Origin of the sequence: Vibrio sp. V04_P4A5T148, from assembly GCF_963875605.1 — a bacterium.
GTDB lineage: Bacteria > Pseudomonadota > Gammaproteobacteria > Enterobacterales > Vibrionaceae > Vibrio > Vibrio anguillarum.
The window spans coordinates 1-57,671 of sequence record NZ_CAWNMS010000102.1; the positions used below are offsets into that span (position 1 = coordinate 1).

A 57,671-nucleotide genomic window follows, 5' to 3' on the forward strand; every position below is an offset into this window, starting at 1 on the left:
GTACATACTGATATGTACATATTAGTTATGCAACCTTGATTAACTGAAATCACTAACTATATTTATCCACATAAAGATTATAAACATGTAAATATCAACACTAATATCAATAAGATTTAATAGATATAACCCAAAAAACCATTCGAAATGGTTAAATCAGTACAGTGATATTCTGTGGATCCATAAATAAACGTCAGTAGGTATTGAATGAAAAAAATAGAAATACTTATCGTGGTTGATTGTGCCGGAGCATTAGCAACCACGAGCTTAATGGATAACGTTTACTTAATTGATAGTAACCAATGGCTTGGTTCTTGGGATGAAGGAACGTGCCAACTCCACACGGTATCTCAAGATGGTCAGTTTATTTGCTGGCGTAGCTGCGCCATTTCACCAGATGACGAAGTCAATATAACGGGATTCTCTGGTGACATGATTGATCAAAAAGCTTGCTTACCAAGCCCTGTTAATGACGCGTGGGAAGGCAGAGTTCAGACTCGCGGGGATACTGGGCGTTATCTATATACCATTTCTCTTTCAATAAACGGAATAACAATGAATTTTTCACCTTATCTCGAAGTTCAATAACTCCATCTAAATAAGGAACATTGTATGAAAAAAGTAGAAATACTCATGGTCGTAGATGCAGCAGCAGCGCTTGCAAGTCGAGATCTGCAAAGTAACATTTATCTCATTGATACAAATAAATATATGGGCTCGGGTAATGAAGGCCAAGCTGAGTTAAAAACAGCCTGTAAAGACGGCCAATTATTATGCTGGCGAGTTGTCGCTATTTCACCAGACAATGAAGTTGATATTGTCGAGTTTAATGGGCAAATGATAAATGACAGAGTTTGTATACCCACTAAACAAGGACTAAGCGGTGATGAATTCTGGGAAGGCCGAGTTGAAGCGCAAGGACAAGCCAGCACACAACAATACAATGCGACCTTGTCTATTGATGGTGCAAGATTAACGTTTGATCCTTTCCTCGTTATTTCACTGTAGAGGGCGAACTCATGTTAAGCCCAAATGTTGATACCGCATTAAATATGCTGACCGACGTATATACTGATTTTTTAGGTATTAGTAACTACGATGCAACGTGCAACTCTCTCTTTATTGGCCATGTAGCAAAAGATCCAAACTGGCTCGTAGAAGTTCGAAGCAGGACTGAGATCTTAAGAGCGGTAATGAATGAGTTTATGCAACAAAAGCCTAAAATTTTTGCGCAAATTATTACATCGTTTATTAATTATCAGACCACGTTCGATGCCTGCGCACAAAACAGTAAGGCGATAACAAGTACGAAGCAATGGATTGAATGCTTACAATTATTGCAAAAAACGTTAAAGCAAAATATCACGTTAACAAATGAAGCTCAGCAAGTTTTCACGAAATCTTACAGCCAAGCGAAAAATGCAGAGGAGCTGCTCGCATCCAGCATTCAAGATGGCTGGAATGAACTTGCGAGCGAAGAACAAGCAATGGTACGCATTGCAACAGAGATAGGCTCTCTATCGCAATCCATTGCCAGTTTAGGAGCCAATGTCACGGCGGCCCAATTAAGAGCAGGAAAAGCTTACATACAAAGTATGGTCACTATTTCCTACGGTGTCGTAATGGGAGCAACGACGTCTGTACCATTCCTTTCCTTTGCTGGTGCACTATTCACGGTTGGTTACAGTGCATACAGCACAATATCGAGCGCGAAAGAGGTACAACAAGATTTAGACAAACTCACTCAATTACAAACACTAGCCAGTGAAGAAGCACAAGCGGCTGCCATTACTAAAGCCATTATTCAAACCCTCAGCAACATGAGCGAAGAATTCCTAAAGATTGATGATAACTTGCCAGCACTTTCATTGTTATGGCAAGACGAATTAGACAAGGTAAACGAACTGATCAACGCCTTACAAAGCGGTTCAGACCCAGCCCTATTGACTGATTTGCAAACCATCAAGATTGCTTCAGCCTCATGGAAAACCATTTCAGAATTTGTGCAACTCATTAGTTTACCGCCAAACGTTGGAAAACCCGTTTTAGTCAACACACTAAATAACACCATTCAAGAACAGTAAAGGAGATACACAATGTCACAACAAGTTACTCAGTTGAACCCAACACAGCAAACCACTCAATCTGCATTTTTGGCAACCACAGTCATCACAGCGCAGTGCCATGCCATTTTAAACACACAATTTACGCCACCTACGGTAAAACCAGATTGGTTTGATGACCTGAGTAAAAAATTAGACTCAGCAAAATTGGTTGCTAAGCAATGGATTGACGATTTGGGACCACAGGTATCAGCATCGATTCCCTCCAGCGTAATTAATTTTGACGCCACTTTCCAAGCATCAATCGATGCCATTCATGAGTTATATAAAGCGGATCCAACAGCAAGTGGCAAAGACAATACGACGGTTCAGCAAGCTTCACAGATTATGACCGCCCTATCTTCTCAAGTCAGCGGTATCGAAGCCACAGTCAAAGGGATGAATAAGGAACTCTCTGATTGGGGGGTGAAAATGCAAGCAGCACATGATGACTTAGTCAATGGTGCGACCAATATTCAAAAAACAATTATCGATTTACAAACAGATATTGAAAGTATGAATAACGCAATAGACAACAATCGTGCAGCCATTGAGAAACTGAATAAAGATCTAGTCTATGCACAAGTTGCGGTTGGTGTTGGCATCTTTATGCTCGTCGCAGGCGTTGCACTTACCGTCGCAACCGCTGGCACCGCAGCTGTAGTCTCCGGTGGTATCGCAGCCGTCGGCGCGGCATCGATTATTGCTGGTGGCGTTACGTGGGGCGTATTACAAAATCAAATTGATGATGACTACGACAGCATCGCGCAAGAACAAAAGCAAAAAGCTGAAGATCAACAACAGATTATCGCTTTACAGGGGCTTTCCAATGCCAGTAGCGCCGTCGTTTCAGCGATTGAAACATCGACATCAGTATTATCTGATTTTGAAACGACGTGGACTGTCTTTGGCAACGAGTTAGATGATGTAGTAACCAAGCTTAATAATGGTGCATCCATGCAGAGCATTATTATGGAAAAAGTGATGTCTGACGCAGCGAAAAACGAATGGGATGATGCGGTTGAACTTGCTAAACAGCTAGCTAGCGCAAAAATAGCTATCGAAACGAAAGAGTTAGCACCTGCAGTAAAACAAGCAGCTTAAACATTACTAAAGGGGGTTACGCCCCCTTTTATTCTTTTTCGAGGACCATCATGAATCAATCAGCCAGCGAGCAACTTCAAACCGACATTCCTGCATCTATTAGCGCTATGGTGTTACTAAATTCTGCATGCCAAGGCGTTGTTGAAACTTATATTGATCAAGGCAATGCAGAACATTGGTATGCTCAGGTAGAACAAAATTTAAATGCGGTGCAAAAACTGGTACGACAATGGCGTTTGAGTGGTAATTTATATTTTTCAAATGACATTATGGACAGTGTTCTTTCCATTGCGAATACATTCAAAGATTCTAATGTTCAAATTTTAACCTTATTCAAAGCACTAGAAACCCGTTTTGATACCGCCCAACTACAGCAGCTCACTTCATTAATCTTAACATTACAAAATCCGATTCAAAGTCTTACATCAAATATAAAACGTTATGATGAGGGATTGAATGCTTGGGCTCGCCAAGTGGAAGATGCTCATAACACATTGCAACAAACTATTGCACAGATCCAGCAAGAAGAAGTTTCAATCCAAGCAGAAATTATCGCCACCAACGCCCAAATTGATCTAATGAAACAGCAGATAGCAGCATTTAAAACCGCCATTGCGAACGCTCAATCGCAGCGTAAGAAAGGGATATTTGAAACGATTTTTGGCGTGGTGCTTGCTCCGTTTACACTGGGAGGTTCTTTGATATTGGCAGGGTTTGGTGTTAGCTCTATTGTAGAAGCACAAAGTGAAATATCTAGCCTGCAAAGCGATATCCAATCATCTTTAAATACCATCAACCACGATCAACAAACGCTCTCTCAAGATCAACAACAAATCGCGTCTCTCAATGCCCTATTGCTAAGTATCGATCAAGTTAACAACGATTGTGCGGCGATCAGCCGATCCTTAGATACACTACAAACCACGGTGCTCAGTTTATACAATGAAACCAACAACGTCGTTTCTAACCTTACCAAAGCACAAGATTCACAAGATTCACAAGCGGTCATTCTGGAGCAAGTTTGGTACCAATCAGCTTACAATGAGTGGCAAGATATTCTGGAGGTAGCATCAACGCTCAATAATGCACAACCTCAAATAACAAAAGCTCAAATCAAGTAATTGATTTGACTCCAGTGACGGAGCCAATGGCTGATTTAATTGAGCAAGTTATAAAGCAATGCCGATACCGCCAATAACCCTATTGCCATGACAAAGAGTGTACTCATCTGCTGTTGATACTTCGCCAGCGATGGCACTTTGAATACAGCAATCATCGGCATAATAAACAGAATCATAGCGATCACGGGGCCTGAAAACGCTTCCATCATTCCCAGAATGCTGGGGTTGAGTATCGCGACAATCCAAATCGTGACAAACAAAATCGCAATGGTGAATCGCCCAGCAAGACGCAATGACAGGCCAAAGTTTTTACACAACAGCCCAGTCAGGCTTTCTCGCGCACCAAGGAAATGCCCTAAAAAGGAAGAGGTAATGGCAATAAACGCCACTAAAGGGCCTAGAGTGGCGATAAAGGGATTATCTGTGACATTGGCAAGGTAAGTCAGCACTGAAATATTTTGCACTTTTGCTTCTTGCAATGCCTCTGGTGATAAAGCCAATACGCAAGAGAACACGAACAACAAGACAAACAGAATCAATACAAGACTGGTGTAACGCAGAATCTGCTCTGATTTTTTATCCGCTAGCGCGCCATAATGACGACGTTGAACATTGGCAAAACTTGAGATCGCCGCTGCATGGCTAAAAGAAAACACCACGACAGGAATGGCTAGCCACACTGTGTGTAAGAAATCACTCGTTTGCGGCAATGCTAATGACGGCACTGACCAATACGGGATCAAATAGAGCGAGAGAAATAATAAAATAGCCGCCAATGGATAAACCATAACAGCAAAAGCGCGCAACATGATCTTCTCGCCACCCAGCATAATGGCAATTAACGCAAAGACTAAGCCACCAGAAAGTAGCACCCGAGGGGGAGCGACCATCTGCGCTTGATTAACCAAAAAGCTATCAACCGTGTTAGTTAGACCGACACCGTAAATCAGTAAGATTGGGAAAATAGAGAGGAAATACAGCAAAGAGATCAAGCGACCAGCCCTTTGGCCAAAGTGTTCTTCAACAACGTCGGTAAAATCGGCATTAGGACGGCGCGATGAGAGAACAAAACGAGCAAGACCACGATGAGAGAGATAAGTCATCGGAAAAGCGAGTAAGACCATTAACACTAACGGCCAGAAACCACCTAACCCAATGTTGATTAGCAAAAATAGAATGCCAGCCCCAACGGCCGTACCAAATAAACTGAGTAGCCAATAGGTGTCGTGTTTAGTCCAATTAGAAATCTGAACATGACTAAAATGAGCCATTTCCTTAGTGTCTTTCACTGCTTTTTCACTTATATAAAAATAATAATGTCGCGAATCCTACTCCTATTAATCATTATGATCATTTTGAGACCTTGGTCATAATCACTATAATCAAGGGGCCTAGCTTGGATTGAAAACCATGAAAACACCGAATTAACAGCATATTAAACTGGATTTGCGTGACTTTATTGAAACTAAAAACCAAATTTTAAGATTTTTCAGTAAATGTAATTAGCTGACGATTTATCCAGCACTGTCACGCACAGCAAACAAAAATGAAGGACATTTGTCCTCCCTAATCGGTAGGCGATCATGGTTTTATACAATTATTTTTCAAAAAGAGGCACACAGATAGACACTGTAGGTATGCGGGGCCAGAAGATAAATAGGAATCGATTTATAGGTTTACAGTGTAAATGGCCCTAAATAGGGCCAATTGAGTCTATCTCTGAGCTGTGATATTTATGAATTAACGGCTTTGATAAGGATAGAAGTATCCATTCTTCCCTCACCTTGCTCAGACAAGGCTTGGTAAGCATGATAAGTTTTTTCTGTCATCGGCAATTTTAGATCGTTTCGTTGCGCTTCATCCAAACAAAAGCCCAAGTCTTTGATCATCCAATCAATGGCAAAGCCGTAATCAAATTTACCTATTGACATGTTCACAGCGCGGTTTTCCATCTGCCATGAACCTGCGGCTCCATTTTTCAAACAATCAACCAAAACGCCAATATCTAACCCTGACTTTTCCGCTAAGATCAATCCTTCCGACAGGCCATTTAATACGCCAGCAATGCAAATTTGATTGACCATTTTTGCGCGTTGTCCTTGCCCTGCTTTCCCCATCAGCACCGATGACTTGCCATAAGCATGAAATACGGGTTGCAGCTGCTCAAACAGTTCGGCATCTCCACCACACATAATGGTTAGCACACCATTTTCAGCCCCTGCTTGGCCACCAGAAACAGGAGCATCCATAAAGCGAATGCCCGCTTTATGAGCCGCAGACGCCAGATCTTCGGCTAACAGTGCCGATGTGGTGGTGTGATCAACCAAAATTGCGCCGCGTTTCATCGCCCCTATCGCGCCGCCGTCACTGGTCGTCATGCTACGGACATCATCATCATTGCCAACGCAGGTTAAAACCACATCGGCATCTTGCACGCACTCTGCGACTGTTTGCGCTGCATACCCATGATACTGCTGCGCCCACTGCTGCGCTTTAGCTTGAGTGCGGTTGTAGACGCTAACATCAAATCCTGCGTTTTTTAGATGCCCAGCCATAGGGTATCCCATAACCCCTAATCCAATAAAACTGACTTTCATTAACTTCTCCTTTTATTATTACCCAGCAGCCCAAACGGACGAACACACGTAACTGAGTGTGGGCTGTATGTATCCTTGCGTCATTCTCTATGAATAAGACCACGGTTAGCAATGCACAGATAAAAAAAAGCCGAGTCAATCACTCGGCTTCTCATTAATTCGCTCTATTACAGCTCAGCGTTATGGTAAACCTGCTGAACATCATCACAGTCATCTAGCATGTCGAGGAATTTCTGGAATTTCTCCGCCTCTTCACCCGTGACCGGTGTGTGTGTTTGTGGAACGAACGTGATTTCTTCCACATCGATAGCCAAATCAGGGAACTGATTATTTAGCGATGTTTTCACTTTGAAGAATTCAGTGTTAGGTGCAAATACAGTGATCACACCATCTTCCAGTTCAACATCCGTCACATCGACATCATCCATCATCAGTGCTTCAAGGATAGAATCTTCATCATCCCCTTTGAACTGAAATACCGCTTGGTGATCAAACATGTGTGATACGGTACCTGGAGTACCAATTTTCGCACCCGTTTTAACAAAGCATTGACGCACATCTTGGAACGTACGATTGCCGTTATCTGTTAAGCAGTCAACGATAACACTTGCGCCGCCAGGGCCAAAACCTTCGTAACGAGCAGGTTGGTAGTCTTCACCACCACCACCACTGGCTTTATCTAGCGCTTTATCAATAACGTGGCCTGGAACTTGGTCTTTCTTCGCTTTTGTGATCAGGTGGCGCAACGACAAGTTCATGTCTGGGTCCGAACCACCATTTTTCGCACACATGTAAATTTCTTTACCGTATTTGGAATAGACTTTAATTTTTGCGCCTTGAGTTTTCGCCATTGAGGCTTTGCGCACTTCAAAACTTCTTCCCATAGGGATGATCTCTCTAATTCAATTTAACGCGAGGGATTTTAGCAAAAAGTGGGATCATTTCAATTTTCCACTTAGCAAAGACATGAATGCTACGCAACACCCATCACTCTTTTGTATTTGTTCACCGATTGTAAAAACCACTCTTTTTCGGCCTCACTGGCAATTTTAGACTGCTGCTGAGTGATCGCTTCAGGTCCTGCTTTTCCTTGCTTGAGTTTCCAAACAAGAAAGGAAGCTTGTTTATCGAGCTCTACTTTGTTTTTCTCTTCAGCGGCAAGTAAAGATAGGTTGAAGGACATGAGTTAGCCTAGATCGGTAAATACGTGGCACGAAATATAGCATAGGACATAAGAAAATTAAGAGCATAAATGTGCAATTTATCGGTATGAAATCAAGAAAATTGGAAAATATAAAGGGTGGCTATGCGCCACCCTTAGGGGATTAATGGTGAGAACTCGTCAGTGAAGTATGCCTAGCTCCTTCGCTTCTTCAATGGTTAAACCACTTTCTCGAATCTCTCTTAATGCTTCAATACGACGGCGAGCTTCGGCTGATTTAAGGTTTTTAACTGGTTTTTGAGTTTCTACTTCTTCCGTGAAGTCCCACTTATTTGCAATATCAGTCATTTCGTCATGGTCAATAGAATTTATGGACATTGTTACCTCCGAACAAACCACGTAAGGGACATGTAATCTGTAGCAAACGACATTTGATTTGTTAAGCATATTTCGTCCATATTGTGATTTTGGCGATGGTTTAGAAACCTTATTTTTAAAACTATTAATATTACTTTGCCAACCTTGCTAGACGAGGCTAAATTTAAATATTGCATGCATGAATTCAAGCGTTTTAGCGCTCATTTTATTCTGTTGCATACTATCGAAATCCCCTATCCTACGCTCTTCCAATGTGCTGATTTTTAGCTCATGGTTCCCCATTTCTGTTTGGCAAATAAGCTTGAAATACACCAGACTGTAGTTAATGCATTTAAAGTTGTAGGTAAGACACGATGTGTAAGCTTCACGACTGGTTAACTGAGATCCATCAATGGCATCTGAACAAGCGCTATGATCAGGTGGCTCAATTACAACCTCTGATCCTTAATGCTCCACAAGAGATCTGGGGGCCGGATCTGAGTGATGATCAAAGTAAAGCAATTGCTTGTTGGCTTGATGCTTGCCTGCGCCAATATGAGTACTACAAGCTCATTAACGGTGAGCTTGCCTTCCAATATCTGCAGCTTGCTTACGCTCGTTTTCAGCGTTGTGTCTCGGAGCCGAGTAGTGAACTTGAGTTAAAATCTTGGTGTATAAAACGGATGCAGCAGTTGATGGTACTGAGTTTGGAGCATCTCAACCAACAGCACGTTGATGAGGCCTTATCCCGAAGTTTAATTGATGCTCATGTTCGATTTCTTGCATATTACGCGTGGAACGATGATCAAGGTATAAAGCGAGGGTATTAATTGATTGCAGGGATCAACAGATAAAAAAATAGCGAGTTATATAACTCGCTAAAAACATATATGAGCCAATCTATTAATTCATCAGATAGGACAAAAGGTTGTCTATTCGTTTTCTATATTAACGAACCTTCTAAAACAAAATGTCAGCTACATGTCAAGGTTGTGTTGTAAATTGGTTTTAAATACCAATAGCGACTTCATCAAGTGCCCGGAATACGGATTCATCTAAATGCCCCTCGTACACTTGCTTGCACACTTTGCGGCGTACCGCGAGACCCGAGATCAAACGTTCGATCGATAAATGTTTATTCTCGTTTTTCGTGTTATAAAGCTCGATCAATTTACTTAACGTCTCATAAGAGATCGCCTCATTTCCAACCCTCAGCCAATCCAGCTTATCAATCAGCTCTGTACACTCTTCCTTGATAGAGGATGGTGGATGTCCAGTCATTGCTGATAACGCCGTTATACTGCGTTCTAGGGCCTCTGGAGAGGTATATTTAGATAAGGTAATCGTAATTTCATCGGCATTGATCTCTACTAGGTGTTTGCGCTGCTTGACTCTTCGTCCTAGCTTACCCTTTGGAGACGGTGCTTTACGTTGAATCGGTTCAAATTCACCATCAATGATCTCAGAAAGTTCTTCTAATTTTTGCTTAGAAACCATCTCATTGCGCAGTGGGTTAGGCAACGTTGGAGCCATGTTGCGTTTGCCTGCATTGGTGGTACGAGCGCGCGAGTAGCGCAGGACTTCTTCCACATCGCACTTAATGTCGACTTGGTAATCCATCACTTTTTCTTTATCCACCAGTGTGGTGACCGTCAAATGATAGCCCCAAAGATTCACGACAAATAACGAATCGCTGCCCTTTCCTTCCGATAATCGTTTTAGCTCACGGACAAGATCCATCGAAAAACGACGCCATTCGATATTACGGGCCAACTTTTGGTTCAATTCACTCAGTAGCATGCTGTCGGTATGGCGACGCGACATGCGACTGCGAAAATAGGAGTAGAGTTGGAAGACCAACGTATGTTGCTTTAGGATCTCTGGTGGAAACAAGAAAAAGTAATCGCGAGTGAGTAACTCTTCGTAGAATGAAGGCTCCCACACCAAAATGTACAAATTAGGTTTGATCCTAATTTCACCATCAGCCCCTTCCGTTGGCGCTTCTTCAGAAGCGGTGATCGTTCTTGCTAGGAACCGAAAACGATCACTCTTAAATCCTTCTGGCATGTTTTCACTCAGCCAACGGCCGGTTAACTCATGCAATTGGAAGTCTGTAAATTCAATCCGATCAATACTATCGCGAATAGAATCTCTTGCTGGGCCACTATCTTTTTTACCGCGAAGCGACAAAATGTCAGTAATGTACAATGGGGTTTTATTCGGTGTGTGTTTGGTATTAAGTTGGTAATCTTCTTGGTGATGATCGTGGTATTGCACCGTTAAGGTGAACAGTGCAAACAGTGTCATTAGATCATCCACTGTCATGATATTTTTAGAAGAACGAGTTTCAATGATCGCACGGGTACCAGAAATCGACACCATTGATTTCTGGTAGCTTTTACGAGTTCTCGGTGGAGCTAATGCTTGATCAATGATCCCAGCCCAATTGGTAGGTGAAACCACAAACTGATCCGCTTCGTCTTTCATCGCTGGTGGAATATTTAGCCCATGCTCTGTCAACAAACGCTTATTGACCTGAGTTTGAGCCAGCGCTTTTGAACGCTTGCGTTTTTCTGTCTGTTTTACCGATTCAGTTACCAGACTGGTTGAACCAAGCACAGAGATGAGCTTATTTGGGTTAACAAATTTATGCAGCATTGTCTTGCCAGCTAAACCTTCTTCAAATCTCACCGGGATCTGTTTAAATAAACCAATACTTACTGCAGCACGCAGCCGTTGCTGAATAGCCGCTCTGGTCAATTGGCCATCGGTTGCTTCAATTAACTCTGTTGTTGAGACTAACCCATCTTGGCTGCGGAAACCTCTTAATGAGATCAGGTTAAGAAGTTCAACGATACTTTTGGTAACACCTTTAAAATGTTGGTATTGATCAACCCAATCAACAGCAGTTTCTGAAACTTCAAAAAGATGCCCATCTTTGTGGCTCCTTGGTGCTTTGATCAATATTTTTTCGTCTGCGTTCATTATTAGATCCGTATCACACTAGCCGTAATATCGCTATAGTTCCAATAGAATAAAGAAAAAGAGATCATAAATAAAGAAAAACTTATTGCTTTTAAATAACTGATCTTTTTGATTATTCTGATCTATATTGCTTATATGATCTAATGATCAGGCCTTAATGAGCAGTCTAATTGATTGTTTTATAGGGATAAAAAAAAAACCCCTTCAGAAGCATGATCATAGAAAACTGAAAACATGATCATTGTAGAGAAGAAAGCATGATCAATCACATTCCGAACGATGATCATCAAACGACTGAATCAATGATCAAACACTTTCTTAAAGCATGATCATGGCTCATGCACAACTTATCCACATGATGAGTTGAAGTGATTATTTTATTTGAGCTAGATGAAGAATATGGGCTTGGTTTTTCTTTGGAAAGATGATCAAGGAAGTGCATTAAATGTTCTTTCAAAGTCGATTTTGGCATAAACACGAATTGAAATGACAAATAACTCTTTTAACGGCTTCTATTATAAGGAGTGAGAGTGTGTCGAAAGCATGATCAAGAGCGTATTGAAGAAGGTTTTGTTATTTGGTGTGTTTTAAATTTTACTTGTTATGTACTAGGTATCTTGCTCAGCCCCTACTCCATCTGCAATCCCCCGTAATTATGCGCTATTTTTACATGCTTCCGAGCTTAAATCACACTTGATCATTGATCCGATGAAGATCCGTTTGTTTTCTGATTATTTGCTGATAAGGAAGGCGCTAATTCCTCTTGATCATTGTTCCTGTGGCGAGGGATCTCTTCGGACGCATGATCATCATGTTAGCCTTGATCATGCGTCCTGGCACCCTGACGAAAAGGATAAGTTTCCCCTGCCCTGTCTCTCTAGTTATTATTATTCATGTTGTACGATTATTTAATTGATCTGCAGGGGGAACATCATTCCAAATGACACATACCGTAAATTATGCTGCTTCTCTAATCGTTCCGGGTATTTTAAGCTCATTTACAATGTAAATAAGTTACGTTGTAATATTTTTAATGTTCAAATAAATAATGGACTAAGTTGCCCATTATTTAAGGAAAAATGATGACCATAATGAGGTCAATTCATTAAATTCCGATATATTTTTCTATTTATTGTGATATTAATCTAAAAGTGAATGTTCACCTTTTTGTTGAGTATTAAATTGTTTGCTGTACAATCTGCGTTAGGTACTTATTATGGAATTTGGCAATGAAAAGAGAACAAACCATAGCGAATCTCTACCAGCTCGCCGAGCAAACTCAACAGGTGCAAGCTGACCGAATTGAAATTGTTTTAGAAGAACGTAGTGATGACCATTTCCCAGCGATGTCAAAAGCGCTAATGGAAACTCGTTCAGGCTTAACACGCCGTAAGCTAGATGATGCCATTTCCAAAATGGAACAAGCTGGCCATCAATTTACTAAAAACAATGCTAATCACTATTCAATTTCTTTAGCGGAAGCCCACATGCTCATGGATGCCGCTGGTGTGCCTAAGTTCCACCAAAGGAAAAAGCATGGTGATCATAAGCCTTGGGTCATAAATGTTCAGAACCAAAAGGGGGGGACAGGTAAATCAATGACTGCTGTCCATCTAGCCGCGTGCCTCGCCCTGAATTTGGATCAGCGTTACCGTATCTGCTTGATTGACTTAGATCCGCAAGGTTCATTACGGTTATTTCTCAACCCGCAAATAAGTTTATCAGAGCACAGTAATATCTATTCTGCCGTTGATATTATGTTAGACAACGTGCCTGAAGACACTGAAGTGGATAAGGCGTTCTTACATAAGAACGTGATGTTGCCAACCCAATATCCCAATTTAAAAACCATCTCTGCATTTCCTGAAGATGCAATGTTTAACGCAGAAGCGTGGCAGTATCTTTCGCAAAACCAATCGCTTGATATTGTTCGACTGCTGAAAGAGAAACTTATCGATAAGATTGGCGATGATTTTGACATCATTATGATTGATACTGGCCCACACGTTGATCCATTGGTATGGAATGCAATGTATGCTTCCAATGCATTACTGATCCCGTGCGCGGCTAAGCGATTAGATTGGGCGTCAACCGTCAATTTCTTTCAACACCTTCCTACGGTTTATGAAATGTTTCCAGAAGATTGGAAAGGGTTAGAATTTGTACGTTTGATGCCGACGATGTTTGAAGATGATAATAAAAAGCAAGTCTCGGTATTAACGGAAATGAATTACCTGTTGGGTGATCAAGTCATGATGGCGACGATTCCGCGTAGCCGAGCATTTGAAACCTGTGCTGACACCTACAGCACCGTTTTTGATCTCACCACCAGCGATTTTGAAGGTGGTAAAAAGACGCTAGCGACTGCGCAAGACGCTGTGCAAAAAAGTGCACTGGAGCTTGAGCGAGTGCTTCACAGTCATTGGTCATCACTAAATCAGGGGTAAGTAAAACATGGCAATTAAAACGTCTGAACTAAATGCGAAACTGTTTGGTAAAGCGAATAAGCGACGTGCAACCACCCCGCAAGAAGCCCAAACGGCAGCGAAAGAACAAGCGCAAATCATCGAATTGGCGGTTGCGGGAGAAGAGTTAGTCACTTTCGAACTGGTCAGGATTCCCGCAGATCAAGTAGCGGAAAAGACGATTGTTTTTACGCAGAATGCGCGTGAACAAGCTTTTCTGAATGAGCATGCTCTATCTGATGTATTGAGTACATTACGCGAGCGTGGTCAGCAATATCCTGCGGTTGGTCGTAAAACCGCTGGGGGCAAAATTGAAGTCCTTGATGGCAGCCGTCGTCGAATGTCTTGTATCTTGGCGGGTAAAGAATTTTTGGTTTATGTCGCTGAAGACATAAACTCGGAACATGCGAAGTTTCTTTCGGATGTGGCAAACGCGCACAAGCCGCTTTCTCTTTATGAGAAGGGTAAAGAGATGCAAGCGAAGCTGGATAACGGTGAAGCGGAAGACCAAAAAGCTTTAGCCAAGATATTTCAGTGCAGTGAGGCCCTAGTAAGTGGTGCTCTAAAAGCAGCGGCTTTGCCACTTGAGCTGTTGCAAGCTTATCCAAATGTGGTTGAATTAGGTCGTCCAACCATAGTTAAATTGCATAAACAATTTAATGAACTCGATGCAAAGCAACAAGCAAATTTGTTGGAAAAGTGTCAATCTGAAGATGGATTTGTTTGGCAGCGTAGTAGCGTACAAGGTGTTGCCCGATTGACGAAAGAAGTCACAGAGACAATTGAGTCTTGGATACAAGAGTTGTTGCCACCTAAGCGCACTGAGCATGTAAAAATTGATCTGATCAAAGGCCGCGTAAGTTACAGTCGTAAAGGCAGTAATTTAGCGCTTAATTTGAAAAAGGTGGATGATGCTACGGTGCAAGAAATATTAGATTTTATCCAATCTAAGCTTGATTAGGCATCCATCATGTAAAGACTAAAAAACCCGCCATGGCGGGTTTTTTAGTAACTAAGTCTATTCAGTTCGAATCTATTGATTTCTTAAACGCTGCCAGTATTTTTCGTAGATAGCGAGCGCTTCAGGCCCAACATCATTAATGAATTCCCCTTTAGCCATATCTTCATCGGCTGGAAAAATCGTTGGATTGTCGCGAAGTTCTGCTGGAAGCAACGCTCGGCCGCTTTTTGTTGCCGATGCATAACCTAAGCTATTCACAATCTCAGCTTGGTTCTCTGCTTGATACATGAAGTTGATGAATTTATGCGCCAACGCTTTGTTGTTGCTTCCTGATGGAATAGTAAAGTTATCCATCCACAAGACTGCGCCTTCTTCCGGCATTACAAATTTTAGCTCTGGCATCTCAACTTGGCCTTGGTAGGCATTCCCGTTCCATTGCATCCCTAACGCTGCTTCACCTGAGACATAAGGCACATGTGGCGCATCAGAGTTATACAACAGTACATTATCTTTTAACGCGACCAATGATTGGTAGGCTTTTTCAATCTCTTTTTCATTTTTTGTATTAATACTGAAGCCATTTAAGATCAGCGCCATACCAAAGACATCGCGAATATCGTCAATCAACATCACTTGTTGGCTATATTTCTTATCCCACAAATCAGCCCAGCGAGAGACACCTTCTGGTACTAATGCTTCGTTATAGCTGAGGCCAGTGATCCCCCAAATATAGGGCAGGGAATAACTATTTTTGGGATCGTGTGCTTGGCCGAGTAGTGAAGGCATGGCATCTTTCATGTTCGGGATTTGTGCATGATCCAGCTCGGTTAGTAACCCTTCACGTCCCATTTTTTCAATGAAATACGCTGAGGCAAAAACCACATCATAACCGCCACCTTTGAGCAACTTGAGCTTGGTATACATTGACTCGTTATTTTCAAAGGTCGAATAGTTAATCGTTACCCCTTCCTGCTGCTCAAACTGCTTGAGGGATTTTTCTGGAAGATATCCTCCCCATGCATAAACGTTGAGTGTTTTGTTGTCTGCGCTTACGTGTGAAGAAGTTAGAGCTGCTGCCAAAACCAATCCTTTGATGAAAGTTTTCATTGCATTTGAATTCCTTAAATAGCCCAGAAGTGTACTGGGGTGTAGGTGAATAATTAGTTAAAAATGGTCACGATTAAAGCAAATATAATTTGTCGTAAAGAAAAATATTTTTAACGACGCACAGTGATTATAGCGGCTGTGCTACCATTGCGTTTCAGCGAGGTGGCGTAAATATGAACATGATAGCGGCTTATTTAGATGATTTGATGGTGCAGGCTGAGAATAGCCTATGGCGTATGGGGCTCTTAATCCGTGGTGAGCCTCAATGGCAACAACACGTGCTTATGCATTTTCTCGCAAAAAATGAGGGGCAAGCCATATTTCAGTTAGGCGGAGAACCGTTACCATGCGTTCGTTATGCCCCCTTCAACAAAGGGCAGCAGTTTCTTGGTCAAGAATGCCATTTACTTATTTGTGATAATCACCATGGTTTTGATGCGAACAGTTTCAGTGCTGCGCTGGGTTCACTGGTCGGTGGTGGGTTACTGTTGATCATTGAAGCCCCTCAGCGTAACGACTCTTTTGCTGAGCGCTGGTTAACGCGAGCGTTCGAACAGCTTGTTGTTATAGAACAGAATCAACCTTGCCCTCCTTTACCCGTTTATCCACGAGTCAGCTCTCAATCACCGATTTATGAACAGCAAGTTGATGCGGTTTCAGCCATTCTTCGTGTGATGGATGGGCATCGCAAGCGACCATTGGTTCTCACTGCCGATCGGGGACGAGGGAAAAGTAGTGCGCTTGGTATTGCTGCGGCTAAATTGATGGCGTCTCGTTCATTAGATATTGTGGTCACGGCACCCTCAATCCATGCCGTAGCGCCAATATTTGAACATGCGGCTAAAGGTTTAGCAGGCGCTCACGTCACCAGACAATCCCTTACTTGGCAAAACTCGTCATTGACGTTTGTGGCACCGGATGAGCTGATTTTGCATCGGCCACAATGTGATCTCCTATTGGTAGATGAAGCGGCCGCGCTGCCTTTATCAATGTTAAAAAACTGGGTTGAACACTATCATCGTGCGGTCTTCTCTACCACCATTCATGGCTACGAAGGGTGTGGGAGAGGGTTCACGCTTAAGTTTCAAACTTGGTTAGCACACCATCGAGCTGGGACTCGAACTCTCCATTTAGATCAACCGATCCGTTGGCGTCAGGGTGATCCGTTAGAAGCGTGGCATTACGATACTTTCCTCCTTCGCTATGATTTAGCTACATTGCCGACGATGACATCAGAACAGTTAACGACACTTAACATTGAGCATCTGGATAAGGCTCAACTCATTGCCAACCCGACACGCTTAGCCGCTATTTTTTCGTTATTAGTGAATGCTCATTACCAGACATCACCGAACGATCTATTTCATTTTTTAGCGGACGATAAAGTTCAGCTAGTTGCTGTAATGGTAGATGAGGTTTGTGTCGGTTGTTTGCTGACAGTTCGTGAAGGTGGGCTTTGTAGCGCTTTAGTGGAAGAGATCCAACGAGGAAAGCGACGTCCTAAAGGTCATCTAGTTCCTGTTTGCTTAGCTAATCAAGTTGGTATTACGCAGGCAGCGCAGAGTGTTTGTCAGCGCATCATGCGTATTGCAGTTCATCCCGAATTACAAAATCAAGGGTTGGGCAGCCGCTTGATTGAAGCGTGCATGTTAGAAAATGATGCCGACTATTTAGCGACGAGTTTTGGCGTAACGAGCGATTTAATGGTTTTTTGGGCTAAGAACCAATTTGTTCCGATAAAACTAGGGAGCCACAGAGACAGTGCGAGCGGCTGTTTTTCCTTAATCATGGTCCAAGCGAAAAAATTGGATTGGTTAACTCGGGCAGAACAGATTTTCGAACAGCATTTCATTTTCTCGCTATCTGATTCTTTGCAAAGTTTAGAGCCGGCTTTGGTTCGGACCATCTTGTCATTGGTCCGAGATCGTGTCGCATGCGCGGATTCAAATGAAGTTAATTTCCTACCTTATTCATTGCTGCGTTGTTACGCACAAGGCGGTGCGGATTATGAGAGTGTGAGTGTATGGATTCATCGACTAATTACTTCATTGGATAAAGCTGCTCTATCACGATTATCTGATGTACTTATTGTCAAAGTATTGCAAAGGAAAAGCTGGCAAGAGTGTGCCAGTCAATTAAACTTCACTGGACGGAAAATGATTGAGGCTACCCTCCGTCATGACCTCAATCGACTATTAGATGATTTACACTGTAAAGTGGATCATTCAACGCAATGAACTGCAGCCAATTTACAGTGTAAAGCGTGAATAATGTAAGAGCAGACACCTTCTCCAGATGTACTGTGCTTGTCATATGACAAAAAAGTCCTACTACTTACGTCTTAAGAGTAGGATTTTTTTGTTCTAGTCACAGAATAAAAAAATCCAAACTATATTAATGAGTTAACCATACGGTCCCCCTTACTGTGAGGTTTTTATTTTTGTTCCTAACGTGTTCAATCATTTGCTTAATGAGTATTCCCTCCTACACTCAAAGTCAGGTGTTCTCCTAAAACATAGAATATAAATAGTACGTAAGGATGAGATATGGATCTTTTGTTGGCGGAGTCTTTGGAAATTTCAACGGTACTAGATTCCAAAGCAAATTATCTTCAATGGCTAAGCCTAACTCCTCCTTTAACAATAGATGCATCACGAGTCAATAGCGTGGATGCTGCCGGTCTGCAACTGCTTGCTTCTTTGTTTATGACAGCAGAGCGAGCTGGAATTGAGATCACTTTAGTTAACGCAACAAACACGCTCAATGAAGGTATTGCGCTACTGGCTTTAGAAAGCTTGTTCGCAGAGTAATGATATTTTGCAAGGAAGGGGCTATGACAAAGATCCTCGCGGTTGATGATTCGGTTTCAATTCGTCAAATGCTAAGCCATACATTGAAAGATGCAGGTTATGAAGTTGAAACTGCTATTGATGGAAGTGATGCATTACGTAAGGCACAACAAACCAAATTTGATGTTGTTATTTCGGACGTCAACATGCCAGTGATGGGTGGTTTTGAGTTAGTTAAAGCGATTCGTGGTAATGCTCAATATAAGTTTATTCCTATTTTGATGTTAACCACCGAAACGAGTATGGAAAAGAAACAAGAAGGAAAACTCGCTGGAGCTACAGGATGGTTGGTCAAACCGTTCAACCCTGAGACGCTATTGAAAACACTAAAACGGGTCATATAGAACACCGTATTTTATTAGAAGCTTCATTCGTTAAACGACGTTAACTGGCAGGAAGAGCTATGGCTTTAGACATGGAACTGTTGCGCAAGATGTTTTACGAAGAGTGTCGTGAAAATCTTGAAGTGCTTGAAAATGTACTGCTTAATCTTGACCCTAATCAGGTTGAGAAAGAGACTATTAATACCATTTTTCGGGCTGCCCATTCGATTAAAGGTGGCGCTGCGACCTTTAGTTTACTGGATATCAGTGAATTTACCCACTCTGTCGAAGCGTATCTTGACCTCGTCCGTAACGAAAAATCAACTCTCACTGCTCAAAGTGTGGACATTTTACTGAAAAGCGGTGATTGCATTCGCAATATGCTCGCGGGGCATGAGAGCCACGGTGAGGTTGATAGTGAGCTTCAGCAGAGAGTCAGCCAGTCGCTGCATGCTTTACTTACCGACAGTTCAACGGTTGATCATGAACTAGCAGACCATCACCCGCTTGACGCCGAAGATGAACAGACGTCATCGCTCTTAAAGGCTTCTGACAACGAGAACCACTTAGGTTGGAAAGTCGTTTTTACTCCGCATAGAGAACTTTATTTCAGTGGTAATGATCCACTTCGGTTGCTGCGAGAGCTTTATGAACTGGATGATCAGTGCAGGGCGGAAGCTCAGCTTGAGCACCTTCCCGAATTGGCGGAAATAGAGGCTGAGCTTTGTTATTTAAGCTGGACTATTTTTCTCAGTAGCCAAGTGCAAGAGAGTGATATTCGCGAAATCTTTGAATGGGTTGAAGATGAATGTGACTTAATTGTTGAACCTTTAGTACAAGAATCGACGACCCAAGATATGGTCAGCGAGAGCGAGGAATCTTTGGCCGAGGCGCCACCTACGTTTCATGCGAACGCTGTCCCCCCTACCGAATCAGCAGAGCAAGTTGATCTCATAAAACCCATCGATCTCATAAAATCAATAGAGTCTACGCCCGCTGCTGCGCCCAAAGTGGCGAAAGCAGAATCCAGCGTAAGCTCTATTCGCGTCGATATTGAGAAAGTCGACAGCCTGATTAATTTGGTTGGGGAACTTGTTATCACCCAATCAATGCTGACCGAAATCGGCAACGATTTCACCATGGATAAATTAGAAAAGTTGCAAGCAGGCCTAGTTCAGCTTTTACAAAACAGTAAAGATTTACAAGAAAATGTGCTCAATATTCGCATGCTGCCGATGAGCTTTGCTTTTAGCCGCTTTCCTCGCCTTGTGCGAGACTTGTGTGGCCGACTTGAAAAAAAAGTAGAACTGAACATCATTGGCGAGCACACCGAGCTCGATAAAACCGTCCTTGAACGTATTGTTGATCCATTGGTTCATTTAGTCAGAAATGGTATTGACCACGGAATTGAGCAGCCACACATTCGCCTTGAACAAGGCAAACCAGAAATCGGCACCATTGAACTACATGCTTATCATCAAGGTGGCTCAATAGTGATCGAAGTGAAAGATGATGGCGCGGGGATAAACTGTGAAAGAATATTTCAAAAGGCGCTAGAAAAAGGTGTATTACCTAAAGATACACGGCGTGAAGAGATCACCGACAAACAGATCCTTAACCTTATTTTTGCCGCAGGGTTTTCAACAGCAGAACAAGTGTCTGATATTTCAGGTCGTGGCGTCGGTATGGATGTTGTAAAACGTAATATCGAAGAGTTGGGTGGGCATATTGATGTCGAATCCACATTAGGTAAAGGCAGCCATTTCACTATCTGTTTACCACTCACTTTAGCCATCCTCGATGGGCAATTGATCAAAGTAGGCGGGGAAGTTTACATCATCCCACTGCTCACCATTATCGAATCTATCCAAATCAACTTAGCTAATGTGAAGTATGCCGCCGGTGGGGTTGAGTTGTACCGGCTTCGTGACGAAAACATTCCTATCTTACGTCTGCAAGATGAACTGGAAATGGGATCAAGTGGTGCTTTGCCCGATAGAATACTCTGCTTTGTTGAAGCCGCTGGGTGTCGCGTTGGCTTATTGATTGACGAGCTGCTAGACCAGCAGCAAGTGGTTATAAAGAGCTTGGAGTCAAATTACTGCAAAGTGGCAGGCATATCAGGAGCTACGATTTTGGGAGATGGTTCCGTTTCGCTCATTTTAGATATTCAAGGGTTAATCTCCACGTACTCGAATCGACGTTCAAGTTTATCTCCCAAGATTATTGCCGCTTAGTGAAGGTGACAGGGAAGAGCCATGGAATATGATTATTCACCAAATCATCAACAAGAGAATCAAACACAGAGTGTTTTGAATGCTGTGTATGAAGAAAGAAGCTGTGAGGCCGATTTTCTGAGTTTCCGGTTAGCGAATGAGTTGTACGGGGTAGCAATTCAAGATGTTGAAGAGATTCGAGTGTGGGAGCCACCTACGCCTATTCCTCGCGCGCCTAGCTTTGTGAAAGGTGTGATTAATTTACGCGGCATGATTGTGCCTATTATCGATCTGCGCCTTCGATTTGGTATGGAGGCCTGTGGCTACTTTCCCACGACTGTGGTGTTGGTACTTCGTAGCCTGCAACAAGAGCGGCCTCGTATTATGGGCTTAGTCGTTGATGCAGTGAGTGATGTGATTGGCCAGGGAGATAATGTGCTGTTTCCTGCCGTGGGGGAAACACCTGCCGCTGCGTATTCGCTCGGTTTGCTCAATGTTGGCGAAGAGGTCATGTCACTGCTCGATACCCAAGGGCTCCTTGATATGCACAGAATACTGAGTGAGGAACCCTGATGTCTAAACAAGAGTTTCTTAGTTTCGTGCTGGATAACGATGAGTACGCTGTGCCAATCCTTGAGGTCCGAGAAGTTCGCGGCTGGAGTGATGTGCGCTCTGTACCCAATGCACCGGATTACTTAGTTGGCTTACTCAATATTCGTGGTGAGTACGTACCGATTGTTGATCTTCGAATTCGTTTTCATCTGCCACCTGCACAGATTGGGGCCACGACAGTTGTTATCGTTTTGAATGACGCGCAACGCAATCCGCTCGGCATTATTGTCGACGGTGTTTCAGAAGTGTATGACTTAGCCGCTGAAGAGATAAAACCTGTACCAGCCTTATCCACCACGGTTGAACCACAATTTATGAAGGGAATTGCTAGTGTGGCTAACGGTCATTTGATCCTAATTAATATCGAGACCCTTTTTGATGTACCTGGGTTAAATCAGACATTCGTAGAAGACGCTATTTTGTGAGGGAATACTCATGGCATTTTGGAACCGCAAACCAGAACCAAAAAAATTTGTTGTTATCGTTTTGAATGACGCGCAACGCAATCCGCTCGGCATTATTGTCGACGGTGTTTCAGAAGTGTATGACTTAGCCGCTGAAGAGATAAAACCTGTACCAGCCTTATCCACCACGGTTGAACCACAATTTATGAAGGGAATTGCTAGTGTGGCTAACGGTCATTTGATCCTAATTAATATCGAGACCCTTTTTGATGTACCTGGGTTAAATCAGACATTCGTAGAAGACGCTATTTTGTGAGGGAATACTCATGGCATTTTGGAACCGCAAACCAGAACCAAAAAAATTTGTTGAGCAGATAGAAGATCCATTGGTCGATGAGAATGAAGGGCTCTCCAATCAGCAGCTTCTTTCTGCTCTTAATGCAGCAAAAACCGCATTGATGATGATTAACCGAGATTTTCAAATCACCTATCTCAATAAGCAGTCATTGATTCTACTCAAGCAGCATGAAGTACTTTTTCAAAGTGTCTGGCCTGATTTTAAAGCTGAAGAGTCGTCATTGATTGGCTACTGCATCGATGGTTTTCACGTCAATCCACAGCATCAACGCCAAATGTTGTCGAATCCAGCCAACTTGCCTTTCACTACCATGATTACTATTAAAGGAGTGAAGATCGAGCTTAATGTTGGCGCCATTATTGATGAAGACGGTATTTATATCGGGAACACATTAGAGTGGCGTGATGTCACTCAAGAGATTGAAAAAGAGCAAGAAATTGGCCGCTTAGCTTCGGCAGTCGAGGGGATGACAACCAACCTAATGATGGCCGATAAAGAGGGTATTATTCAATACTTAAACCCTTCATTGACCAAGTTGATGCGTACAAGAGAAAGTGAGTTGAGGACAGTATTAACAAGCTTTGACGTCAATAATCTGGTCGGACAAAATATCGATATCTTTCATAAAAACCCGGGCCATCAACGTAGCATTATTGCCAACCCTGATCGTTTGCCATTTTCATCCAACATCAAAGTGGGGGCGCTGCAATTTAATTTAACTTGTATTGCGATGCACAATCACAAAGGGGAATACATTGGCCCCGCATTGCAATGGATTGATATTACCGAACAACAAGATGGTCAATACCAAGTAGAGAGCCTCATTCAAAAAGCTATCGCAGGGCAGTTGAATGAACGAATTGATACCACGGTGTATAGCGGATTTATGCGGGAGTTGGGCGAGGGGATTAATAACTTGCTTGATACCTTAGTTTCACCGCTGGCTCAGTGTATTGACGTCATGAGCAAAGTGGCAGATGGCGATTTGAATACCAAGATGGAAGAGGGCAGCCAAGGTGAGTTTGGTCAACTGCAAAATGCGGTCAATACCTCGATTGCTAACCTACGCGATATGGTTGAAAAAATCACCATTTCTTCTGCCAGAGTGGCTACGGCGTCAACGGAAATCGCGCAAGGCAATAATGATTTGAGCCAACGGGTGGAAGCTCAAGCATCCAATTTAGAAGAAACGGCCGCCAGTATGGAAGAGATGACAGCGACCGTGCGCCAAAATGCAGATAACGCCAAAGGTGCGAACGATCTAGCGAGTGATGCTGCCAAAAAAGCCAGTAAAGGTGGTGAAGTGGTGGGGCAAGCGATCTCGGCCATGTCGGAAATTAATCGTTCGAGTAAGAAGATTGCCGATATTATTGGAGTGATAGACGAGATAGCCTTTCAAACCAATTTATTGGCTTTGAATGCAGCGGTAGAAGCGGCAAGAGCCGGAGAACAAGGGCGTGGATTTGCTGTTGTTGCTGGAGAGGTTCGAAACCTTGCGCAGCGCAGCGCAGCAGCGGCGAAAGAGATTAAAGGGCTGATTAAAGATAGTGTTGAGAAAGTCGAAGAGGGATCGCGTTTAGTTGATGAGTCAGGAGCAACATTGAATGAGATTGTGGACGCTGTAGCAAAAGTATCTGATCTCATCGCCCAAATTGCATCATCCAGTATTGAACAATCGACGGGCATTGACGAAATCAATCGTGCAATTACAGCCATGGATGAGATGACGCAGCAAAATGCCTCTCTTGTTGAACAAACCTCTGCGGCCAGCCAATCGTTGAAAGATGAAGGGAAAGAGCTGATTAGCTTGATGAGCTATTTCACCACCGATGACAACATCAAAACGTTCGAGCCCAAAAGAACACCCATCTCCGCCCATCAACCCAAACCCAAGGTGAAGAAAGTGGCAGGCATCAAAGCCACCAATAACGTTGCCAATTCTGGGCTCAACCTCAATGAGGATGGAGATGAATGGGAAGAGTTCTAACAGATAGCCATCCAATCATGATGAACAATGACCAAGAATTTGAACTCACCGCAAAGGATTTCAAATTCATCCAGTGGTTTATGCACAAAACGGCTGGTATTTACTTGTCGGATGCGAAGCGAGCGATGGTTTACGGCCGTTTGAGCCGTCAGATGCGTCGACGGGGGATTCAGCGTTTCTGTGATTACAAGGAGCTTATTGAGCATAATGAGCAAGAGCGGATCCACTTCATCAATGCGTTAACGACTAACAAAACCCAGTTTTTTCGCGAGTATCACCACTTTGAGTTTTTGGAAAAAGTACTGCTCGATGAGTGGCGATCACAGGGCGTGCGTCATCCTAAAATTTGGTCTGCTGGCTGCTCTAGTGGTGAAGAGCCATACAGTTTTATTGCGTCGTTATACAGCAGCGGTTTATTTGATTTCGCAGACAATGTTGATATCTACGCAACAGATTTAGACACACAGGTTTTGGCACATGCGCAAGCGGGCATTTATACCGATGAGGCTGTGGTTACTATTCCACAGCACTATCTTAAAAAGTGCTTTGTAAAAGGGCGCGGAATCAAACAGGGAAAAATTAAAATCGCCAGTCAATTGCAACGTTTTGTCCATTTTCAGCAACTGAATTTATTATCTCCTTGGACGCTACCTAAGAATTTAGACCTCATTTCGTGCCGAAACGTGATGATCTACTTTGATAAACCCACGCAGGAGGCTTTGATCGAAAGGTTCTATGAATGGTTGAAACCGAATGGGATTTTATTTTTGGGTCATTCAGAAAATGTGGGGCGCTGTTCTGATGTTTTTCATCATCTCGGCCACACCATTTACGTGAAAAAATGAGGAACAATTAATGACCTCGTTGGCGATGCATTTGGCAACCGACAATCGGAATTTCAGCCGATTTTATCATCCCCAACAAAAAGTGGATTGGGTAAAGGTTTTGCCCGGTGGGTTGTACTGTACGATGCGACAAGAGGTCATTTGTACCGGTTTAGGTTCTTGCGTTACCGCCTGTATGTGGGACCAAGCGGCCAAAGTTGGGGGGATGAACCATTTTTTATTGCCTTTTGATCAGCATTCACAAATTGATCACTGGCATCCTGATGATATTGCTTCAACCGCCTCTCGTTATGGTTGCTATGCGATGGAGCTACTGATTAATCAGTTGATCAAAATGGGGGCTGAGCGTCAGCGCTTACGAGTAAAACTCTTTGGTGGAGCACAAATGCTGGGTTTTAAAGCCATGATTGGCCAGAAAAACATAGATTTCATCAAAAACTATGTTGAGCAAGAAAGGCTTATTGTCGAAGCCAGTGACTTAGGGGGGGACGAACCGAGAAAAGTCATTTTCGAACCCATGACAGGTAAAGTGTGGCTAAAAAGAATTCCATTGACCGAAGTGAGCCGGTTAAGTTTTCAAGAAAAGGTTTATGCCACACAGTTGGATCGTAAAGCGCATAAAGAGAGTGATGATGTGGAGCTATTTAAATGAAAAAAATCAAAGTGCTGATTGTCGATGATTCTCCCGTTTTTAGAGCACTGCTCTGCGAGCTGATTAATGCTGACCCTATGTTAGACGTCGTCGCAATGGCACAAGATCCTTACCAAGCCCGAGAGCTTATCAAGCAGCACAACCCTGATGTGCTAACGCTAGATATTGAAATGCCAAAAATGAATGGCGTGCAATTTTTAAAAAATATTATGCGGTTACGCCCTATGCCGGTAGTGATGATTTCAACCTTGACCCAGCATGGCGCTCAAGCCACGTTAGAAGCATTAGAGCTTGGTGCAGTGGATTACTTCCCTAAACCGTCGGTCGAAAACACGGCTGAAATGGCAAGTTATAGGGAGCTGGTGAACGACAAAATAAAAATGGCGGCAGGGGCAAATGTCGTTCAATCGCATCATTCTTCGGCGGTTAATCAGGTCGAACTGATAGCGGCTAGCCACCAAGAGGCGCGTTATCAGTTGATCGCGATTGGAGCCTCAACGGGCGGAACAGAAGCATTAAAAAGCATATTCTCTGTTTTACCAGCAGGGTTGCCACCGATCGTGATCACTCAACATATCAGTGCGATGTTTACTCGCCCCTTTGCAGAGCGTTTGAATCTTTGTAGCGCCGTAGAGGTGAGAGAGTTGTCCGCTAATCAAGCGCCTTTAGTGAATGGATGCGCTTATGTTGCTCCCGGAGATAAGCATCTGATGGTGATAAAAAAAGGCACTCACCTTTACTGTCAAGTTGACGATAGACCTGCGGTCAATCGTCATAAACCCTCAGTAGATGTGATGTTTGATACGGTTGCTGAAAATGTGGGAGACAAAGCCATCGGTATCCTCTTAACCGGGATGGGTAAAGATGGAGCGCAAGGCATGCTCAAAATGAAGTTGTGTGGCGCATTGACTTTAGCTCAAGACGAAAAAACATCAGTGGTGTGGGGAATGCCCAAAGCGGCAGTAGAGATTGGCGCAACACAGAATATCAAAGCGTTAAATGCCATACCACAATGGATTTGTGATGAACTCTATCGCTAGTGTTGTCTCATTAAATAAGCTCAACATAGATAAGCAAGGAATGGGTGATGATAAATAAAACAGTGACACCAAAAGCAAAATATATTTTAGCTTTAGTTTTGCAGCTAATGGCCCTTTTTGCCGTCATGCTTCACTCCCCTAATTTATGGAGCATGGGGCTAATGATTTTTGCGGCAGCAATACCTTGGCTAGTATTGTCTATGAATTTTAGTGAACAAAACAAAGCTAAAGCCAACCAAAATAAGGTTGAAGAAGAGTCCACTCTTGAAACGCAGCAACATCTACAGAGTATTGAAAAACTGTTCAAAGAGACGCTACCTAAAGTGAGTAGCCCTTTAACCATGCAGCACACCGTGATTGAAGGTTCAGTAGAGACATTAAATAACGCATTTTTTGGCTTGCAAGATATCAGCCAAAAACAGAGTCACGTTTCAAGTACCTTGGTCAATAACTTATTGGCAAACCAAGGCAGCGAATATGATCTCACCACCGTACTACCAAAGACTGAGGCGATTATTGATGGCTTTGTACAAATTCTGATTGATATTTCGGAGAAAAGTATTTCAGCGGTACACAGCATTCACGACATGTCAGAAAAATTGGATATGGTCTTTAAACTGTTAAATCAAGTGAGAAGCCTATCGGAACAGACCAACTTATTGGCGCTGAATGCGGCGATTGAAGCGGCGCGAGCGGGCGAGGCAGGGCGAGGCTTCGCGGTCGTGGCTCAAGAGGTGCGCGACTTGTCGGTTAAAGCAAGAACGCTGAATACTCAAATTGAATCAGAAATTAATGTTGCTCAACAAACAGTACAAAGAGCAAACAAAACCGTTGGCGAAATGGCATCGATAGATATGACTCACGTGATTGAGTCGAAAGAGAAAGTGGACCACATGCTGCGTGGTGTCCAACAAGTGAATATAGAAATAGAGCAAGAAGTGCAAAAAATTCAAGAATTAGGACAAGAATTAACCCAGCAAGTGAGTAATGGCGTCCGTGCCCTTCAATTTGCTGACATTGTGGTTCAACAAAGTGATTATGCGCATGCGTCTATTGATTATTTGCAAGAAGCAAATGAGCTATTGAACGCTTTACTAACACAAAGCATGACTAAAGCAGCATGGGCAGAACAACTTCACCAATTGACAGAGCGCCTGCACAATCGAAGTGGTCCCGCCGCAATCCAAACTAATATGGACGAAGGCGAAGTCGAGCTTTTCTAGGAGGGAGTACGATGAGTATAGAAACTGAAATAGATAGCAATGCTAAACACATTACTATCGCGATTGATGGTGCTTTTGGCTTTAACCTAGTCAAAGAATTTCGTAATAGTTATTCACCCTATCGAGGTTTTAGATTCACCATTGATTTACGCAAGGTGGACTATATTGACAGTGCTGGTCTTGGCATGCTGCTCAATATGCAGAAATATCTTGAGCAAAGTGATGGCATGATCCGAATTACCAATACCTTACCCCAAATAAGGAAAATCTTACTGATTTCTCGATTTGATAAAAAATTTAGTATCGAATAATGCTTAAGGAGTGAGCCGATGCGCGTAACGATTGTTGATGACCATAAATCAAATAGAGAGCTCTGTCGGTTTATCTTATTGCCTATTGTTGAGCACATAGATACCTTCGAAAATGGTGCTGATGCTGTTGAGGCGATGCTCGTCATGGACGTCTTACCCGACGTTATTTTGTTGGATGTGATGATGCCAGTTAAAGATGGTTTCACCACCGCAAAAGAGATCCGCGACTCTTTTCCAAATCACCATATCCCCATTATATTTTTGACCGTGCTTGATGATCATGATTCGTTTGAACGTTGCTTATCGCTGGGCGATGATTTTATTCTTAAACCAGTAGAGCGAAGCGTACTGCTCGCTAAAGTGCAGGCTCATTACCGTATTGTGAAAATGCATAATGAAGTTACTCAACAGCGAGATAAACTCAATTATTTCAACGAACAAGTACAATATGACTACGCCATCGCCGAATCCATTTTCACCAACTTAATGGAGGAGATGAGTGCAAAAGTCAGCAATATCTATGGCATCAGTTATATCTCAACACCTTCGACCATTTTTAATGGTGATCTCATCATTGTGGCGAACCGGCCCTATGGTGGCGTCTACATCATGATCGCCGATGCCACTGGGCATGGATTACCTGCCGCGATTTCAACGATCCCTGCTACGCGTACTTTTTTTTCAATGGCTGAAAAAGGGATGTCGCTTGGCGAAATGGTCGCAGAACTTAATAGTGCGCTAGTAAAGTTTTTGCCTGTTGGCATGATGCTTGCCGCCAGTGTATTTGAGATACGAGCCAACGGCTTCGAGGTTTCGTGGTGGGGAGGTGGTTTGCCTGATGGTTATTTACTGGATGAAGAGAGCAACATCGTTCGTCGTCTCGTTTCCACACATATGCCGTTGGGAGTTCTGGATGCTGATGAATTTGAAGTAAATTTAGTTCATCTCAAATTAAAACCTAACCAAACTATCCTCTGTTATACCGACGGTATTACCGAAGCGATGAATGAAAACGGGGAACAATTTGGCCAGTTGCGACTCGAACAAGTTTTGCAACGGAACGGTAAGACTCAGATTTCAGATTTGTACGATGAAGTATGCCAGTTTTCCAATCGTGGCCATGGTGATGATCTCTCAATTCTTTCAATGACATTTCCAATTACCAATAATAATGAAGTATTAGCGTCGCAAAAAAAACAGTTTCTTAGCCATATACCAATGCAAAGCCATCTCTTTTTTCCTGCTTCAATTCTTAAAAAGATTTCAATTATGGTCGAGATGCGTAACATTGTTCGCGGTTTTATCAGTGGTGGCGAGCATCTTGACCTCGTTTGCTCTGTATTGTCAGAACTGTTTGCCAATGCCATTGAGCATGGGTTATTAAAACTTAATTCTTCACTAAAAGATGACCCAGATGGATTTCTCACTTTTTACCAACGACGTGAAGAGTGTATGGATGAGTTAGATGAATCGTTATGGATTAAACTAGACATTGATTATGACCCAACGGTGGGACAATTGAGCTTTTCACTTGAGCATAATGGCGAAGGCTTTGATTACCAACATACGGTTGCAGACGGCAACTGTACACACGGTCGAGGGATTATTTTGGTCTCTAAATTGTGTGAGTCATTGGAATATTCAAAAGATGGTTGCACTGTTAAGGTGACTTACGCCTTTAACAGTAAACATGATTTTCCGATATTGTCTTAATACTGAACAGATTATTTACACTGTAAAATTCTGCGTAACTCATTCTTTCGTTTATTTTTAGGTTATGTGGTTCGTTTCATCGTGACTAAGTGATGTAGCCCTTAATTTGGTTGCCTAAAGATTTAGTCCATACTGTAAATTGTATACACTGCCATACGAACGGAATCTAACCATATGGGTTAAGTAGTATGTGGAAACGCTTAATTTCGCTTTCAGAGGACAAAAAACAAGTCATTGCCCAGTTGCCTGGGACGGAGTCCATCGACAAAAATTTTGACCAAGCAGGCTTGAAAGAAGCATTGTTTGAGTTATCTGCATCGACATTTTTCTTAAATGAAACTGAAGTTACCCGCTTTATCAACTGTGCAAAAGAGGGTAAGGGTGAAGCATTCTCTGGAATCACCATTGCAGAGAAAAAGAACGCTTCGGTTGAGATTGAATTTAGTGATCGAGATATGTTAGCCAGCATGGTCGTGACGGGTGCATATGGTGGCAGAGCATTGCGCGGTAGTGAGTTGGTGTATGCATTGGCTCATTCCCACGTGACAAAAGGCATCAACAAACTGGCTTTAAAGAAAGTGTTAATGGTAAGTAATACCTTGAAGCCAGGGGAAGTATACACTCAACCTGTTGCGCAGGGGCGCGAACCCATTCAAGGTAAAGACGCACAATTTGTTCCTTTGGTTGAGGATGTCAGTAAGCGCGTGTTAGCTCCGACCAAAAAGCAAGGACAGAACAAAATTGATATGCGCAACTTAGGTGAAACCATCACTGTTGGTCAAGATGATGAAGTGATGCGTCGAATTCCTGCAACCAAAGGAACGCCAGGCTATACCGTGCAGGGAAAAGTGCTGGATCCTAAACCAGGTAAAGACTCGGCCTTAGTTGCAGGAAAGGGGTCTTACATCTCACCCAATGATCCGAATGTGCTACTGGCCAGTCAAGCGGGCCTGCCTATCCTGAAAAGTAAAACGGTTGATGTCGATAACGCTTTATGTTTAAACAACGTCAGTGTAGCAACTGGCCACGTGAAATTTAAAGGATGTGTTGTCATCACGGGCGATGTCGAGCCTGGGATGATCGTGAGAGCGACGGGCTCAATCACCATCGGTGGGTTTGTTGAGTCTGCTGATGTTCAAGCCCAAGGTAATATTGATGTTGGTAAAGGCATTATTGGCCATACGGTGTTTGATGATGAAGCAAGAACATGCATTATCAAATCAGGAGGCTCTATCACGGCTAACTATGCTCAATTTAGCGAACTGCAAGCGGCAGATGACATCAATTTAGCGGTTCACAGCATGAGCAATGAATTACGCTGTGGCAATGATCTAAAAGTATTAGATAGTAAAGAGAAGCAAGGCACACTCAGCGGTGGTCACGCGAAAGTTGGTGGTAAGATCGTTTGCTTCAATCTAGGCGTTGAAGGCGATACCGCCACGGCTGTGCAGGCTTTTGCTCGTTATGCTGTGTATAAAGAACGGGTCGCGAAACACAAAGAGCATTATAAACAAGCGCAAGAAGCGACGATGGAAGTGATTCGCCGTGAGATTGAATTTAAGAAAAAGCCTAAAGCGGAACGCTCGGAAGAGGAACTGCTAAAAATTGATGAATTTAAGAAACAGACTAATGATCGTTTAGAAAAAGCAAAATTGGCGTTGGATATGCTGGGAGAGGAGTTTGAGCAATTGCTCGAAATGAATACGATCGAAGTCAAAAATAAAGTTTATACCCATGTTTCGGTGCAATTTGATGATGAGCGGATCATCACCAAGCGGGCTCATGGCGCTAGTATCTTCTCATTTAACCAGTATGAGATTAAATGTGCTTCGATGCTTGAAGATGAAGATGTCGGAGGGATCTAACATTCTTATCTCAGAGTGCTAAGCAAAAAACGAGGTATTTTGCCTCGTTTTTTGCTGATTATGCTATTTCTAGTAAGGTAGCTATTGCACTGATCTCACTTTGCCCTGTTTGAGATCGTTTAACACCATCGATTTAGGACCATCGGCAATGACACAGCCTTTCTCCATCACAATGACGCGATCAACCACATCGAGCATTGACGTTTTATGAGTAATTAATATTAACGTCTCACTTGGTGTCAATTGAGACAGTTGATGTTTGATGTGCATTTCAGAGCGATTGTCCATGGCGCTGGTGGGCTCATCAAGTAGCAAAACGGGTGGGCGTCCGAGCAGTGCACGAGCAATGGCTACCGCTTGCCTCTGACCACCAGACAACAACAAGCCGCCTTCACCCACTTGTCGTTCTAACCCAGCAGGGTCTTGCTGTGTGAACGCGGTAACTCCCGCTCGGTTGGCGGCATCCATCACATCTCTATCATCAACTAATGGACGCCCGAGCGTAATGTTATCGCGAATTGAACCGTAAAATAGGTTGCTGTCTTGAGGTACACAACCAATATTACGTCTCACATCAATGTGATGCAGTTGCGCGATATCGGTGTCATCAATACGAACATTCCCCTCGGTCGGTTGATATAACCCCATAATAAGGCGCTCTAAGGTGGTCTTCCCTGAGCCGATGCGGCCTATGATCGCTACTTTTTCACCCGGATGAATCGTTATACTTAAGTCACGTATTGATGCAACAGGCGCATTAGGGTAGTGAAAAGTGATTTTGTCTAGCTCAATTTTACCTTGCACAATCGGACGATGAATATAGCGTTTACCTTCTTCTTGCTCATCGGGCATTTGCATCACTTGCTCAATGATTTTTAAGGACGATTTGGCTTGGTTGTAGCGTGTTGAAAGTAATGATAGTTGCACCATTGGGCCAATCGCACGGCCGCTGAGCATGGTTGCGGCGATGAGCCCACCCATGGTTAAATCGCCGTTGGATATCAGATAGACGCCTAAGATGATCATACCAACATTCGCGGCTTGCTGAACAAACCCGGCAGTATTTTGAATACCATCAGTAATTCGACGGCTTTTAATGTTCCAGTTCGCCATGTGCGCGACCGCTTCTTCCCAGCGATATTGAAACTGACTTTGAGCGCCAAAGAGTTTCACCGTTTCAAGTCCAGCTAAACTTTCAATCAGGTTGGCGTATTTTTGTGATGCCAGTCGAGAGCCCTCTTCAATCGCCCGTCGTAGAGGTGCTTGGATGAGCAGAGAATAGATAGCAATGATCAGTACACCAGCGATAGGTACCAGCACTAAGCTGCCCGCCATTAGCCAGATCAGCACTAAAAAGAGCAGTGCAAATGGCAGGTCAATCAATGATGAGATGGTTGCTGAGGTAAAGAATTCGCGTATGGATTCGAACTCTTGTAAATGTCGCGCAAACGCACCGACAGAGGGAGGACGAGACTCCATTCTGATCCCCATCACTTTACTAAAGAGCTTGGAAGAGATCAGAATGTCAGATTTTTTGCCCGCCACATCAATAAAATAACTGCGAAGTAGTTTGAGGAGCAGATCGAATAAGAAGATCACAAAAATCCCGCTCGCTAATACCCACAAGGTTTCAAACGCAAGGTTAGGCACGACTTTGTCATACACTAAACGGCTGAACATTGGTGCCGCAATGGCAAACAAATTGATTAAAATGGAAGCGATCAACACATCACGATAAATGTGCTTTGACTGCCATAACGTACCCCAAAACCAGTGGCCATCACGGGTCTTTAATATTTCTGGTGAGCGCTCGTCATAGCGAAACTGTTTTTTCACCATGAAGTAGCGGCCAATATAGCGTTCAGTCAGTTCCTCTAAGGGAATAGCTACGGGGATTAGACCAGACTCCGCAGTGACGACCTCAGCTTCTTGATTCGCTTCGTTGATGCTGCTGAGCACACAGGCTTCACCGCCTTTTAAAATTAAGATAACGGGGAAAACCAATTTTGGGATTTGATCCAATGCTGAGCGATTTTCCTTGGCGATTAACCCCGCTCTTTCGGCTGCTCGAGGAAAGAGAAAAGGCGTCAGTTTCCCATCTGATAAAGGTAGGCCGTTGATCAGTGCTTCTGGGGAATTCGCCAATCCATAATAACGACTCACATAGATAAGCGAATTGAGTAGCGTGTCTTGCATTACATCTGACCTTTTTTATTTATCCACAATAAAGCCTTGGAAGACTTCTATAAAATGCTCGGAAAGGAAATCAAGTTGAGTTTGCGTTTCTACCCTTGACGCAATTGTGGTGATTCCTAAATTGTGTGCTGTGCGAGAAATCGACGTTAAGGTGAATTTTTGCTTTTCATCGTCGAGATGGTGAGTAAATAGATAATCGAGTTTCACGTATTTTGGACGGTACTCGTTGATGTAGTCTAATGATTGGAAATTCCGGCCATAGTTATCGACACCAAAGTCTGCGCCGGCTGCTCTTATGGCATTACAAAATAGCGCCGTATGGTGAGGGGCGTTGAGGAATGCGTTTTCCGGTATTTCAAAGTGTAGGTTCTCACAGATAGAGCGATGCTTCGCCAGAGTCTGAGTGACCCAACGAATAAAACTGGGTTGAGAAAGACTGCTTTGAGCGATATTAATGGCTAATGGTTCGGCTATCTCTCCCGTTTCGAGCTTGCGAATCATCGTTTCAATAACATATTCATCAAAAATATGGCTGGCATTGAGTTGGTCGAGTGCAAATAAGTATTGGTTAGCGCTGTAGCGTTTGCCATCGTGCTCAATCGCTGAAAAAACTTCGCGGTGGAAAGTTTGTCCCCAGCTATTATTGGCTGACTGCAAACGGAAACTGAACCAATCGTTATGGATAGCTTCTTCAACCAATGCTTTCCATTGCTGTTTACCCATCACAGTTTGTTTGGTTTCACTGCTGACAAAGCCGTAAATCAGCTCTGGATTTGCAGTTGCAATGGCTAGCGCGTTGTCGAGCAAGGAAAGTAACTGCGTTGAAGATTTTGGTTCTTTATTATGAACAACGCCTAAAGAGACTTTGGCTGATGCCATACCAGTCGGGTCGGCTAGAGTGTCTTGCACAAAATTCATAATACTATCGGCGATGATTTTGAGTTCACTCTCTTCCATGTTGGGTAAAATAAAGCCAAACTCTTCGGTAGAAATACGTGCCAGAGTCACATCAGGTGAAGTAATCGACACTTTTAGATGCTCAGCCAAATGGCGCACCATACCATCGCCTGCTTCATAACCCTTTTCTTCGTAAAGCTCTTTGATAAACTCTGCTTGCAAAATAGCAGCGCCACCTATGGCACTTTCTGATAGCCAACTACTGAGTTGACTCATGTAATAGGCGCGGTTGCCAAGTTGAGAAACTGGGTCAATATAAGCACGCTCACGCAGTTGCTGCGCTTCTTGCGCCTGAGCTTTGAACGCTTTTTCAACCTGCGCTGACATGCTATTGATACCATCAACTACATAAATCAGATCTTTGGTCGCTGGCCGCGGTAGCGGTTCACCAAAATGGTTGCGTGCGACTTGCTCCATTTTTTCGACAATCATCTGCAGCGGGCGTAAAGCGCGCTTCAGAATGAAAGCGATGGCGGCAAGGCCAATCACAAAAATAGCGCTAAACGCGATAAGTAGCCGAATCAGCGCCTTCCATAATTGCGCATAGGCCTCGCCAGGGTGGCTGACAATTTCGACTTCAGCAAGCTGCATCCAACCACTGGTTACCACGCGTTGATCATGGATCGGTGCAAACAGGTGTAAATTGGTAAACCATTGCGGAACGTTATTAGGTTTTACAGGGTAAGATCGCAGAATCTCTTCGTCATCGTCTAGAAAAATCAATCGTACGACTGAGTAAGAGCTGCCATCAAACAAGGCATTGATAACCGACTCAACCGCAATCTTATCTTTCTTCTCCAAATAAGGTGCCAGCGCCAAACCGACGGTGTTGATGGTGTTGTTGACTTCAGAGCGCTGCTGCTGCTCTAAGTTGTTGCGGGTCGTATTGAATTCAATAATAAAGACTGAAGTCATCAGCATAATGAAGACGGCAATCATTCCCGCGACAAGTTGTTTATATAGCGTCATATTACTTACTCATCGTAACTTACAATTGGTTTATTCAATTTTAGCGAGCGTTCCCGTTCACGTAAGTCATTCCAAAGACTTAATCGTGAAGAGTCTCCTGCAAGCTGGCCATTTTTGGATTTCATTAGCCATAAATTTTTACCGTTAAAGCTGTAGATCGGTAACAGATCACGGCGTGTTGATGCTGGCTTAATCTCAGGGTTTATATTGTCTAAAATTAAGGGCTCGGCATTGGGTGTTGAATAGTACGCAAGAATCATATGAAACTGATTTAATTCAATGGCTTTAACATACACGAGGCGCAACTTTTTATCATCGATACCCAGTTCAAGCAGGGAGAAGTACTTCGCAATTGTGAAATCTTCGCAATCCCCTGCGTTGCTTCCTAGAAACTCAAGTGGTGTCGCCCAGTAGTCATTTTTCCCCCATAAATCGATATCATTAACAAAGTACAGCTGATTGAAAAATCGATTTATTTCGGTCAATTTGTCACGTTCGGGAGCATTTTGGTGTTTGGCAATTTCTTTGCGCCATGTTTCGACGCGTTTCCCTGCTCTTGTGCCATAGGTAAGCGCGACCGCATCGACCCACTGCTGCTCTTTGGTGTTGAGCGCTTGGGGGGATGAGGGCATAAATAGCAATAAAACCAGTGGCAGCCAAAACTTCATCAAAAACCGTCAATCATGAATATATTAAAAAGCATAAGTGAACCTTACTCCCTTAGCGCATTTTTTTGTGCACTGAGTATGGGCTTTAGTAGATAATCCATCACGGTTCGTTTACCCGTAATAATATCAACAGAGGCCGTCATTCCTGAGATGATAGGCAGGTTAGCATCATGCCCTAAGCTGGTTTGATTGGTCCTTACTCGGACTAAATAATAGCTTTTGCCTTCTTCATCTTGAGTGGTGTCGGCACTGATATGCTCAAGTGTCCCTTCCAAGCCGCCATATTTGGTGAAATCATAGGCGCTGAATTTTACGATGGCGGGCAACTCTGGTCTTAAGAAGGCGATGTCTTGTGGGGCAATTTGCGCTTCAACAAGCAAGGTATCCTCTGTTGGGACTACTTCAACAATATCCATACCGGGCTGGATAACACCGCCAACAGTGTTGACGTAAAGCGTCTTAATTGTTCCTGTCACAGGCGATAGCACAACAGTGCGATTTACCTTATCTTCAAGCCCAACGGCTGATTCTGTGATTGCTGAAAGTCTATCTTGGGCTTCGTTCAGTTTGTCTTGCTGCTGTGAGCGAAACTTTTGAGCCGCATCAATACGGTTGAGCACCGCTTCGCGAATCGCTGATTTTAATACTGGGATGTTAAGCTCGCTGGTGGTCATTTCACGGCGAGTATCGTTTACTTGGCGCTGTAGTTTCAGCAGCTCAATTCGTGGCACGACACCTTCGTCTGCTAAAGGTCTAGTGATCTCAAGCTCTTTATTCGCAAAATCATAACTTTGGCGCAAATTTTTCACGCGCGCTTGTATTTCAACCAACTCTTGTAGTTTCTGTTTGACTTGTTGATCTAAAAGAGAAAGTTGGTTGCGTAAGTTATTAAGATCTTGCCGGTAGGCGTCCCTTTGTCTATTAACTAAATCGGGTTGGTTGTCTGTTAACAGCGGTGGAAAGGCGAGTTTGTTATAGTCAATTTTGACGCTATTTTGCCAGTTGTCATCATCAATTTCTTCGTTAATCATCACGCTAGTAATGGAAGCGGATAGCTGTAGAACACTGGCGGTAAGGTTAGCGACTTGTTGTTCACGTTCGCGGTAGTCTGAGCGGAAACGTGTGTCATCAATTAATAACAGTTGTTGGCCTTTTTGCACTCGTTCACCTTCGCGAACCAATATCTGTTTGACTAAGCCTCCTTCCAAGTTTTGAACCACTTGAACTTGCGATGACGGAACGACTTTGCCTTGTCCAACTGTCACTTTGTCGACCTGTGCCCATGAGGCCCAGACGATGGCTAAGAGAAAAAAACAGACCATAACCCAGAGCATCACGCGTGCACTGTTGGGCGCGTTCAGTAGCAGAGCCGCCGTTTTGTCGTCTACGTACTCCAATTCTGTCGAAGAGAGTTTGTTATAACTCTTGTTGCTCATCGCTTATCCTTTGCGCCTAATCGTAGTGTATTTCCCTTTTCTACTTAAAGCTGTAGAGGGAGGCTACAACTGTAAGTTGTTTGGGTATAGTTGCTTGATTTTATTACTTGTCTAGCAAAATGTTAAGGATTTGCCACTCATCATGAGATTACTATTCACCATTTGAATTGATTGTACTTCCTATTGCGTACGTTCTACAGAGTTTAGCTGTGAATTACTGATTTTGTTGAACCTTAGCACTCTTGAGTTATGACGATGATAGGCGCACAATCGTCAAAAATTTCATAAGGAGCAGAGATGGAACTTTCAGACATCCGCCGCGAATACATAAAAGGCGGTTTAAGACGCAAAGATTTGCTTTCAAATCCCATTGAGCAGTTTAACCTTTGGCTGCAACAGGCCATTGATGCCGGTCTTACCGATCCCACAGCGATGACAGTGGCAACGGTTGATGAAAATGGACAACCTTTCCAACGTATAGTGCTATTAAAAAATGTCGAAAAAGACAGTTTTGTTTTCTACACCAATTTAGGCAGTCGCAAAGCACAGCATATTGAACACAACAATAAAGTCAGCTTGCACTTTCCTTGGCACCCATTAGAGAGACAAGTGCACATCACAGGAACGGCTGAAAAATTGTCGGCTTTTGAAAACATGAAATATTTTACTTCTCGTCCTAAAGATAGCCAAATTGCCGCGATAGCGAGCCGCCAGAGCAGCCGTATCTCAGCTCGTGGTATTTTGGAAGGTAAATACTTGGAGTTAAAAAAGAAATTTGAACAAGGTGAGATCCCAGTTCCGAGTTTTTGGGGAGGATATCGCGTTAAAGTTGAATCGATAGAATTTTGGCAAGGTGGTGAGCATCGTTTGCATGATCGCTTCTTGTTTACGCAACATGATCAACAATGGGACGCTGAACGTTTAGCACCATAAGGCCTACTTGTTAAAAGTCAGTCGCAATGAATGCCTCATTTATATGGGGCATTCACTATTGAGTACCACGGATAATTGCGTTTTGAGCAAGGTCTTGGGGATGTTTGAGCCATAACCTTGGTCTAGAGCCATATCGATAAGTTGCTCTTTACTGTGGGCTGCAAATTTATGTCGCAATTTTGCTTCATAGCCTTCCACTGTTTTTATCGAAATCTTCATTACCCGAGCAATGTGTTTGGGCTTTTTTCCATAAAGCAGAAGAAAAAGAACCTCAGATTCTCTTGTGGTTAGGGGCCCGGAAATGGGCTCTAGAACACCTGTGGAATGCTGTGTGGTCGTTAAACCTGTTGCCCGACATATCCAATGGCCTACTTCCAAAATCGCGGTATCAGTTAGCTCTTGCCCGAAAAAAATTGTACCTTGAACCTCACCTTGTGCGTTGAACCATGGGGTTTTGGTGAAAATATGAGCGCGCCAAGAACCGTCAGCATAGGGGTGGATATCCAGCACTTTTAACGGTTTTTTTGTGGAGATTACACAGCGATCTTGCTGCTGGAATTCTGCGGCGCAAGCGGTTGTCGGGCTTGGCATTTCAAAGTCAGTTAATCCAATGCACTGTTTTGCATCACTAACACCAATTAATTTGCCATAAGCATTGTTTGCGTAAACAAAAACCGAATTAAGATCTTTGCAACCCCAATATCCCGGAAGCTGTTGAAACAATGAAATTTGTTCTGCGCTGAGGAAATTGACCATAGCGGGTTCTCCTAACAATGACATTGATATAATACCAATGGCATGGCGGGTTGTAATCCATAGCGGTATGGGAACATAAAAAAAGCCAGCCTGAAGAAGGGCTGGCATAAATACAAGAATTGCTTCTTGTCGACGTGTAGAAGAGGTTCTATGAATGCTGCGAGGGTGTTGCAAATTCATAGGGATACCACATGGATATCAAATATCAAACGTGTTTGATATTCAACACCACTTTAGACGACGAGAGTGCAATAACAAAGGGGGGAATTCCCCCCTTTGTTATATAAATGGCTGAGCTAGTTCAGCTTACCTAAAGTTCCCTAATGACCCTGAAGCCAACATAATTTGCCGAAGTAGCAGGAGCAATAAACAAATTACCATAAGCCGCCGCCGTTGCAGGGGAGAAGCTCCATGCTCCACCTTTTGCTTGACCTCTTGAGTCATTTGTCCATTCCCACACGTTACCGACAACATCATAAAGGCCTAGGCCATTGGGAGCGAAAGACTTCACAGGAGAGGTGCTTTTATTTGACCAAGGTGTACCACTCCAGCCAGTATTCGCTTTCCCAGTTCCGAAATCATCTCCCCACCAATAGTCTGTTTGTGTACCAGCGCGAGCGGCAATTTCCCACTCTTCTTCAGTCGGCAAACGGTATTTATAGCCAGTTTCCTTACTTAGCCAGCGAGTATAGGCCTTCGCATCATTTTGGCTAATACACACCACTGGCGAGTTGCTCAACTGCTTAAAACCAGGGTCGCGCCAATAGCTACCTGCAATCGGAGTAATTTCAGATTCGGCGACTGCTGTGCACAGTTTTTGTAGCTCAGCATCAGTTTGGTAGGTGGTTTGATTCACAAAGGTTTCAAATTGACCCACAGTTACGGGGGTTGAACCAATTGCGAAAGCATGATCAAGGAAAACTTGTTTCGATGCGTGCTCGCCAATCAAATATTCGCCTGAGATCAAAGTGACTAACTCAGGAGCTTTAATATCCCCTTTGAGGGAATCAGCAAATTTATGTCCAGGTTTAAGTAGGTTGTCTTTTTCTCGTAGGTTCGCTCTTAATGTATGATCTGAGGTGATTTTCAGCTCTTGATTAAATGAGTAATACCCTTCTTTCTCAATCGTAATCATGTGCGGTCCCACTGGAAGCATCACTTCGACGGGAGTACTACCATAGTTTACATTGTCGATAGAGACTTTATCACTGTATTGGTTCGAGCGAATCGATAGGGTAACCCAAGCAATTTCTTTCTGTTTTTCTGTATTGGCTGAGTATTCGCCTGGGGCGAAACAGTATTGTGATTCGACATTCAGCAACCGACATGGTGTGTTTTCATCCGGTCTTGCATCAAGCTGAACATCTAGTACGGCTTTGTACTTATTGCCATTGTAGAAACCTGAATCTACGGTTTTATGGCGCAGTACATGAATATTAAAAGAGACATTGGCCAGATGTTGTTGGACGAGCTTGGCCTCACTTGTGGCCTCTATTAACTTGGTTTGATACTGGTTTACCGCTTTCTGGAGCGCTAAGTCAGTGGTCTGTTTCGAGCATTGAGCCAATGTCATATCGGCACTACAAGCGTTAGTAAAGCTAACTTTCTCGGTGCTACTCTGTTTGAGTTCATCTCTTAAGCGCTCAACTCGCGCGCGTAATTTATGCTGTTCTAGCTCATTGATATTTTTGCTGACCGTGCTCTGCTCGGCCCTTTTTTGTGCCAGCAGTGCTTCTGACTCTTGGCGTTTTTGTTCAGCTTCTAAACGGTTTTTTTGATTCTGCTTTACATTAGCCCAAGCTGCTTGGTAGGCATTTTGTGAAGGCATGATGTCCAGTTCAGGATCATCAATCATTTTCATGTAATCGCGTTCTAAGTCAGTTTTTGCTTTTGCAAGTGCCTTATCAAAGAGCTGGGCTTGCTTTGTTAGCCTGTCTAACTCACTGTCGTGGTTGTTCACAACCACTTGTTGTTCATGGGTGGCCTTCTGGGCTGCCTGTAATTCGGACTGTTTAGTAAACAACGCATCATCAATGGCAATTACTGAGGAAGGCGTTCCTTCTGCCATCGTCGATGTTGCCACTAAGCAAGGCGAAAGTGCTAATAAGAGAGCGGGTAAACCTTGTCGCATTATTATCTACTTCAGTTAAGTTATTAGTTCATTGTGTCTATTCTAAACGAAAACACCATTTTGTCTGAAGTCATCTTTCAATAACTTAATGACAAAATGGCGTTTTAACTGCATCTTTGTGAATTACGACAGAAAAACAGAGTTTTTTTGAGGTAATTAACCCTCTTTATTCGGTCTTAGCTTTATCCAAACCGTATCATTGCCGTTAATTGTTAATACCCGGTTGTAGGTTTCGTAGCCATCTTTAGAGACGGTAACTTGGTGGCGGCCATTGGGCAAAACAATCTCAACAGGCGTACTGCCGTAGTTAATACCGTTGATGGTTACGGCATCGTTGTATTGATCCGACCTTACGGTCACATTTGCCCACTGTTTGTCATTTTTTTGCGTACCTTCAGACACGCCGCCTTTCAAACAGTATCGAGTTGACACGTTAAGCAGTTTACACGCAGCCACAGCTTCTGGTTTCGCTTGGAGCTGAGCTTGCATTTGGGTGAAGTATTCGTTGTTGCCTTCAAAACCACTGCGAATAATTTGGCTATCTTGTACATGGATGTTAAGTTCCACGCCTTTCAGGTTTTGCTTGGCAATGAGCGATTCGGTTAGGTCATCAAGCAACTTTGCCCGAAACGTTTTTACCGCTTTTTGTTTGGTAAGGTGCTGTCCCTGATTTGAACACTCACCGAGTGTCATTGTCGTTGAACAGGTGGTTTTATAGCCAGTTTCAAGAACACTACTTTCACGCAGTTCGGCTTCGAGACGTTTGACCCTAGCTTCAATGCGTGACTCTTCGAGGTTCGCATACTCATTACTGAGACGAGCTTGCTTTTGTTTTATTTGAGACAAGCGCATTTCAACTTCGGTCATCGCTTGATTATTCTCAAGGCCTTCAGCTTGGTTCTGCTTCACTGATGCCCATGTTTCTTGGTACTTCTTTTGAAACGAGGCTAAATCTGTGTCTGGATCATCTAAAAGACGGCTATATTGTTTGTCCAAAGCAGACTTGGCTCGATTGCGTTTAGCATCAAGTTCTTCACTTTCTCGTTTAATACGAACATGTTCATTTTTAAGTTGTTGAAGCTTAGCTCCCTCTGCTTCGTATTCTGCAGAAATCGCGTCGATTTCCGTCTGTTTAGTAGTCATTTTTTCATCGATAGCGGTGACAGGATCTACCTGAATAACTTCTTCCGCGTACACCGATGCAGATACCCAAAAAGGGCTTAGCGCAAGCAATAGCGCTGGGATGCGACGTGTGATCATAGGTCCCTGCAACAAATTAACGTTTAACCACAAAAGTGGGAAAGACAAACTTTTGACAGCTTTAATGGATAAGCTGTATTCATAATGCAAAATTTATTCCGAACAATAGCAAAATTCACTTAAATCTATTACTAGGTGACTGATTTTGTAAATTTTATAATTGTGCATCTTCATTTTGAGCCTAATAGCGAAATATGCAAGTCTCTATTTTCGATCTATTTAGGGGTTTTGGGATTGAACACACATTGACCGTAATTTATGTGCACTTGATCATTGTTCCGTTTTGAAAAATCGATCTCATTTCACCCCTAAACTTAAGCTTCATATGCACTTTGATGTTTAATTTTAAAAAAACACAGCTTTGTTTTCGCTCCTGATAGTTTTGTTATAACATCAGCTTTTAACCTCAACCATGATGCAGCAATATGAGCGACTTTTCTTCGGCTAAGCTATCTAACTATCAACAAAATGACAAAGTTTTGTCGCCTAGGCCGGCAGAGTTAGTGACATTACCCTCGTACATGGAGTGTCATGATCATAGTTATACCCAAGTCGTTATCGGATTAAAAGGCCAAGCTGAGTTTGAAGTACAAGGTGTAGGCAATTTGGTGGGGCCGGGGCAAGGTTGTGTCGTTACCTCTGGAACTGGCCATGCGTTTGGTGGTGTCGTTGGGCAGTCGGATATTTTAGTGCTTAACCTTCCAATCTCCTGTGGAGATGACCCTTTGCTTCTACAAAAAATGAATGAGTTGTCGAATGCGGATATTTACTTTCAGCTGGATGGACAAATCCAAAAGTTGATCCAATTGCTAGTTAAAGAGATGCAATCGAGCCCTGATGATTTACTGTTGAGCCGTGCCTGCAATGACACCGTTATGGCATTACTGCAACGCCATATTTCTGTATTTGAAACGCATCGCAAAGAGTCTCGTTTTGATCTTGAAGCGATTGATCGTTATATCGATCTGCACCTTGGTCGTAAAATTTCAGTCGCTCAATTAGCGGGCCGCGTTTATTTAGGTGAAAGCCAATTTCATATGTTGTTCAAAGAGCAAATGGGGATCACGCCTCATCAATATTTGTTAGGTAAACGAATTGATATGGCAAAAGATTTGATTGAGCAAGGTTGTTTGAGTTTTGGTCAAATTGCGGAATTAACGGGCTTTTCTGGACAAAGTACCTTCACTCATTCATTTACTCGCTTGCAAGGTATTTCTCCATCGCAATACCGAAAATTGTGTCGTCGCTAATTCTTTATATCCCTGCCTCTTTTTTGTTTGTAATTCCCACATCATTTTTATATTGCTTGCCTTGAACTATCGGCAACACGTGCACCTTTAGTTAAATTTTGGAAACAATGTTGCTATTTTCTGCTTTGTGCATGATGTCAATTGATGTGATTGTGTTTTTATTTTGTTAATAGCCAGAGTTTTTAGCAAAAAACTCGGAGTTTTTGACAAGTATTCTTCTCGCGCTCAAAATACACTGCCAGCCATTGCAGGAAACCCGACCTTTTTCGGGAGTGAGATTGAGGAAAACGCATGTTTACAGCAACAGATGTGTTGAATGCAGAGTTTATCGAGCAACCGCTTGATAAGCTGTGGTCGCTGATCTCTCCACTTTATATGGTGGACGAATCTCAATGGCTGAAGCAGTTATTACCGCTGGCAACAGCTACAGAATCAGAAAAATCGGCGATATTAAATAAAACAACCCAGTTAATCGAAGCGATCCGAGCCGACAAAAAAGCGGTGCAAATGATCGATGCCTTATTACTTGAGTACAGTTTAGATACGCAAGAAGGTATTTTGTTGATGTGTTTGGCTGAAGCTCTGATGCGCATTCCCGATGCGGAAACCGCGGATGCTTTTATTAAAGATCGGCTCAGCGTTGCAGATTGGAAATCTCATCTGAAAAATTCTGACTCTGTCTTTGTCAATGCGTCCACGTGGGGGTTGATGCTGACTGGTAAAGTGATTGGCCTTGCTGATGTGGATACGACTAGTCCAACGCAGGCGGTTAATCGTCTAGTGAATAAGCTTTCTGAGCCAGTGATTCGTAAGGCGATGCACCAAGCGATGAAGGTGATGGGCCACCAATTTGTGCTAGGCCGAACGATTGAAGAAGCACAAAAAAATGGCCGTCCTATGCGTGATAAAGGCTATACATATTCATTTGATATGCTCGGCGAAGCGGCGTTAACCACGGCCGATGCCAATAAATATTTCAAAGATTATTTGATGGCGATTGAGGCGGTTGGCCGCGAGAAATATGGCTTATCAACCAGCCCGGCACCGTCCGTATCAATCAAGCTTTCTGCATTGCATCCGCGTTATGAAGTGGCTAATCAAGAGCGCGTGCTGAGCGAGCTTTATAGCACACTGCTACAGCTTTTAGCCCGTGCTATCGAGCTGGATGTGGCGATCACTATTGATGCAGAAGAAGCAGATCGTTTAGAGCTGTCATTAAAGCTATTTGAAAAGATATATCGCAGTGAACCCGTGAAAGGGTGGGGGAAATTTGGTTTAGTTGTACAAGCTTACTCTAAGCGCGCTTTACCCGTTTTAGTTTGGCTTAATGGGTTGGCGAAACAGCAAGGTGATGTGATCCCACTGCGTTTAGTCAAAGGGGCGTATTGGGATAGCGAAGTGAAGTGGTCTCAGCAAAGTGGCTACAGCAACTATCCGGTATACACACGTAAAGAAGCTACTGATGTAGCCTATTTGGCTTGCGCTCGTTTTCTTTTAAGCGAGGGCGTTCGTGGCCATATTTTCCCTCAATTTGCCAGTCATAATGCACAAACCGTGACCGCGATTGCGGTGATGTCACAACACAAAGATTTTGAGTTCCAGCGTCTGCATGGCATGGGTGATGCTCTTTATCATCATGCAATGAAAGCCTATCAACAATCGGTGCGAATTTATGCTCCAGTAGGTAGTCATAAAGACTTACTGCCTTATTTAGTTCGTAGATTGCTTGAAAATGGTGCGAACAGTTCGTTTGTGCATCGTTTAGTTGATGCTCGTTGTCCTATTGATACGTTAACGCAACATCCCGTCGATATGTTGCTCTCGTTTGATTCTTTACCAAATAACAAAATTCCTTTGCCACCGCACATCTTTACCGAGCGCGTTAATTCCTATGGTGTCAATATTGATATTGAAAGTGAGGCAACGCCTTTTGAAGCGAAAGTAGAATGTTGGCTCAGTAAACAGTGGCATGCTTCTCCTATCATCAATGGTGTTGCTCTGCTCGAAAGCATGATCAAGGCAGGGGCATCGCCGGAAGTTGTGACTGCGCCTTATGACCGTAGGAAGCATGTTGGACAAGTGGTATTTGCCAACCTTGATCATGTTTCCGAAGCTATCTCAATAGCGGAGCAATCCTTTGCTGCTTGGAAGCAAGAAGAGCACAGCGTTCGCGCGGGCAAACTTGATAAACTTGCTGATTTACTCGAAGAGAACTTGGCTGAACTGGTCGCCATTTGTCATCACGAAGCAGGGAAAACCATTCACGATAGCATTGATGAAGTCCGCGAAGCGGTAGATTTTTGTCGCTATTACGCCAAACAAGTTTCCGCGTTAACACCCTTTGAAGTGACGAGTTTTGATAATGAAAAGCGAAAAGTAAGCCGTGAAGGTCGCGGTGTTTTCGTGTGTATTAGCCCATGGAACTTCCCTCTTGCGATTTTTCTTGGGCAAATCACGGCAGCGTTAGTTGCGGGTAATACGGTCGTTGCCAAACCCGCAGAACAAACCAGTTTGATTGCTTCGCGTGCCGTGGAACTGATGCTGGAAGCTGGCTTTCCTGCTGGCGTTATCCAATTGTTACCTGGACGTGGTGCAGAAATTGGCAGTGCGCTGACTTCTCACCCTGCCATTGCAGGTGTCGCGTTCACTGGATCAACGGCGACCGCGCAACGCATCAATCAAGCTCTCGCTCAACGTGACGCCGCGCCAGTGCCGTTGATTGCAGAGACGGGTGGGCAAAACGCGATGATCGTTGATAGTACGGCTTTACCCGAGCAAGTGGTGAGAGATGTGATTCGTTCTGCCTTTGCTTCGGCTGGGCAGCGCTGCTCTGCATTACGAGTGCTATTTGTTCAACAGGATATTGCCGATCGCATCATCAGCTTGATTCATGGTGCGATGAATGAGCTCAAGATTGGTCTTCCTTACCTCCACAGTACAGATGTCGGCCCTGTTATTGATGAAAAAGCCAAACAAAAGTTGTTCTCTCACATTGAACAGATGACCAAGACACAGACCAAAGTTGCGCAATTAGAGCTCAGTTCGGAGTGCCAACACGGTGATTTTGTACCGCCAGCGGCTTTTGAAATTTCAGATATTCACTGCTTAACCGAAGAACAATTTGGGCCGATCTTGCATATCGTGCGCTTTAAAGCGCGTGAGCTGGCCGATGTAGTGCAGCAAATTAATCAAACTGGTTTTGGTTTAACCATGGGGATCCATAGCCGCAATGAAACGACGTATCGTTGGATAGAAAAACACGCCCGAGTAGGTAACTGTTACATCAACCGTGATCAAGTGGGTGCGGTGGTGGGCGTGCAACCATTTGGTGGGCAGGGGCTTTCTGGTACCGGACCAAAGGCAGGTGGCCCACATTACTTATACCGTTTTACTCAAACTGAATTTTCTCAGTAATAAAGGCTCAGGAGAATTAGCATGGTTCATCAAGTAACACGTTTTTCTGACGCTTTTTCAGCATGGGAAAATTGGAATATCACCGATTTTGATTCTAAATGTGAGTGCTTACTTTCATTTAAAAATCTACTAGAAAGCGCTATGCCACAACTGGCAACAGTGATTTCTTACCATCTTCATCAGGCATCGGCGCTGTTGGCGCATTCGCATCAATTGATCGGTCCTACTGGAGAAACCAATGAGCTATACACCGCAGGTCGGGGCGTGGCTGTGATCATCCAAGGTGAACACAGTGATAAAGCGCAACAGGCGGTGGCAGCTCAGCTTTGTGCCGCTCTTGTGGCAGGCAATAGCGTCGTCTTATGTAGTGACGATGCGATGTTGATTCGAACACTGCAAGCGGCATTTGAGCAGTCAACACTCCCTACTAATCTCATTCAGTTTACGTCTTTTGATGCTTATCATCCGTTGATGGCGTCGGACGTTCGAAGTGTAGGTTACGTTGGGAACACTTCGGTTGAGCGTAGCCTCAACCGTCAGCTAGCTGATCGTAATGGTGCGATTGTCAGCCTAGTTTCTGAAACGGACTTGAGCGCGATCCCCGTGGCTCATGATCCTCACTTATCGTTGCGCTTTATTACCGAGCGTACTCGCACAATAAATATAACAGCAGTGGGTGGTAATGCGACCTTGCTTGAGCTTGGTAGCGAAACCCATTAATCCTTTCTGTTTTATCCTCTTCTTCGGAAGAGGACATGGAAGGCGATCTTTTAAAGAGGACAAACACAATGGAAAATAGCTTTGCTATTACAACCACCTTTATCCTGTATCTTATTTTGATGCTGGCTATTGGTGTGGTTGCATACCTTCGAACGAAAAACTCCGCAGATTATTTCTTAGGAGGGCGATCACTGGGCCCTTGGCCTGCGGCTTTATCGGCGGGTGCATCTGATATGAGCGGTTGGTTATTGCTCGGTTTACCTGGTTACGCGTACGCCGCTGGTATTGAGGCTTTCTGGCTAGCGGGTGGCTTATTATTGGGCACATGGGCGAACTGGTTAGTGAATGCTAAGCGCTTGCGCACTTATAGCATCACGACAGATTCATTAACATTACCTGAATTTTTATCACGCCGTTTTAATGATAAATCTAAACTGATTCAAACCATTTCAGCCTTCTTTATTTTGCTGTTCTTCCTCTTTTATACCAGTTCTGGCCTTGTGGCTGGCGGTAAACTATTTGAAACGGTATTTGGTTTAGATTATTCAACCGCAGTTATTATTGGCACCATTTGTGTGGTGTCTTATACACTGTTTGGTGGATTTTTAGCCGTTTCTTGGACTGACTTAGTGCAAGGCCTATTGATGGCAGCGGCATTAATGATTGTGCCCATCGCGGCAATCAACGGTGGTTTGGGTCAACTGAGTCAAGATCTATTCGCAATAAACCCAGAGCTATTGACGCTGTGGCATGATGTGAAAGGTGAGCCGTTAACGGGTGTTGCCATTATCTCATTAATGGCATGGGGGCTTGGTTATTTTGGTCAACCCCATATTTTGGCGCGCTTTAAAGCTTCCCGCTCAAATAAAGATCTCACCACTGCACGTCGTATTGCGGTAATTTGGACCGGTTTATCCATGGCGGGAGCCCTATTAGTTGGCTTAGTTGGGCTTGTTTATGTGACGAACACAGGTTCGCTGGAGCTGGCAGATGGTGAAAAAATCTTCATGCTGCTAGTGAATGCGATTTTCCATCCAGTTATTGCAGGTATTTTGCTTGCGGCTATTCTTGCGGCAATTATGAGTACCGCTGACTCGCAATTATTAGTTTCTTCCTCTGCGTTAGCGGAAGATTTTTACAAGCAAGTCATCAAGCAAGATGCAACGTCGGAGGAGATAGTTCGTGTTGGCCGCTTTGCTGTGATTCTAATTTCTATCGTTGCGTTAGTGCTGGCCATGACACCAGATAGTTCCGTGCTCGGCTTAGTTTCGTATGCATGGGCGGGCTTTGGCGCCGCATTTGGCCCTGCAGTGGTATTGAGCCTTTATTGGTCTCGAATGAACCGCAATGGTGCACTAGCCGGCATTATTGTTGGTGGCGTGACCATTGTGGTTTGGAAACAACTGTCTGGCGGTTGGTTTGATGTGTATGAAATTGTTCCTGGGATCATTTTCTCTGTACTTGCGATCGTTGTGGTGAGCTTAGCGACAGCTGAACCCGAAGAGAGCGTGAGAGCACAGCACGTGACCTTTAAAAAGCAGCTGGTTGAACTAGATTGACATTCATACCGTTGTTCAATAACTAGCCCCTTTCTGAGGGGCTTTTTTGTACAGGTTAGATTGTGTAGTGTGCTTAGCAGAAAATAAGGAGATTGGGATGGACGTTTTTTGAAGATAGCTCACGAAACACACACTAAAGTTTGAGAAAAATGAACCTGTAGGCGCAAAATGTGTCAATTATCAATAATGATGCAAATTGTAGGGATTATTGGACCATGTCAAAAGCTTATTGCACCTGTTGTCGTAAAGAGACACCACATAAAGTCGTGATGAAGCGCTGTCAGTCAGAACCTTGTTCAACGTGGCAAGGTGTTCAAAAGTTTTTTGCGCTCATTATACAAGGTGAACCTCATTACAAAATGGAAAAGCAAGGTTTTTGCCGAGTATGTAATCACCCATCAACATTAAGCCACACCGACTTCTCACGCGTCCGCGTTCTCTAAATACTTCCAGCACTGCGCTAAGTTTTTTGGCGTAGTGCGCCTCTCGCTCAAAAGATAATTTTGCTTTTATTCGGCTGACTAAGTTTGATTTAGTGCACATTCACCACCGTTCTATTGCACGAGTGTCAAGTATTGGGAACTTAGGCAAAGTAATAATCCATAGTTGTAATATTCTCAAGCCCATTACTTTGGTGAACAAGCTTCAAGGAGCATTGCAATGCAATTGAGTTTAAAGAGAAAAATGGTGTTCTCTGTGGTTGCTGCTATTACATTGACAGCCGCTGCATTGGTTATGGTTGGCTATCAAACCTTTAAAACCGACAGCTGGAGAGCGATTGAGAGTGAAGCGCGTAATACATTACAGGCTCATGCAAAAGGGATTGGTGACTGGTTTAATAGCAAACAAAAAACGCTGCTAGGATTAAAAAACGAAATCGAGCGTAATCCACAATTAGACATTGTTCCTCACCTACGCCAAACCTTGGAGTCTGGTGAATTTGGGCTGAGTTATTACGGTAATGAACAGGGCGATATGATCCGCAATGACGGATCGCGTAACCAAAATGGTTATGATCCTCGTGAGCGTGGTTGGTATAAAGAAGCCAAAGTCGCGGGTAAACCGATCACAACCGCCCCCTACGTCAGCGTTACCATGCAAACCTTAGTGGTGACATTGGCAGAACCTGTCCGTCAAAATGGCCAACTGATTGGCGTCGCCGCTTCCAATTTAGCTTTGGGTAAATTGATCAAGGACGTCTTAGCTATTGAGGTTCCCGGGAAGGGCAATGCTATTTTGGTGAATACCAAGGGGCTAATTGTTGCCCATCCCAATCAAGAGCTTATTTTAAAACCTACCCAAGAAATGGCCTCACAACTGACCATTCAAAGCATATCAGAGGCGGCAAATTCTCAATTACCACTCTTTGTTGATATTGATGGTCAGGCCAAAGTATTGATGGCGCAAAGTATTGAACATACCGACTGGCTGTTGGTTATGGTGATGGACAAAACGGTTCTCGAACAGCCACTCAATGACATGCTATTGAAACAGAGCTTGATTGGCTTGATGATTTTAGTGATCTTGGCATTAGCGACCTCATGGTTCGTCGCTCGTCAGTTGAATGAGTTGAGTAATATTGCTCAAGCTTTGTCAGATATCGCCGAAGGTGATGGCGATTTAACCCGTCGTTTAGCCGTTCGCAGTGACGATGAAGTCGGTATCTTAGCAGATAAGTTCAATAAATTTGTCGATCGCATCCATGTCATGGTGCAAAGCGTACGTGATGTTTCCGTCTCCCTTAACCAAGGAGCGACACAGGCCGCGAGCTCAGCCAGTCAACGTAGTGAACGGATTCGTACTCAACAAGATGAAATTACTATGGTTGCAACTGCGGTAACTGAAATGGCGTCTGCGACCGCTGAAATCGCGGGCAATGCTGATAATACCGCTAAAAATGCCAATGAATCGGTTGAGCTTGGTGCACAAGGCTATCGCCAGATGCAGCAAAGCAAACAGTCAATCAATCAGTTAGCACAAGAGCTTAGCAGTGCTGTGGGCATCATTGGTGAATTAGAAGTGCACGCTAATGAGATTTCAACCATTCTGTCGACCATTCGTTCGATTGCAGAGCAGACAAATTTGTTGGCCTTGAATGCGGCGATTGAAGCGGCGCGCGCCGGAGAGCAAGGTCGCGGCTTTGCGGTTGTAGCTGATGAAGTCCGAGTGCTTTCTCAGCGCACTCATGCCTCTACCGAGGAGATCCAGTCTAAAATTTCCGGTTTGCAAAAGGTAACGACCAATGCTGTTTCTGTCATGACGGAAAGCCATAAACTGGTCGAAACAAGTGTGCAAGATGTGAACCATACAGGAGAAAGCTTACACGCAATCAGCGAAGCCATTCAGATGATCAGTGATATGGCAACACAAATTGCATCAGCAGCAGAAGAGCAATCTTTGGTGACAGCGGATATTAATGGCAACACCGAATCGGTACGTGAAGTCAGCGACCAACTCGCCAGTGATGCGCAAAATGCAGTGCAACAAGCTCATGAAATGCACCGTTTAGCGAATGAGTTAGATAAAGAAATTTCTCGTTTCAAACTGTAATCATCTCAACGTACTCAAAGTAAAGAGGCGATAAATAGATTACAAACAAGAAAGTGGGTGCTTGCTCACTTTCTTTTCCTTTTTTCTCCTCAGTCTTTTTATTATAACGTTCCTCTATTCTATGTGATTTATATCACAATGCCTTGTGATGATAGGTTGGTTTAACGCTGTAAGCCATTATTGTATGCCATATCACTTCTTTTGAGAGCGCCGTGCAAAACCATGAGCCTAGACCGCATCGACCAACAGATCTTACGTATTTTGCACAGTAAAGGACGGCTTCCCGTTGTTGAGCTGGCAAAGTTGGTGAATTTAACCACATCTCCTTGTTCTGATCGTGTCAAACGCTTAGAAAAGGAAGGGTACATCAAAGGCTACCATGCAGAACTGTGCCCAGAAAAGTTAGGTCTGGATGTACAAGTGTTCATTCATATTCGATTGGATCAAACCAGTTTCTCTATTTTTGAGCGCTTTTCACAAGCAGTGGCGGACATCCCAGAAATTGAAGCATGTTATTCATTGTCCGGTGATTTTGACACCATGATCAAAGTGAGAGTGAAAGATATGAAAGCCTACCAAAGTTTTATGTCTGGCAAGTTGGGTACATTGCCGGGAGTGATTCAAACGCGCAGTGAATTTGTGATTGAAGAACATAAAGCCAGCTTTGGCATTAATCCTGAGCTCATTTCCAAGACGCTGCCTTAGCTGCGAATGAGGTGAAATACGGTGCAAGAAACAGAACAGCAACAGTCCTTAACTAAAGACGTTACGACACTTTTTACTAGATTAAAACAGCAGACAATAGCAGAGCCGTATCCTAGCCTTGAGCAAAGACGTATTTGGTTGCAGCGCTTAAAAACCGCGTTACTCAGTGAACAGGCCGCGCTCGTTGAGGCCTTAAATCAGGATTATGGTTATCGGAGTCGCTTTGATAGTACGGTTTGCGATCTGCTACCGGCCGTTTCACACATTAATTACACGCTAAAACACCTCAAATCGTGGACAAAATCGCAATCGCGTCATGCTGGTTGGCTATTACTGCCGTCGACAGTGAGCGTTCACTATCAACCCTTGGGTCTTGTGGGGGTGATTGTACCTTGGAATTTTCCTATCGTGCTCAGTATGGCTCCATTAGTCACCGCATTGGCAGCAGGTAATCGCGCTATGGTCAAATTGAGCGAACATACGCCCTGCACCAACCAAGTGTTGATGCGTATTTTTGCGACGGTCGATGAAGCGGTTGATACTGTAGAAGGTGGAGCTGACGTTGCCGCACAGTTCAGTGCGTTACCCTTTGATCATCTGTTATTTACGGGGTCAACACCGGTAGGTAAATTGGTTGCCCAAGCGGCTGCGAAAAACCTAACACCAGTAACGTTAGAGCTTGGCGGGAAATCCCCCGTGATCATTGCACCTGATGCTGACCTTGCGCGTAGCGTTGATAACATCATGCTTGGCAAAGCCATCAATGCAGGGCAGATCTGTGTTGCTCCTGATTATGTTTTACTGCCGGAAGGCAAACAACAAGCCTTTGTGGAGCTCTATCTGCAACGCTTTAAGCGCTATTTTTCCACTAAAGATGGCTATGATACGTCACATATTATTAATCAAACCCAGTTTGATAGGCTGCAACAATACTTAGACGATGCTAAACAAAAAGGGGCCACATTGCATCCCGTAGAAGGCGATGCAAAAGCGGGAACGTATCAATTTTTGCCTTGCTTAGTGACGAATTTGAAGGTTGATATGTTGTTATCCCAACATGAGATATTTGGCCCCATATTGCCGATATTGAGTTATCACAGTTTGGATGAAGCGATAGCTTATATCAACGCTCGCCCACGTCCGTTAGCTTTATATTTAATGAGTGATGATCACGAGGTGATCAAACAGGTTAGTACACAAACGCATAGTGGTGGCCTAGCTGTGAACGATACTCTGTTACATGTGGCCGCCGATGATGCCCCCTTTGGCGGTATTGGCGATTCTGGGGTTGGGCACTATCACGGGATTGAAGGTTTTAAGACCTTTTCACACGCCAAAACCGTATTGTTTTCTAAGCGTTGGTTGCCACGTAGCCAGTGGATGCTGCGTTATCGTTTAGTGATGCTGGCAATATTACGCAGGCTATTTATTCGCTAATCAATGGACCACACATTTTTAATATCAGGCCATCCCCAGTTGGTCAGTGCAACGTCTTTGAGCACACCCTGAAAACGTAATGTTTGCTTATGGTGGAACAAAGGGACGAGGCAGTATTCGTTGATCAAACTCGATGCTAGCGGTTCCAACGCGATAAGGTAGTGTGTCAATGGTGTCGTTGATCGAATGTCGATTAACGCTTTGAGCAGCCATTGGCTCTCTGCGGGGCCAATGCAATGGTGCAACATTGGGTTGCCAAATAAGTGGCTAAATGCACTGAAATGCCGATTGTCATCTAAATTAATATTGGTGATAACTATGGTTTCGTACAATTTGCCTTGCTGGGCCAGAAAATTCAATTCTCGGTAGGAGTAAATGTTGACGGCAGCAGTCAGCCCCATCTCCTCTAAAATATGTTTCACACCGAAGGCGCAATGAATCAGTACCGTGTAGTCATAGACGGCAATCGAGATTTGATTTGGCAGGTTTGTTTTGGGCGCTGGTGGTCGCACCACAGGTTGCCATACTGGCAGTAGGTTACTGGCAACGACTGCGTCAAACTTAGTTGGTTGTTGTGCTAAATAGTGCTCTAGTTTTTCTCCAGATATCTCGGTAGCTAGGTAGCGTTTCTGATTTTCATTAAGAGGTGAATGAGCACCTTGATTGAACAAAATAAACATGCAACCATCTTCTACTCTTGATGATTGATTAGAGGTGATGATCGCCAGTTCTTCAACGTTACTCAGCTCTACATCGTGGTGGCAAGAGATGTTTTGTTGCTGATTTTTTTGTTTGATATGCATGCCTTGAGGGTACAACTCGTCTTCATTTAAAATCCAAATTGTGACGTGATCCGTTAAAGCTCGGCAGCCATAGAATTGGTCAAATGCGCTTAAAATGAGTTTGTGAGGTGAGTGATCTTGAACTTGAAATGGGCCACAACCTGTCACCATTGGGGAGTATGCATTGTTCACTTGGCTGGCTGGTTGAATTGAATATTTGACGCCAGAGAGCAACCCTGCAAATCCTAAATCAGATTGATTAAGAGAAAATACTACTTTTTGTGGTTGTGGTGCGCTTACATCAACCAAATGCGCGAGCTCTTTTTTGTACTCTTCCAAACTAGAGAGTTTGGCAAATAAACTCACGATCGTATTAGCATCAATCGGTGAGCCATCGTGAAACGCTAATCCGGGGCGAAGATAAAATACCCACTGAAAATGCTGCGCATCATACTCCCAGTGATGGGCTAATTCTGGATGAAAGCGTCCTTGTTCATCACACTGGATGAGGCAGCAATAGATTTGCCTGAGCAGAAATCGCTCACTACTACGTTGTATTTGATGGGGCACTAGCCGTTCAAATGGTCGTTTATATGTCAGTTGAATGTGTAAGCGACCTTCGCGAATAGATGCGCCGGAAGTACTTTGCAACAAACGCCCAAACACTACCTCATCATTATCTAGTATGGTTAAGGCTTTTTCATATTTCCCAGCCAAAATTTGCTCTTTCGCGAGCGTTTGTTTGATTGTGTCTAAATCGAGGTTCAGGCGCAGTATCGAGCGTTGGTTACGTCCGACTTTGGGTTGCCAATTGAGCCAACCTTGTTGCTGCATTTTAGCCACCAGATTTCGTGCATGACGCGGTGAGGTGAATAAACATTCTGCAACCTGTGTTAACGACACTTTAATCTCTTGACCCACACCAAGCACGGTCAGGCGTGTGTAATAACGTAATAAAGTAAGATCAGACACTCGCAAATCCTCTGGATGAAAGGGAAGAGATAGGCAGTTCAGTTCTTCGCACGGCCTTGCGCTTTGCCCTCCTTGATGGTCAAGTTGTTTGGGTATAGTAGCGAATTTATGAAGAACCAAATAAGAAATATTAATGATTATTTGTTCCTCATTTATTGATTTTTAGTTTTTAAATATCGTTTTAAGGCTAATTTCGATGATATGAGGAATTAAAAAATAAAAAATTCTCAGTTTTTGTATTCCTTGTTTTGATTCACAATCAACGCATCGATAGCTGAGGAGGTGAATGATGAACGACCCCATAACGACTGACACCAAACAGCCAACACCGCTGGCGATCTATTACCGCCAGCGTTTAGAAAAATCACGTAACCCTATAGAGGTAATGGCGATTTTAGCTCTGATTCATTTATGTCACTGGTGACCATGAATAAAGGCATCTTGCATACCCTAAACTCTTGAGTTAGCTATGCTCCTGTTACCCCCAACTGCATAATTGCAGGATGCCTTTCCTTTTCGATATACATCACTTTTTCTTCGTCCTACTTTTCATCTTTATCGTAAACGACTACCATGACATCGCTTTTTTAAAGCCAATTTATAGTTTAAATTCTCAG

The 57,671-nt window shown here is 43.5% G+C and carries 48 protein-coding genes and 1 riboswitch (1 of these 49 running past the window's edge); of the genes, 33 read left to right on the plus strand and 15 right to left on the minus strand.

The features are described from left to right. The first annotated feature begins 207 nt into the window (after nucleotides 1-207). The 5 genes from makD to makE are packed head-to-tail and all read left to right on the plus strand — an operon-like array spanning nucleotide 208 to nucleotide 4,327. Nucleotides 208-588, plus strand: coding sequence for an alpha-pore-forming tripartite toxin MakABE regulator MakD (makD, locus tag AACT18_RS17135; RefSeq protein ID WP_013868237.1), 381 nt, complete (start codon nucleotides 208-210; stop codon nucleotides 586-588). A 24-nt stretch (nucleotides 589-612) separates the two neighbouring features. Further along, on the plus strand, nucleotides 613-1,008 hold the full coding sequence (gene makC / locus AACT18_RS17140; protein WP_013868236.1) for an alpha-pore-forming tripartite toxin MakABE regulator MakC: 396 nt from the start codon (nucleotides 613-615) through the stop codon (nucleotides 1,006-1,008). 11 nt (nucleotides 1,009-1,019) lie between these two features. Next, nucleotides 1,020-2,084: an alpha-pore-forming cytotoxin subunit MakB gene (gene makB / locus AACT18_RS17145; protein WP_017049337.1), complete on the plus strand. Its 1,065-nt coding sequence runs from the start codon at nucleotides 1,020-1,022 to the stop codon at nucleotides 2,082-2,084. Between the two features lie 12 nt (nucleotides 2,085-2,096). Then, the gene (gene makA / locus AACT18_RS17150; protein ID WP_000082912.1) at nucleotides 2,097-3,206 is read left to right on the plus strand and encodes a cytotoxin MakA; all 1,110 of its coding nucleotides are present in this window, start codon (nucleotides 2,097-2,099) and stop codon (nucleotides 3,204-3,206) included. A 50-nt stretch (nucleotides 3,207-3,256) separates the two neighbouring features. Beyond that, the gene (gene makE, locus AACT18_RS17155) at nucleotides 3,257-4,327 is read left to right on the plus strand and encodes an alpha-pore-forming cytotoxin subunit MakE (protein WP_094125828.1); all 1,071 of its coding nucleotides are present in this window, start codon (nucleotides 3,257-3,259) and stop codon (nucleotides 4,325-4,327) included. A gap of 35 nt (nucleotides 4,328-4,362) precedes the next feature. Here the strand turns inward: makE and AACT18_RS17160 are convergent, their stop codons facing one another. The 5 genes from AACT18_RS17160 to AACT18_RS17180 form a co-directional block, all read right to left on the minus strand. Continuing rightward, the gene (locus AACT18_RS17160; protein ID WP_202599012.1) at nucleotides 4,363-5,598 is read right to left on the minus strand and encodes an aromatic amino acid transport family protein; all 1,236 of its coding nucleotides are present in this window, start codon (nucleotides 5,596-5,598) and stop codon (nucleotides 4,363-4,365) included. A gap of 462 nt (nucleotides 5,599-6,060) precedes the next feature. Next, a complete protein-coding gene (locus AACT18_RS17165) occupies nucleotides 6,061-6,924 on the minus strand; it encodes an NAD(P)-dependent oxidoreductase (protein WP_094125630.1) in 864 nt (287 codons plus the stop codon). A 167-nt stretch (nucleotides 6,925-7,091) separates the two neighbouring features. Next, complete coding sequence (locus AACT18_RS17170; protein WP_013868231.1) at nucleotides 7,092-7,808, minus strand: YebC/PmpR family DNA-binding transcriptional regulator; 717 nt, start codon at nucleotides 7,806-7,808, stop codon at nucleotides 7,092-7,094. Between the two features lie 89 nt (nucleotides 7,809-7,897). Further along, entirely contained in the window at nucleotides 7,898-8,107 is a 210-nt protein-coding gene (locus AACT18_RS17175) for a DUF3283 family protein (protein ID WP_017046863.1), read from the minus strand. A 159-nt stretch (nucleotides 8,108-8,266) separates the two neighbouring features. Then, on the minus strand, nucleotides 8,267-8,464 hold the full coding sequence (locus AACT18_RS17180) for a PA3496 family putative envelope integrity protein (RefSeq protein WP_017043498.1): 198 nt from the start codon (nucleotides 8,462-8,464) through the stop codon (nucleotides 8,267-8,269). Between the two features lie 353 nt (nucleotides 8,465-8,817). On the opposite strand from AACT18_RS17180, the gene AACT18_RS17185 reads away from it, so the two are divergent. Continuing rightward, nucleotides 8,818-9,273, plus strand: a complete 456-nt coding sequence (locus AACT18_RS17185; protein WP_094125054.1) for a transcriptional regulator — start codon at nucleotides 8,818-8,820, stop codon at nucleotides 9,271-9,273. Between the two features lie 178 nt (nucleotides 9,274-9,451). Here AACT18_RS17185 and AACT18_RS17190 read toward each other — a convergent pair whose 3' ends face one another. Further along, entirely contained in the window at nucleotides 9,452-11,428 is a 1,977-nt protein-coding gene (locus AACT18_RS17190) for a replication initiator protein RctB domain-containing protein (RefSeq protein ID WP_017043500.1), read from the minus strand. A 1,229-nt stretch (nucleotides 11,429-12,657) separates the two neighbouring features. Between AACT18_RS17190 and AACT18_RS17195 the strand changes: the two genes are divergently transcribed. Continuing rightward, a complete protein-coding gene (locus AACT18_RS17195) occupies nucleotides 12,658-13,875 on the plus strand; it encodes a ParA family protein (RefSeq protein ID WP_026027506.1) in 1,218 nt (405 codons plus the stop codon). Between the two features lie 7 nt (nucleotides 13,876-13,882). Further along, nucleotides 13,883-14,854, plus strand: coding sequence for a ParB/RepB/Spo0J family partition protein (locus AACT18_RS17200; RefSeq protein WP_017049342.1), 972 nt, complete (start codon nucleotides 13,883-13,885; stop codon nucleotides 14,852-14,854). Between the two features lie 72 nt (nucleotides 14,855-14,926). Here the strand turns inward: AACT18_RS17200 and AACT18_RS17205 are convergent, their stop codons facing one another. Further along, nucleotides 14,927-15,961 (minus strand): ABC transporter substrate-binding protein, encoded by a 1,035-nt coding sequence (locus tag AACT18_RS17205; RefSeq protein WP_017044942.1) that lies wholly within the window; start codon nucleotides 15,959-15,961, stop codon nucleotides 14,927-14,929. A 173-nt stretch (nucleotides 15,962-16,134) separates the two neighbouring features. On the opposite strand from AACT18_RS17205, the gene AACT18_RS17210 reads away from it, so the two are divergent. The 15 genes from AACT18_RS17210 (at nucleotide 16,135) to AACT18_RS17280 (ending at nucleotide 32,359) form a co-directional block, all read left to right on the plus strand. Continuing rightward, nucleotides 16,135-18,198 carry a tRNA(Met) cytidine acetyltransferase TmcA gene (locus AACT18_RS17210; protein WP_094125389.1) on the plus strand — a complete coding sequence of 688 codons (2,064 nt, stop codon included), beginning with the start codon at nucleotides 16,135-16,137 and terminating at the stop codon, nucleotides 18,196-18,198. Between the two features lie 309 nt (nucleotides 18,199-18,507). Next, nucleotides 18,508-18,771 (plus strand): STAS domain-containing protein, encoded by a 264-nt coding sequence (locus tag AACT18_RS17215; protein WP_013868220.1) that lies wholly within the window; start codon nucleotides 18,508-18,510, stop codon nucleotides 18,769-18,771. A 23-nt stretch (nucleotides 18,772-18,794) separates the two neighbouring features. Beyond that, nucleotides 18,795-19,154 carry a response regulator gene (locus AACT18_RS17220; protein ID WP_010317272.1) on the plus strand — a complete coding sequence of 120 codons (360 nt, stop codon included), beginning with the start codon at nucleotides 18,795-18,797 and terminating at the stop codon, nucleotides 19,152-19,154. Nucleotides 19,155-19,213: 59 nt separating this feature from the next. Next, nucleotides 19,214-21,370, plus strand: coding sequence for a chemotaxis protein CheA (locus AACT18_RS17225; RefSeq protein ID WP_094125388.1), 2,157 nt, complete (start codon nucleotides 19,214-19,216; stop codon nucleotides 21,368-21,370). Nucleotides 21,371-21,391: 21 nt separating this feature from the next. Beyond that, nucleotides 21,392-21,922: a chemotaxis protein CheW gene (locus tag AACT18_RS17230; protein ID WP_017044938.1), complete on the plus strand. Its 531-nt coding sequence runs from the start codon at nucleotides 21,392-21,394 to the stop codon at nucleotides 21,920-21,922. Then, nucleotides 21,922-22,386 carry a chemotaxis protein CheW gene (locus AACT18_RS17235; RefSeq protein ID WP_017042330.1) on the plus strand — a complete coding sequence of 155 codons (465 nt, stop codon included), beginning with the start codon at nucleotides 21,922-21,924 and terminating at the stop codon, nucleotides 22,384-22,386. Before AACT18_RS17230 ends, AACT18_RS17235 begins: the two co-directional genes overlap by 1 nt. 10 nt (nucleotides 22,387-22,396) lie before the next feature. Then, a complete protein-coding gene (locus tag AACT18_RS17240; protein WP_254917074.1) occupies nucleotides 22,397-22,681 on the plus strand; it encodes a chemotaxis protein CheW in 285 nt (94 codons plus the stop codon). Between the two features lie 10 nt (nucleotides 22,682-22,691). Next, nucleotides 22,692-24,710 carry a methyl-accepting chemotaxis protein gene (locus AACT18_RS17245; protein WP_094125387.1) on the plus strand — a complete coding sequence of 673 codons (2,019 nt, stop codon included), beginning with the start codon at nucleotides 22,692-22,694 and terminating at the stop codon, nucleotides 24,708-24,710. Next, on the plus strand, nucleotides 24,695-25,555 hold the full coding sequence (locus tag AACT18_RS17250; RefSeq protein WP_094125386.1) for a CheR family methyltransferase: 861 nt from the start codon (nucleotides 24,695-24,697) through the stop codon (nucleotides 25,553-25,555). Before AACT18_RS17245 ends, AACT18_RS17250 begins: the two co-directional genes overlap by 16 nt. A 10-nt stretch (nucleotides 25,556-25,565) precedes the next feature. Continuing rightward, a complete protein-coding gene (locus tag AACT18_RS17255) occupies nucleotides 25,566-26,207 on the plus strand; it encodes a chemotaxis protein CheD (protein ID WP_013868213.1) in 642 nt (213 codons plus the stop codon). Next, on the plus strand, nucleotides 26,204-27,247 hold the full coding sequence (locus AACT18_RS17260; protein WP_094125385.1) for a protein-glutamate methylesterase/protein-glutamine glutaminase: 1,044 nt from the start codon (nucleotides 26,204-26,206) through the stop codon (nucleotides 27,245-27,247). Before AACT18_RS17255 ends, AACT18_RS17260 begins: the two co-directional genes overlap by 4 nt. A 44-nt stretch (nucleotides 27,248-27,291) precedes the next feature. Continuing rightward, complete coding sequence (locus AACT18_RS17265) at nucleotides 27,292-28,470, plus strand: methyl-accepting chemotaxis protein (RefSeq protein WP_017044935.1); 1,179 nt, start codon at nucleotides 27,292-27,294, stop codon at nucleotides 28,468-28,470. Nucleotides 28,471-28,481: 11 nt separating this feature from the next. Then, nucleotides 28,482-28,781, plus strand: coding sequence for an STAS domain-containing protein (locus tag AACT18_RS17270; protein ID WP_013868210.1), 300 nt, complete (start codon nucleotides 28,482-28,484; stop codon nucleotides 28,779-28,781). An 18-nt stretch (nucleotides 28,782-28,799) separates the two neighbouring features. Continuing rightward, complete coding sequence (locus AACT18_RS17275; RefSeq protein ID WP_094143257.1) at nucleotides 28,800-30,494, plus strand: ATP-binding SpoIIE family protein phosphatase; 1,695 nt, start codon at nucleotides 28,800-28,802, stop codon at nucleotides 30,492-30,494. Between the two features lie 188 nt (nucleotides 30,495-30,682). Then, nucleotides 30,683-32,359, plus strand: coding sequence for a DUF342 domain-containing protein (locus AACT18_RS17280; protein ID WP_094124559.1), 1,677 nt, complete (start codon nucleotides 30,683-30,685; stop codon nucleotides 32,357-32,359). Between the two features lie 81 nt (nucleotides 32,360-32,440). On the opposite strand, the gene AACT18_RS17285 is transcribed toward AACT18_RS17280, so the two are convergent. The 4 genes from AACT18_RS17285 to AACT18_RS17300 are packed head-to-tail and all read right to left on the minus strand — an operon-like array spanning nucleotide 32,441 to nucleotide 38,585. Further along, nucleotides 32,441-34,555 carry a type I secretion system permease/ATPase gene (locus tag AACT18_RS17285; protein ID WP_013868207.1) on the minus strand — a complete coding sequence of 705 codons (2,115 nt, stop codon included), beginning with the start codon at nucleotides 34,553-34,555 and terminating at the stop codon, nucleotides 32,441-32,443. 15 nt (nucleotides 34,556-34,570) lie between these two features. Next, the gene (locus tag AACT18_RS17290; protein ID WP_013868206.1) at nucleotides 34,571-36,481 is read right to left on the minus strand and encodes a bifunctional diguanylate cyclase/phosphodiesterase; all 1,911 of its coding nucleotides are present in this window, start codon (nucleotides 36,479-36,481) and stop codon (nucleotides 34,571-34,573) included. A gap of 5 nt (nucleotides 36,482-36,486) precedes the next feature. Then, the gene (locus tag AACT18_RS17295) at nucleotides 36,487-37,149 is read right to left on the minus strand and encodes a transglutaminase-like cysteine peptidase (RefSeq protein ID WP_094124558.1); all 663 of its coding nucleotides are present in this window, start codon (nucleotides 37,147-37,149) and stop codon (nucleotides 36,487-36,489) included. A gap of 44 nt (nucleotides 37,150-37,193) precedes the next feature. Then, nucleotides 37,194-38,585 (minus strand): HlyD family type I secretion periplasmic adaptor subunit, encoded by a 1,392-nt coding sequence (locus AACT18_RS17300; RefSeq protein WP_094124557.1) that lies wholly within the window; start codon nucleotides 38,583-38,585, stop codon nucleotides 37,194-37,196. Between the two features lie 297 nt (nucleotides 38,586-38,882). Here AACT18_RS17300 and pdxH point away from each other — a divergent pair, with 297 nt between their 5' ends. Beyond that, on the plus strand, nucleotides 38,883-39,518 hold the full coding sequence (gene pdxH / locus AACT18_RS17305) for a pyridoxamine 5'-phosphate oxidase (protein WP_013868203.1): 636 nt from the start codon (nucleotides 38,883-38,885) through the stop codon (nucleotides 39,516-39,518). Nucleotides 39,519-39,557: 39 nt separating this feature from the next. On the opposite strand, the gene AACT18_RS17310 is transcribed toward pdxH, so the two are convergent. The 3 genes from AACT18_RS17310 to AACT18_RS17320 form a co-directional block, all read right to left on the minus strand. Continuing rightward, nucleotides 39,558-40,274 carry a helix-turn-helix transcriptional regulator gene (locus AACT18_RS17310; RefSeq protein WP_017046874.1) on the minus strand — a complete coding sequence of 239 codons (717 nt, stop codon included), beginning with the start codon at nucleotides 40,272-40,274 and terminating at the stop codon, nucleotides 39,558-39,560. A gap of 310 nt (nucleotides 40,275-40,584) precedes the next feature. Next, complete coding sequence (locus AACT18_RS17315; protein ID WP_094124556.1) at nucleotides 40,585-42,405, minus strand: SUMF1/EgtB/PvdO family nonheme iron enzyme; 1,821 nt, start codon at nucleotides 42,403-42,405, stop codon at nucleotides 40,585-40,587. 156 nt (nucleotides 42,406-42,561) lie between these two features. Further along, complete coding sequence (locus AACT18_RS17320; RefSeq protein ID WP_176428352.1) at nucleotides 42,562-43,665, minus strand: PEGA domain-containing protein; 1,104 nt, start codon at nucleotides 43,663-43,665, stop codon at nucleotides 42,562-42,564. Nucleotides 43,666-44,090: 425 nt separating this feature from the next. Here AACT18_RS17320 and AACT18_RS17325 point away from each other — a divergent pair, with 425 nt between their 5' ends. From AACT18_RS17325 to AACT18_RS17360, 8 genes are all read left to right on the plus strand, one after another. Continuing rightward, nucleotides 44,091-44,915, plus strand: coding sequence for an AraC family transcriptional regulator (locus tag AACT18_RS17325; protein ID WP_017042345.1), 825 nt, complete (start codon nucleotides 44,091-44,093; stop codon nucleotides 44,913-44,915). 291 nt (nucleotides 44,916-45,206) lie between these two features. Next, entirely contained in the window at nucleotides 45,207-48,329 is a 3,123-nt protein-coding gene (gene putA / locus AACT18_RS17330; protein ID WP_094125837.1) for a bifunctional proline dehydrogenase/L-glutamate gamma-semialdehyde dehydrogenase PutA, read from the plus strand. 21 nt (nucleotides 48,330-48,350) lie between these two features. Continuing rightward, entirely contained in the window at nucleotides 48,351-49,049 is a 699-nt protein-coding gene (locus AACT18_RS17335) for a 1-pyrroline-5-carboxylate dehydrogenase (RefSeq protein WP_017042347.1), read from the plus strand. Nucleotides 49,050-49,117: 68 nt separating this feature from the next. Beyond that, the gene (putP, locus tag AACT18_RS17340; RefSeq protein WP_094125836.1) at nucleotides 49,118-50,608 is read left to right on the plus strand and encodes a sodium/proline symporter PutP; all 1,491 of its coding nucleotides are present in this window, start codon (nucleotides 49,118-49,120) and stop codon (nucleotides 50,606-50,608) included. A gap of 215 nt (nucleotides 50,609-50,823) precedes the next feature. Continuing rightward, complete coding sequence (locus AACT18_RS17345) at nucleotides 50,824-51,051, plus strand: hypothetical protein (RefSeq protein WP_013868195.1); 228 nt, start codon at nucleotides 50,824-50,826, stop codon at nucleotides 51,049-51,051. Nucleotides 51,052-51,268: 217 nt separating this feature from the next. Continuing rightward, nucleotides 51,269-53,158, plus strand: coding sequence for a methyl-accepting chemotaxis protein (locus AACT18_RS17350; protein WP_094125835.1), 1,890 nt, complete (start codon nucleotides 51,269-51,271; stop codon nucleotides 53,156-53,158). Nucleotides 53,159-53,380: 222 nt separating this feature from the next. Further along, complete coding sequence (locus AACT18_RS17355; RefSeq protein ID WP_010317305.1) at nucleotides 53,381-53,863, plus strand: Lrp/AsnC family transcriptional regulator; 483 nt, start codon at nucleotides 53,381-53,383, stop codon at nucleotides 53,861-53,863. A 21-nt stretch (nucleotides 53,864-53,884) separates the two neighbouring features. Then, the gene (locus AACT18_RS17360; RefSeq protein WP_094125834.1) at nucleotides 53,885-55,300 is read left to right on the plus strand and encodes a coniferyl aldehyde dehydrogenase; all 1,416 of its coding nucleotides are present in this window, start codon (nucleotides 53,885-53,887) and stop codon (nucleotides 55,298-55,300) included. On the opposite strand, the gene AACT18_RS17365 is transcribed toward AACT18_RS17360, so the two are convergent. After that, nucleotides 55,297-57,195 carry an SgrR family transcriptional regulator gene (locus tag AACT18_RS17365; protein ID WP_094125833.1) on the minus strand — a complete coding sequence of 633 codons (1,899 nt, stop codon included), beginning with the start codon at nucleotides 57,193-57,195 and terminating at the stop codon, nucleotides 55,297-55,299. The two genes, AACT18_RS17360 and AACT18_RS17365, sit on opposite strands and share 4 nt — an antisense overlap. Nucleotides 57,196-57,340: 145 nt before the next feature. Between AACT18_RS17365 and AACT18_RS17370 the strand changes: the two genes are divergently transcribed. Then, nucleotides 57,341-57,478, plus strand: a complete 138-nt coding sequence (locus AACT18_RS17370) for a hypothetical protein (protein ID WP_013868191.1) — start codon at nucleotides 57,341-57,343, stop codon at nucleotides 57,476-57,478. A 181-nt stretch (nucleotides 57,479-57,659) separates the two neighbouring features. After that, nucleotides 57,660-57,671, plus strand: a riboswitch (FMN riboswitch) (it continues 145 nt past the right edge of the window).

Bases quoted from the DNA above. Each gene is read 5' to 3' on its own strand.
- AACT18_RS17170 (WP_013868231.1), bottom strand. From the start codon at position 7,808: ATGGGAAGAAGTTTTGAAGTGCGCAAAGCCTCAATGGCGAAAACTCAA.
- AACT18_RS17160 (WP_202599012.1), bottom strand. From the start codon at position 5,598: ATGGCTCATTTTAGTCATGTTCAGATTTCTAATTGGACTAAACACGAC.
- AACT18_RS17200 (WP_017049342.1), top strand. From the start codon at position 13,883: ATGGCAATTAAAACGTCTGAACTAAATGCGAAACTGTTTGGTAAAGCG.
- AACT18_RS17165 (WP_094125630.1), bottom strand. From the start codon at position 6,924: ATGAAAGTCAGTTTTATTGGATTAGGGGTTATGGGATACCCTATGGCT.
- AACT18_RS17235 (WP_017042330.1), top strand. From the start codon at position 21,922: ATGTCTAAACAAGAGTTTCTTAGTTTCGTGCTGGATAACGATGAGTAC.
- AACT18_RS17295 (WP_094124558.1), bottom strand. From the start codon at position 37,149: ATGAAGTTTTGGCTGCCACTGGTTTTATTGCTATTTATGCCCTCATCC.
- putP (WP_094125836.1), top strand. From the start codon at position 49,118: ATGGAAAATAGCTTTGCTATTACAACCACCTTTATCCTGTATCTTATT.
- makD (WP_013868237.1), top strand. From the start codon at position 208: ATGAAAAAAATAGAAATACTTATCGTGGTTGATTGTGCCGGAGCATTA.
- AACT18_RS17220 (WP_010317272.1), top strand. From the start codon at position 18,795: ATGACAAAGATCCTCGCGGTTGATGATTCGGTTTCAATTCGTCAAATG.
- AACT18_RS17315 (WP_094124556.1), bottom strand. From the start codon at position 42,405: ATGCGACAAGGTTTACCCGCTCTCTTATTAGCACTTTCGCCTTGCTTA.
- AACT18_RS17335 (WP_017042347.1), top strand. From the start codon at position 48,351: ATGGTTCATCAAGTAACACGTTTTTCTGACGCTTTTTCAGCATGGGAA.
- AACT18_RS17280 (WP_094124559.1), top strand. From the start codon at position 30,683: ATGTGGAAACGCTTAATTTCGCTTTCAGAGGACAAAAAACAAGTCATT.
- makA (WP_000082912.1), top strand. From the start codon at position 2,097: ATGTCACAACAAGTTACTCAGTTGAACCCAACACAGCAAACCACTCAA.
- AACT18_RS17210 (WP_094125389.1), top strand. From the start codon at position 16,135: ATGAACATGATAGCGGCTTATTTAGATGATTTGATGGTGCAGGCTGAG.
- AACT18_RS17270 (WP_013868210.1), top strand. From the start codon at position 28,482: ATGAGTATAGAAACTGAAATAGATAGCAATGCTAAACACATTACTATC.
- AACT18_RS17260 (WP_094125385.1), top strand. From the start codon at position 26,204: ATGAAAAAAATCAAAGTGCTGATTGTCGATGATTCTCCCGTTTTTAGA.
- AACT18_RS17205 (WP_017044942.1), bottom strand. From the start codon at position 15,961: ATGAAAACTTTCATCAAAGGATTGGTTTTGGCAGCAGCTCTAACTTCT.
- AACT18_RS17225 (WP_094125388.1), top strand. From the start codon at position 19,214: ATGGCTTTAGACATGGAACTGTTGCGCAAGATGTTTTACGAAGAGTGT.
- AACT18_RS17350 (WP_094125835.1), top strand. From the start codon at position 51,269: ATGCAATTGAGTTTAAAGAGAAAAATGGTGTTCTCTGTGGTTGCTGCT.
- AACT18_RS17180 (WP_017043498.1), bottom strand. From the start codon at position 8,464: ATGTCCATAAATTCTATTGACCATGACGAAATGACTGATATTGCAAAT.
- AACT18_RS17320 (WP_176428352.1), bottom strand. From the start codon at position 43,665: ATGATCACACGTCGCATCCCAGCGCTATTGCTTGCGCTAAGCCCTTTT.
- putA (WP_094125837.1), top strand. From the start codon at position 45,207: ATGTTTACAGCAACAGATGTGTTGAATGCAGAGTTTATCGAGCAACCG.
- pdxH (WP_013868203.1), top strand. From the start codon at position 38,883: ATGGAACTTTCAGACATCCGCCGCGAATACATAAAAGGCGGTTTAAGA.
- AACT18_RS17355 (WP_010317305.1), top strand. From the start codon at position 53,381: ATGAGCCTAGACCGCATCGACCAACAGATCTTACGTATTTTGCACAGT.
- makB (WP_017049337.1), top strand. From the start codon at position 1,020: ATGTTAAGCCCAAATGTTGATACCGCATTAAATATGCTGACCGACGTA.
- AACT18_RS17185 (WP_094125054.1), top strand. From the start codon at position 8,818: ATGTGTAAGCTTCACGACTGGTTAACTGAGATCCATCAATGGCATCTG.
- AACT18_RS17345 (WP_013868195.1), top strand. From the start codon at position 50,824: ATGTCAAAAGCTTATTGCACCTGTTGTCGTAAAGAGACACCACATAAA.
- AACT18_RS17250 (WP_094125386.1), top strand. From the start codon at position 24,695: ATGGGAAGAGTTCTAACAGATAGCCATCCAATCATGATGAACAATGAC.
- makC (WP_013868236.1), top strand. From the start codon at position 613: ATGAAAAAAGTAGAAATACTCATGGTCGTAGATGCAGCAGCAGCGCTT.
- AACT18_RS17285 (WP_013868207.1), bottom strand. From the start codon at position 34,555: ATGCAAGACACGCTACTCAATTCGCTTATCTATGTGAGTCGTTATTAT.
- AACT18_RS17325 (WP_017042345.1), top strand. From the start codon at position 44,091: ATGAGCGACTTTTCTTCGGCTAAGCTATCTAACTATCAACAAAATGAC.
- AACT18_RS17215 (WP_013868220.1), top strand. From the start codon at position 18,508: ATGGATCTTTTGTTGGCGGAGTCTTTGGAAATTTCAACGGTACTAGAT.
- AACT18_RS17245 (WP_094125387.1), top strand. From the start codon at position 22,692: ATGGCATTTTGGAACCGCAAACCAGAACCAAAAAAATTTGTTGAGCAG.
- AACT18_RS17195 (WP_026027506.1), top strand. From the start codon at position 12,658: ATGAAAAGAGAACAAACCATAGCGAATCTCTACCAGCTCGCCGAGCAA.
- makE (WP_094125828.1), top strand. From the start codon at position 3,257: ATGAATCAATCAGCCAGCGAGCAACTTCAAACCGACATTCCTGCATCT.
- AACT18_RS17255 (WP_013868213.1), top strand. From the start codon at position 25,566: ATGACCTCGTTGGCGATGCATTTGGCAACCGACAATCGGAATTTCAGC.
- AACT18_RS17275 (WP_094143257.1), top strand. From the start codon at position 28,800: ATGCGCGTAACGATTGTTGATGACCATAAATCAAATAGAGAGCTCTGT.
- AACT18_RS17230 (WP_017044938.1), top strand. From the start codon at position 21,392: ATGGAATATGATTATTCACCAAATCATCAACAAGAGAATCAAACACAG.
- AACT18_RS17370 (WP_013868191.1), top strand. From the start codon at position 57,341: ATGATGAACGACCCCATAACGACTGACACCAAACAGCCAACACCGCTG.
- AACT18_RS17190 (WP_017043500.1), bottom strand. From the start codon at position 11,428: ATGAACGCAGACGAAAAAATATTGATCAAAGCACCAAGGAGCCACAAA.
- AACT18_RS17240 (WP_254917074.1), top strand. From the start codon at position 22,397: ATGGCATTTTGGAACCGCAAACCAGAACCAAAAAAATTTGTTGTTATC.
- AACT18_RS17175 (WP_017046863.1), bottom strand. From the start codon at position 8,107: ATGTCCTTCAACCTATCTTTACTTGCCGCTGAAGAGAAAAACAAAGTA.
- AACT18_RS17310 (WP_017046874.1), bottom strand. From the start codon at position 40,274: ATGGTCAATTTCCTCAGCGCAGAACAAATTTCATTGTTTCAACAGCTT.
- AACT18_RS17300 (WP_094124557.1), bottom strand. From the start codon at position 38,585: ATGAGCAACAAGAGTTATAACAAACTCTCTTCGACAGAATTGGAGTAC.
- AACT18_RS17290 (WP_013868206.1), bottom strand. From the start codon at position 36,481: ATGACGCTATATAAACAACTTGTCGCGGGAATGATTGCCGTCTTCATT.